The sequence below is a fragment of the Brucella daejeonensis genome (assembly GCF_014199265.1).
Taxonomy (GTDB): domain Bacteria; phylum Pseudomonadota; class Alphaproteobacteria; order Rhizobiales; family Rhizobiaceae; genus Brucella; species Brucella daejeonensis.
Genome location: NZ_JACIJG010000006.1, coordinates 57,672 through 114,266 on the forward strand (window position 1 = coordinate 57,672; position 56,595 = coordinate 114,266).

Genomic DNA, 56,595 nt, shown 5'->3' on the forward strand with positions numbered 1-56,595 from the left:
AGCGGCGCATTGGTTCTGGGGGCAATCATCCTGTTGGATACAGACATTCCGGGTCTGGAAATCTCACGGCCAATAATCGGCGGCATAGCAGTCGTCAGTCTCATCTTCAGCGTTGTCGTCGCTCGCCTTGCCTTGCTCGTGCGGCGAAAGAGAGCGGTTACCGGCGCTGAAGAAATGATCGATTCGACCGGCGAAGTGGAAAGCTGGGCGGGAAGTGACGGATATATCATGGTCCACGGCGAACGCTGGCGCGCCATCTCCACCACCCCGCTTTCCGCAGGAGATCGTGTGACCGTCACAAATCGGCATGGATTAACGCTTGAGGTTGCCCTTCGGGAGCGCGAGGGAGAATAGCAACCAGAACAGAACACAGGAGTCATGACGATGAGTCTATTCAGCGACATCACGTTCTACCTTGTACCGGTTCTCATTCTCGTCATTTTGCTCGCGGCGGCGGTTAAAATTCTGCGCGAATACGAGCGCGGCGTGGTCTTCACGCTCGGTCGCTTTACTGGCGTAAAGGGACCGGGGCTGATCGTACTGATTCCATTCGTGCAACAAATGGTTCGCGTCGATTTACGCACGCGCGTTCTGGACGTCCCAAGTCAGGACGTCATTTCCCGCGACAATGTTTCGGTCAGCGTTAACGCCGTGATCTATTTTCGTGTTCTCGACCCGGAGAAAGCGACGATACAGGTAGAAGATTTCATGGCGGCGACCAGCCAACTCGCCCAGACCACGCTGCGTTCCGTGCTGGGCAAGCACGATCTTGATGAAATGCTGGCCGAGCGAGATAAGCTGAACAGCGACATCCAGGATACTCTCGACAAGCAAACCGACGCCTGGGGCATAAAAGTTGCAAATGTCGAAATCAAGCATGTGGATGTCAATGAAGCCATGATCAGGGCTATCGCGCGTCAGGCTGAGGCCGAACGCGAGCGGCGTGCGAAAGTCATCAATGCCGAAGGCGAACAGCAGGCAGCTCAAAAACTCCTCGAAGCCGCCAGAATACTTTCCAGGCAGCCAGAAGCCATGCAGCTTCGCTACCTAAGCACACTCAACACGATTGCCGGAGAAAAAAGCTCTTCCATCATATTTCCATTCCCGATGGAAATCGTCAGCTTCATCCAGGACATGAAAAAAGGTAAGAACCCTTCATGATGCGCCGCCCGATGCATTTGGTTGCAGCGTGAAAAATTCGGCGCGACGAATGCTGCAACACAAATATGTGGGGCAATTCAGCCATAGCCAGTACTTTTTATTTCGGTCTATGGGTGAGGCAACGCGAAACACTATCCTGCCAGCCTGCTATCGCGCTTTCACGCTCCTTCTCCGGCATCTTCGGCTCAAACCGGCAATCACGCTGCCAGCGTTCCGAAAAGCCCTTGCGGTCCGGCCCGATGCCCGCACGGAAAGCAGCCAGCCATGCGGCGCCCAGAACCGTCGTCTCAAGAAACACCGGGCGGTCGACAGGCGCATTGAGAATGTCGGCCAGACGCTGCATGGTCCAGTCGGACGCAACCATGCCGCCATCAACCCGCAAGACCGTATTCCCGTTTGATCCCTTCCAGTCACCACGCATGGCTTCAAGAAGATCAAAGGTCTGATAAGCAACGCTTTCGAGCGCCGCACGCGCGAACTCGGCCGGTCCCGTTCCACGCGTCAGTCCGAAGATCGCGCCGCGCGCTTCCGCATCCCAATAAGGCGCCCCCAGTCCGGCGAAGGCAGGAACCAGATAGACACGCTGGTTCGGGTCGGCCTTTTCGGCAAGCGCGCTCACCTCCGAAGCCACGGAAATAAACCCCAGTTCGTCACGCAGCCACTGCACCGCGGCCCCGGCGATGAAGATCGAGCCTTCAAGGGCGTAAGTCGTAACGCCATCGAGACGATAAGCGATGGTGGTAAGCAGCCGGTTGGATGACGTCACACGATCCGTCCCGGTGTTCAGAAGCGCAAAACATCCGGTGCCGTAGGTGGACTTCATCATGCCCGGCTCAAAACAGGCATTGCCGATCACCGCCGCCTGCTGGTCGCCCGCGACACCGAGAATCGGGATGGAAACACCGAAAAGCGAAGGATCGGTCATGCCGAAATCCGCAGCGCAATCCTTCACTTCCGGCAGCATGGCGGCTGGAATACCCAATATATCCAGCAACTCATCGTCCCAGCGGTTTTCGCCGATATTATAGATCAGCGTGCGTGACGCGTTGGTCGCATCGGTTACGTGCGCCTTGCCGCCGGTAAGCTTGTAAATCAGCCAGCTATCAACGGTGCCGAAGCAGATTTCGCCGTTCTCCGCACGCTCACGCAACCCTGAAACATGGTCCAGCAGCCATGCAAGTTTTGTCCCGGAAAAATACGGATCGAGCAGCAGCCCGGTCCTGTCGGTGAACAGGGGTTCCAGATTGCGACGCTTCAAATCCTCGCAAAGCTGCGCCGTGCGGCGATCCTGCCAGACGATGGCGCGGTGCGCCGGCTTGCCGCTGGCACGATCCCAGACGACTGTCGTTTCGCGCTGATTGGTGATGCCGATGGCCGCGACATCCGCGGCGCCAATACCTGCCTGCTCAAGTGCGGTGCCAATGGTAGACTGGACGGTTGCCCAGATTTCCTCGGCATCGTGCTCGACCCAACCGGACGAGGGAAAATGCTGCGTGAATTCCTGCTGTCCCTGCCCGACGACCCGCATGTTGCTGTCAAACAGCACGGACCTCGTGGAAGTGGTGCCCTGATCGATAGCCAGAATATATCCGCTCATTCTTCACGCATTCCCATTGGTAGCAACAAGCCGGGACGGCCGGCGGTCCGATTTCGACGTTTCCATCCGCTGATACAGACGCCAAGCGAATGTCGGGACACAAACGTCAAATTCAATCCACCAGTGCCGCCCCGGCCAGATCAAACTACAGAATTTTACTTCTGCCAGCTCTTGACCAGCTCGTCATAATTGACGGTGACCGGCTTTTCCTTTTCGTTCTCGATCTTCAACTGCGGTGCAAGGTTGCCTTTCGAAACGGCATCCTTGTTCCAGTATTCCAGATCGTGTTCCTCAGCCAGTTTTGGCCCGAACTCACCCTGGACACCAGCCCGTTCGAGACGAGCCAACACTTTTTCCTGTTCCGCGCAAAGCGAATCCATGGCTTCCTGCGGCGTTTTCGCACCGGAAGAAGCATCACCGATAGCCTGCCACCACAACTGCGCCAACTTCGGATAGTCTGGAACATTGGTGCCGGTGGGCGACCATTGCACGCGAGCCGGAGAGCGATAGAATTCGACCAGACCGCCCAGCTTCGGCGCCCGGTCCGTGAAGCTCTGGTGATGGATCGACGAGTCGCGGATGAAGGTCAGGCCGACATGGCTTTTCTTTACGTCCACCGTCTTCGACGTCACGAACTGCGCATAGAGCCAGGCGGCCTTGGCGCGATCGTCGGGCGTCGATTTCATCAGCGTCCAGGACCCCACGTCCTGATAGCCGAGCTTCATGCCGTCTTTCCAGTAGACGCCATGCGGCGAAGGCGCGACGCGCCACTTCGGCGTGCCATCCTCGTTCACCACCGGCAGGCCGGGCTTGGCCATATCGGCGGTAAAGGCGGTGTACCAGAATATCTGCTGGGCAATATTGCCCTGCGAAGGAACCGGACCCGATTCGGAGAAAGTCATGCCCTGCGCTTCCGCCGGAGCATAGGCCTTGATCCAGTCGAGATATTTCTGGATCGCATAGACCGAGGCCGGTCCATTGGTATCGCCACCGCGCGCCACGCAGGAACCGACAGGGCGCGACTGGTCATCGACCTTGATGCCCCATTCATCGACCGGCAGCCCGTTCGGCAGGCCCTTGTCGCCGTTACCCGCCATGGAAAGCCAGGCATCGGTGAAGCGCCAGCCAAGCGAAGGATCTTTCTTGCCATAGTCCATATGGCCGAAGACCTTCTTGCCCTCGACATCGCGCCCGGTGAAGAATTCGGCGATATCCTCATAGGCCGACCAGTTGACCGGCACACCGAGATCATATCCGTACTTGGCCTTGAAGTCGGCCTTGTTCTTTTCGTCGTTGAACCAGTCGTAACGGAACCAGTACAGGTTCGCGAACTGCTGGTCGGGAAGCTGGTAGAGCTTCTTGTCCGGCGCAGTGGTGAACTTGCTGCCGATGAAATCGTCCAGATCGAGCATCGGATTGGTGACATCCTTGCCTTCATTGGCCATGAAGTCGGTCAGGTTGCGCACCTGCTGGTAGCGCCAGTGCGTGCCGATGAGGTCGGAGTCGTTGACCCAGCCGTCATACAGGTTCTGGCCGGTCTGCATCTGGGTCTGGATTTTTTCGACCACATCCCCTTCCTGGATGAGATCGTGCGTGACCTTGATGCCGGTAATGGCGGTAAAGGCAGGCGCCAGAACCTTGGATTCATAGTCATGGGTGGTCAGCGATTCCGAAACGACCTTGATTTCCATGCCCTGGAAAGGCTTGGCCGCATCGACGAACCATTGCATTTCCTTTTCCTGATCGGCGCGCGAAAGAGACGAAAGATCGCCGATTTCCTTGTCGAGAAATTGCTTCGCCTCGTCCATTCCGGCCAAAGCAGAACCCGTCATTGCCAGCACGATGAGTGCCGTAGTCGTCATTAGATGCCGTCGCATGGTGTTCCTCCCAAAGCTCGCGATTGCATATCGACTTCCGGGCGCGGTGTCCCCCGAGCCCATTCCTGCACGGAGCGGATTTCCGCCCCGGTTTCTCACACGAAGCGGAATACGCCGATGGCGTAGACCACTGAAAGGGCAAGCGCCCACCACAAGTTCGGACCGACCAGCCCGAGCCATGCAAGATTGATGAAGGCACTGCCAAGCAGCGAGATGAACAGTCGGTCGCCGCGCGTGGTCTCGAACCGCAGGATGCCGTTACGCGGCGCCCCCCCCGGCAGGACATATTCCCACACGCACATGGCGACCAGAAGCGAAGCGATGCAGCCGAAGAAGGCGCCCGTCTGCCATGTCCAGGCCATCCACGAAAAATCAGGCAAATGCAGCATGAATCATACCCTCCCCAGGGCGAAGCCCTTGGCGATGTAATTACGGACAAACCAGATCACCAGCGCGCCGGGGATCAGGGTAAGAACACCGGCCGCGGCGAGCAAGCCCCAGTCCATGCCGGCAGCGGATACCGTACGCGTCATGGTGGCGGCGATGGGCTTAGCGTCCGTTGTCGTCAGGGTGCGCGCGATCAGAAGCTCGACCCATGAAAACATGAAGCAGAAGAAGGCGGCGACGCCGATGCCCGAAGCGATGAGCGGCGTGAATATCTTCACGAAGAATTTCGGGAAGGAATAGCCGTCGATATAGGCCGTCTCGTCGATTTCCTTCGGCACGCCCGACATGAAGCCTTCCAGAATCCACACGGCAAGCGGCACATTGAACAGGCAGTGCGCCAGCGCCACCGCGATATGCGTGTCGATCAGCCCGAAAGCCGAATAAAGCTGGAAGAACGGCAGGGCGAAAACGGCGGGCGGCGCCATGCGATTGGTGAGCAGCCAGAAGAACAGGTGCTTGTCGCCGATAAAACGATAGCGCGAGAACGCATAGGCGGCAGGAAGCGCGACCGAAACGGAGATCACCATGTTCAGGACAACATAGATGATGGAATTGATATAGCCCGAATACCATGCCGGATCCGTGAAGATGGCGCGATAGTTCCGCAGCGTGGGTTCGTGCGGATAGAGTGTCAGCGAAGTCAGGATTTCCTGGTTCGTCTTGAAGCTCATATTGACGAGCCAGTAGATCGGCACCAGCAGAAGCACGATATACAGGGTGGGCACCAGCCAGCCGAGGCGCGCCCCTTCGCGCCTGTTTTTGTGCTTCCGCGGCGCATCCAGAGTAAGCGTTGAATTGACGGTGTTCATGTCACATCTCCTGGTCGTGGCTGGTCATGACGGTGTAGAACACCCATGAAAGAAGCAGGATGATCAGGAAGTAGACGAGCGACATGGCGGCGGCGGGTCCCAGATCGAACTGACCGAGCGCCATTTTCACCAGATCGATCGACAGGAACGTCGTCGAATTGCCCGGCCCGCCGCCTGTGACCACGAAGGGTTCGGTATAGATCATGAAGCTGTCCATGAAGCGCAGCAGCACGGCGATGAGAAGTACGCGCTTCATTTTCGGAAGCTGGATATACCGGAACACCGAGATACGCGACGCGCCGTCGATCCGGGCCGCCTGATAATAGGCATCGGGGATCGAGACGAGGCTTGCATAGCAAAGCAGCACCACGAGACTGGTCCAGTGCCAGACATCCATCACGATGACGGTCACCCACGCATCGAACGGATCGTTGACATAGTTATAATCAAGGCCAAGCCGGTTGGCGTAATAGCCCAGAAGGCCGATATCGCTGCGTCCGAAAACCTGCCAGATCGTTCCGACCACGTTCCACGGGATCAGCAGCGGCAGCGCCATGGTGACGAGGCAGACCGGCACCCAGAAGCCCTTCTTGGGCATGTTGAGCGCGATGAAGATACCGAGCGGTATCTCTATGACGAGAATGATGAAGGAGAATACCAGATTGCGGCCGAGCGCATTCCAGAAGCGGACGGAATGAAGAATCTGCGCGAACCAGTCCGTCCCCGCCCAGAAAAACTGGTTGTTCCCAAACGTATCCTGAACCGAATAATTGACCACCGTCATGAGTGGAATGACTGCGGAAAAGGCGACGAGCACCAGCACCGGCAGGACCATGAACCAGGCTTTGTTGTTCCAGCTTTTTTCCATGATCAGCCCCCCATGCCCACACGCCAGGAATCCGCAAAGATGCCGATTGCCTTCGGATCGAAAACGACTTTCGGTTCGGCGGGAATCTCGTCATCCTCATCGACCACGACCGCGAGCCTGTGGCCCTCGAAGCCCCCACGCACGATGCGATAGCGCCCGATATCCTCGATCTTGTCGATGTGGATGGGCAGGCCATCGCGGGAAAGCTTGACGAATTCGGGACGAATTCCAAGCTCGATGCGTTTTGCATCGCCGACAAGCGGCGTCCCGGCGAGCGGTATGATCTGGTTACCTATCCGTGCGACCTGCCCCTCGATCCGGGCGGCCATAAGATTCATGCCGGGCGAACCGATGAAATAACCGACAAATGTATGGCTTGGACGCTCGAACAGTTCGGCAGGCGTTCCAATCTGGACGATCTGGCCGTCATGCATCACGACGACCTTGTCGGCGAAGGTCAGCGCCTCGGTCTGGTCATGCGTGACATAAACCATCGTAAAGCCCGACTGGCGATGCAGGTGCTTCAGTTGCGAGCGCAGCACCCATTTCATATGCGGGTCGATGACGGTCAGTGGCTCGTCGAAGAGAATGGCGTTCACATTGGCGCGCACCAGCCCCCGCCCGAGCGAAATTTTCTGCTTCTGGTCGGCGGTCAGCCCCCGTGCGCGCTGCCCGGCAATAGCCGTAAGGTCGGTCATTTCCAGAATGTCGGCCACCCGGCGCTGCACTTCCGGCTCCGGCATACGGCGATTGCGCAGGGGAAAGGCGAGATTGTCGAAAACGGTCATCGTGTCGTAAACGACCGGGAACTGGAACACCTGCGCAATGTTGCGGTCTTCGGTTGCAAGACCGGTCACATCCTGTCCGTCGAAGAGAATGCGGCCTTCCGTTGGCTGCAAGAGGCCGGAAATGATATTGAGCAGGGTGGTCTTGCCGCAACCTGACGGACCGAGCAGCGCATAGGCCCCGCCGTCTTCCCACTCGTAATTGACCTTCTTCAGCGCATAGTCGCCTGCAGCCTGAGCCTGCGCGCTATAAGCGTGGCGGATATGTTCGAGACTGATGCGTGCCATTCCGCCCTCCTATGCCTGTATCGCCGTCGCGGACGTTCCGACCGCCCGCCCGGCTTCGTCGAAAGCCATCAAATGCCGCGTATCGAGGAAAACCTCGATCTCCCGATCCGGCTCGACGTCGAAAATGCCGTGCGTCAGCATGACCCAGCGTTCGCCCTCATAATCGAGATGAATGAAGCTCTCGGAGCCTGCAATTTCGGATACGAGCGTGCGCGCCCGGATCGGCACGGAAGCGTGTTCCGTGGGCCGGATGCCCAGATGATGCGGCTGAAATGCAATCGTGACCGGACCGTCCTGAATATTGGCCAGTTGGTCCGGTACGACGATAGCGGGCCGGTCTGCGCGCAGGAAACGGTCGCCTGCCTTGACCATCCGCGCCGTATTGAGCGGAGGATCGGCGAATGTGCGTGCGGTTACGAGATCGAGCGGCTGGCGATAGACATCTATCGTGCGTCCGAACTGGGTGATGCGGCCTTCCGAGAGCGTCGCCGTGTTGCCGCCAAGAAGCAGCGCTTCGGAAGGTTCGGTGGTCGCATAAACGAATATCGCGCCGGACTCGGCAAAGATGCGCGGCAGTTCCTCACGCAGTTCCTCGCGCAACTTGTAATCCAGATTGGCGAGTGGTTCGTCGAGAAGCACCAGATTGGCCTTCTTGACGATGGCGCGGGCAATGGCGGTTCTCTGTTGCTGGCCACCCGAAAGCTCCAGCGGCGTGCGATTGAGAAACGGCGTCAGTTTCAGAAGCTCCGCCGCCTTTTTGACCTCGCTGTCGATTTCCGCCGCCGATTTTCCGGCAACCCGCATCGGCGAGGCAATATTCTCGTAAACCGTCAGCGCGGGATAATTGATGAACTGCTGGTAGACCATAGCCACATTGCGCTTTTGCACGGGCGCACCGGTGACATCCTGTCCGTCGAAGAAGATCGAGCCTTCGCTGGGCTTGTCCAGACCGGCCATGAGACGCATCAACGTTGTCTTTCCGGAAAGTGTCGGCCCAAGCAGCACGTTCAGGCTGCCGCGCGGCAGAATCAGGCTGGTTGGGTGGATGTGATAGGTTCCACCGACCTTCTTCGCGATATTTCGTAATTCCAGCATATTTCCCGAGGCCTCCTCCAACCTGCGGAATAGTCAGTCTGACGTCAGGTTGCGACTTGTTCCAGATATGCTTCCAACGATTGCATTTCCCCACTCGTGAGGAGCAGCCCCTGCTTGGTCCTTCGCCACAAGATGTCGTCGGCGGTCCGTGCCCATTCGCGGTTCAGAAGCCACTGTACTTCTGTTTCATAAAGCGTAGCCCCGAAATGGCGCCCCAGATCGGACAGGTTTTGTGCATTCCCCAACATGCTTTCTGCAAGCGTACCATAAGAACGAACCAGCCGCTCCGCATGTTTTCGCTCCAGAAAAGGAAAGGCCCCTTCAAGTTTCGCCACCAGCGCGGAAAAACGGGTAGCTTCGAAATTCCCGCCCGGCAGATGGGACTGCGCCGTCCAGGGCGTCCCTTTGACGCCGATGGCTTCGCCGATCTTTTCCAGGGCGTGTTCGGCAAGACGGCGATAGGTCGTGAGCTTGCCGCCGAAAACGTTCAGCAGGGCAGGCCGGTTTTCGAGTTTCAGCACATAGTCGCGGGTCGCTTCCTGCGCCTTCGATGCCCCGTCGTCAAAGAGCGGACGCACGCCCGAATAGGACCAGACAATATCTTCCGGCCTGACAGGCTCGGTGAAATATTCGCTTGCCGCATTGCAGAGATAGTCGATCTCTTCTTCGCTTATGTGAACTTTGGCCAGATTGCCCTGATAGTCGCGATCGGTCGTGCCGATCAACGTGAATTCACCTTCATAGGGAATGGCGAAGATGATTCGGCCATCCGGGTTCTGGAAGAAATAGGCGCGCGGATCGGCGAATTTCTTTCGAACAATAATATGACTGCCCTGTACAAGGCGCACATTGTGCACATTCTCGCGGCCAAGCGCGCCGGACAGCACACGGTCCACCCAAGGGCCCGCGGCATTGATCAGCATACGCGCGCGATGAACCGCAATCTGCCCTGTCCCGGCGTCACGGGTTTCGATCCGCCACCCGCCGTTCTCTTCACGCACGGAAATCACTTCCGTCCGGGTCATGATGACCGCACCGCGATCGGCCGCGTCGCGCGCATTGAGGACCACCAGCCGCGCATCGTCCACCCAGCCGTCCGAATATTCGAATGCACGGCTGAAAAGCGGTTTCAGGGGACGCCCGGCAACATCGCGTCGCAGATCGACCGTCGAGGTCGCCGGAAGAAGTTCGCGCCCTCCCAGATGATCGTAGAGAAAAAGCCCGAGGCGGATCATCCATGCGGGACGTATGCCGCCCTTTTGAAACGGAAGAACGAAACGCAAGGGCCATATGATATGCGGCGCCATCTTCCAGAGCACTTCGCGCTCCATCAGCGCCTCGCGCACAAGCCGAAATTCGTAATGTTCAAGATAGCGAAGCCCGCCGTGAATAAGCTTGGTCGCAGCCGAAGACGTGCCGGAAGCAAGGTCGCTCATTTCCGCCAGTGCAACGGAATAGCCGCGCCCCGCCGCATCGCGTGCGATACCACAACCGTTGATACCGCCACCGATCACGAAGAGATCATAAACGCCCTCGTCTGGCATGTTCCCCCTCTTCATCTCACCCATTCCGGCTGGTTCAATTTCGAAACTCATATCATCAAAACCGAAAATGAAATGAATGTCAAACGAAGATAACTGCAAATAAAGTGAAAATCTTCGATCGAATGATTTCCGTGCGGGTTTCGTAATTTTAATGCTCGTCGCGCGGGGTCCGTCCGGCAGGAGCTGTCGCCTCCGGCGTCGATTTAAGGCCAGGCGAGATTGGTCCAGACCGTTATTTTATTGAAAAGCGCGTCCTGTGGCTTTATGCGAAAGCAATCTTCCATATTTTTTCATGGCAGAGACGTAACGAAATTTTGTTTGTCAGGAACCAGGGGAAAGTTCCCGCACCGACAAACTGCCCGGAGGAGGCCCCGCATGGATTTCACCCTGACCCGTCGTCAGACATTAATGGGACTTGGCGCACTGGGCGCAAGCACGGCGTTCAGCTTCCCGGCCCGTTCCGCCACGCGAAATCTTGCCGTTCTCCACCTGGCGAGCCATGCGCCGAGTTATATCGCGTATGAGCGCGGTTATTTCAAAGATGCGGGCCTCGACATCGAGTTGAAATTTTTCGAAGCCGCCCAGCCAATGGCGGTTGCCATCGCCTCCGGCGATGCCGATTTCGGCGTGACCGCCATGAGCGGCGGCCTGATCAGCCTGGCCGACAAAGGGGCGATCAAGGTCATCGGCGGAGCGCTTGCGGAAGAAAAAGGCATCACCGGTAACATCATTCTGGCCTCCAACAAGGCCTATGAGAACGGTCTGACCGAACCGTCCAAACTGGCGGGACACAGCTTCGGCATCACCACGGCGGGATCGTCCTTCCATTTCATGGCGCACAAGATCGCCATGGCCAACAATATTCCTCTTTCCGAGATAAAGTTGCGCCCGCTGCAAAAGCTCGGCGCGGTGGTCGGTGCATTGTCCAGCGGACAGATCGATTCCTGGGCGATCCAGCCCAATGTCGCGAAAAAGCTCCTCCGCGAGGGCGCCGCAAAGCAGATCGGGCTGGTGTCCGATTATGCGCCGGACTATCAGGTGACGACCGCGTTCACCTCCACGCGCAATGCGCAGGAAGAGCGCGCCATGACGGAAGCTTTCGTGAAAGCATATTCGAGAGCAATCGACGACTACAACGCCGCTTTCGTGGACAATACGGCAGACGATGCGGCTCGCGACGAGATTGCCAGGATCGTGCACAAATATGTCGAAAGCGACAGCCCGTACGAGACCGCCAGGCAGAATCTCATCAATGGCGCCATGCGCGTCAACAAGGGACTGGCCCTGTCGCTCAAAAGCTGCGTGGAACAGCTCGACTGGTTCCGCTCCGAAGGCATGGTCAAGGAAGCCGTCACGCAGGAAAAGCTGTTCGATACGTCCTACGTCAAGACAATTTGAGACTGGCTAAGACCGGCTGAAACTGAATATTCGTGTCCGGTCGTTGCACCGGACACGAATGCCGAAGACTGCCTTCAAAAGGGGATGCGCCAAGGTGCGGCCAGGGTGCAATTGTCGGAGGACGAACTTTTCCGACTGGAGTTGAAATGGATCTGCAACTTAAGAATATCAGCCATTTTTATGGTCCGGTCGAAGTTCTCAAGGATATCTCGCTTACCATACCGCAGGGACAGATCGTCTGCCTGATCGGCCCGTCGGGCTGCGGAAAATCGACGCTCCTGCGTTTTCTGGGCGGTCTCGAACGGCCCTCTTCAGGCGAGGTGCTGCAGATCGGATCGCCGCCCCGGGACTCGCTCAACCCCCTCACCTATGTGTTCCAGCATTTCGCGCTTCTGCCATGGCGCACCGTGGAAGGGAACATTCGTCTGGTTCTGGAAGATCACGGCCTTGGCCGGGCAGAAATGGACAGGATCGTCACCAATGTTCTGGAGCGTACCCGGCTTTCCGATTTCCGGCAGGCTTTGCCGAAGCAGCTTTCGGGCGGGATGCGCCAGCGTGTGGCGATTGCACGTGCCCTGTCGGTCCGCCCTGCGGTGATGCTGATGGACGAGCCGCTGTCGGCGCTGGACAGCCAGACGCGGGAACTGCTGATGGACGATCTGATTGCGTTGTGGACGCGCCAGCCGTTCACCTCCGTCTATGTCACCCACAATCTGAATGAAGCTGTGCGGCTGGGCCATCGGGTGGTCGTTCTCTCCCGAAGGCCCGGGCGGGTAAGGGAGATTGTCGATATCGACATCCCCCTCTCCGAGCGCCATCTTGGCGATCCCGTGCTTGAGGAAAAACAGAAGCAGTTGTGGGAGCTGATGCGGGCGGAAGCACAGGCGGCAGATCAGGAGTTGATCCATGGTTGAGATTGCGTCATCGGAACAGAACAGCCGGGATGTTCGCGCCGTCCCTTTCCGTGGCGGCGGTTTCGCGCCGCAGCCGGTGCGCCATATCGCCCTGATCCTGTTTGTCGCGCTGATCGCGCTCGCCGAAATCGGCACGCGCAGCGGCTTCATATCCAATCTGACATTGCCACGCCCGTCAGCCGTGCTCGAAACATTCGTCCAGCTCTGGCAGACCGGGCTTTTGTGGCAGCACCTGTTGCCTTCGCTGCGCAGGCTTCTGATCGGAGCGAGCCTCGGCATCGCGGTCGGCGTCAGCCTTGGCGTGATGATCGGATTGTTCAGCTATGTTCGCGCCGGTCTGGTCCCGCTCGTTGCAGCTCTCTTCCCGATTCCCAAGATTGCCCTCCTGCCACTCTTCGTGATCTGGTTCGGCATCGACGAGATGTCGAAATACATGCTCATCGCCTTCGGCACATTTACCCCGACCGTGGTTGCCACCTATGGCGCGGTCGACAATGTCGACCGCTCGCTCGTGCGCATGGGCCAGAGTTTCGGTCTGGGATGGTGGTCGATCGTGCGCAAGATCGTCCTGCCGGGAGCCTTCCCTTCTATCCTGTCCGGCCTGCGGGTATCGATCTCCATCGGCATCATCCTGCTGGTCGCGGCCGAAATGCTGGGCGCTCAATATGGTGTCGGCTCCTATATCCTCGAAGCCGGCTCCCTTTACGACCTCGAAAAACTGTTTGCCGGCGTCACCATCCTGTCGATGATGGGCCTGATCGTAAATTTCATTATCGGTCGGATCGAGAAGCGTTTCCTGAACTGGCGGGGCTGAAAAAGACCCCCGCCGTTTCAAAAGATCGCCCCCTCCCACAATCTCGTTCGCAATAAAATTTCGTTTGAATTTATTTTTGTCGATGAAATGAAATGCGCCATCCGCTTTTCGTTGCACCTTGTTACCAGAACGTTATACGAAGGGATTCTATTGCAGATTTGTGCGCTTCACTTGCGACGGGCAAGACCACCGACCTCGTCTGGTTGCCCATTCGTGAGGCGCCCCGAAGAGGAGCGGATATATGAGCCATCATGGCAGGACGCATCGTCAATTCCCCGGATGTGACGAGCGATGAACGCAGACCCCAAACGCGTTCAACGGGACGAGACAATAAACACCGCAATCGCGCTGAAGGACGTCCAGATATCCTTCCAGTTGGCGGATGGCGGCCGTTTCGATGCCGTAGCCGAAAGCAATCTCCACGTTGCCGAGAATGAATTCGTTGCGATTGTCGGCCCCACGGGTTGCGGAAAATCCACATTGCTCAACGCCGTCGCTGGCCTTCTCGTTCCCGCCAGTGGCACTGTCGAAATCGGCGGCCAGCGCTTGCAGGGTCTCAACCGCAAGGCGGGCTATCTCTTCCAGCAGGACGCCCTGATGCCCTGGAAGACGGTTCTGGACAATGTCGCCATCGGGCTGGAGATTGCCGGCACATCGAAGGCCCAGGCGCGCGATCAGGCGCGCGAATGGCTTGGCCGTGTCGGTCTCGGAAGCTTCGGTGACCGCTATCCGCATATGCTGTCGGGCGGACAGCGCAAGCGCGTCGGCCTTGCGCAAGTGTTGATCCGCAACCCGAAATACCTGCTGATGGATGAGCCGTTCGGCCCCCTCGACGCGCAAACGCGGGTCATCATGGGCGACCTCCTGCTCGATCTGTGGTCGCAGGACAAGAAAGCCGTGATGTTTGTCACACACGATCTCGAGGAAGCCATCGCCCTGGCGGATCGCGTGGTGATCATGTCGGCCGGTCCCCGCGCCCGTATCATGGCGGAATATAAAATTCCCCTCGCCCGACCGCGTGAAATTTCAGAAATCCGCCTCGACGATCAGTTCCACGAAATTCATCGGGAAATATGGAGCGCACTCAAGGAAGAGGTTCTCAAGGGGTACAAGCAGACGAGCGGGGAAAAAAAATGAAAAAGCCTATGCTGTTTCTGGCACAGCTCGGCGTGGCTGTCGTCGTCGTTCTGGTCTGGCACCTTTTCACCGCCACGCATCTGTTGGGCAACCCGGCCAAGGCAAAGTTCTTCTTCGCCACACCGGCCGATGTCACGTTGCGCATCTACAAGTGGTTTGCCGAAGGGTCGATCTGGTATCACCTTGGCATTACATTGCTTGAGGCGATGCTCGCCTTCGCCATCGGCGCTATCGGCGGTGTCCTGATCGGGTTCTGGTTCGCCCGCAAGCCCCTGCTTGCCGCAATCTTCGATCCTTATGTCAAAGCGGCCAACTCGCTGCCCCGCGTCGTGCTTGCGCCCATCTTCGCGCTTTGGCTGGGCCTCGGCATCTGGTCGAAGGTCGCGCTGGGCGTTTCACTGGTCTTCTTCATCGTCTTCTTCAACGTTTATCAGGGCGTGAAGGAAGTGAACCAGACGGTGCTGGCAAATGCCCGGATGCTCGGCATGAACGAACGCCAGCTCCTGCGCAACGTCTACCTGCCTTCCGCTCTCTCGTGGATGTTCTCCAGCCTGCACACCGCTGTCGGCTTCGCCGTGGTGGGCGCGGTGGTCGGCGAATATCTGGGATCATCGGCGGGGCTGGGATATCTGATCCACCAGGCGGAGGGCGTTTTCGACGTCACCGGCGTCTTTGCCGGGATGCTTGTCCTGACCGTATTCGTGCTGATTATCGACTGGTGTGTGTCCATCGTCGAGGAACGTCTGCTTATCTGGCGTCCGAAAGCCGCCGGGCAAAACGGCGCATAACATTATAAAAATCCAAGGAGGAAAGACCATGAGGACAACCCGTAGAGACATATTGCTGGGCGCCGCCGCCCTTGGGCTTGCAGGCGTTGCCTCGCGCCTGCCCGCCTATGCGCAGGACGCGTCCGCCACACCGGAAAAGCCGGAGCTCATGTTCGGTGTCGGCGGCAAGCCGCTTTTCTATTATCTGCCCCTCACCATTGCCGAACGCAAAGGTTTCTTCGAGGAAGAAGGCATCAAGGCCACCATCAACGATTTCGGTGGTGGGGCGAAGTCCCTTCAGGCCCTGATCGGCGGTTCCGTCGATGTGGTAACCGGCGCCTACGAACACACGATCCGTATGCAGAACAAGGGCCAGGACATCAAGGCCATCTGCGAGCTCGGCCGTTTTCCCGGCATCTGCATCGGCGTGCGCAAGAGCCTTGCCGGGGAAATCAAGACCGTCGCGGACCTCAAGGGGCGGAATGTCGGCGTTACAGCCCCCGGCTCATCGACGTCGCTGCTCCTGCAATATGCGCTCATCAAGAGTGGCCAGCCGGAAGATGCCGCATCGATCATCGGTGTTGGCGGCGGAGCGAGCGCGGTTGCGGCCATCAAGAAAGGCGAGATTGACGCCCTCGTCCATCTCGATCCCGTCATCACGCGTCTGGAAGTGGACGGTGACATCACACTGCTTCTGGATACGCGCACCGAAGAAGGCGCGCGCCAGCTTTTTGGAGGCACGAACCCTGCGGCGACCGTCTACCTGCAGCAGGGCTTCATCGATGCCAACCCGGTGACGACGCAGCGTGTCGTGAACGCCTTCCTGAAATCGCTGAACTGGATTCACACGGCGTCCGCCGATGACGTCGCGGATACCGTCCCGGAAGAATATCTGCTGGGCGACCGTGAACTTTACAAGACCGGCTTCGAGAAATCCCGTGCGATGTATTCGGATAAGGGACTGATCGCCGAAGACGGCTTCAAGAGCATGCTCGAAATGCTCAAAAGGCTCGACCCGGAACTTGCAAGCGCCGACATCACGTTCGCGCAGACGTTCGATCCGCGCTTCGTCAAAGCCGCGAAGATCTGAAAACTCGCACCGGGTGGGGCTTGTTGCCAGCCCTGCCCGGTGCAAGTGCTTTCCGTGTCGCACGAGATGCCGAAAGCCATCACATGACCGATTGGATAGCCGGGCTATAATTCCTCCACCCGGTTTCGCCCGTGACGTTTTGCGCGATAGAGAGCCTCGTCCGCCCGATCCAGCAATTGCTGCAGCGATGCCGGATGGGACCGCGCATGCACGCCGACACTGACAGTCACCGACAGGTTCCGCTGGCCTGTATCGAATTTCTGCTGTTCGATGGCGCTACGGATTCTCTCCGCAAACATTGCAGAGCGCTGGCCGTCCTTGTCGGGAAGCAGGATCGCGAACTCTTCCCCGCCGAGGCGGCAGGAAACCCCGTCAACGGATGAGGTCATTTCGGCTATGAGCCGTGCAACGCCGCCGATCACGAGATCGCCCGCGTGGTGGCCATAACGGTCGTTGATGCGTTTGAAATGATCGATGTCTAACAGCAATATTCCGATTGGGCCGGACGGCCGCAACCTGAATATTCTAGCCGCCGCATCGCCAAAGCCTCTTCTGTTCAGCAGTCCGCTCAGATGATCTGTCGCTTTCTCCTTTTCCAATGAGGAGAGCTTGTCCGTAACGACGACGGCCAGAATCGACAACGCAAGCGTCACGCCGAATACGGCCAGCGAAAATTGAAGCGTGAACCAGAATGCCGAAAACCCGAGCCCGGTCGCGCTGTCCTGGATTCGCTGGGTGGTAAAGGCGGTCCGAATGAAAAACTGGACGGTGAACGCGAAGAAACTCAGGAAAAGTATCTTTTCCGCAGTTCTACCCCGGCGCAAATGCCGCAACCTGAAAACCGTCGTCGCGAACAATATCCCTATTCCGAAATTGAGGATGTATATCCTTGCGACCAGATTCCGTTCGACATAGAAAAAATACGCCACACCGCAACATATCGCGGTCAGGCACACAATATAATACCAGACGGGAAAGTGCCTATGACTGCGTGAGAGCAACGCTTCGCAGGTCAGTATCACGCTCGACATATAGATTGCTGCCGATATGACGGCGTTCGCCCCGGCTCCTGCCGGTATCGCCAGCATCTGGGATAAGGACGCAAGGCAGAAGAGCAGAATTGCCGCCGACAGGGCCAGAAGATATCGTCTTTCCCGGTCCGCAAACCAGAACAGCAGGAAGCAAACTGCGAACACAAACAGGATCGCAGGCCCCATCAACGACAGTGGATTGGATGGCAGCCGCATTCGCTCTCATGGTACCGAATTTGTCGCACAGCTAATATCAGTCGTTTTTCAGCGGTGCAACATATAGGCGTTCTTGCGGCTCTCCGCAGTTTTGGCTTCGGATAGCCCGCTAAAAAAATCCGGGTTCCACCCTTGAACTCGGCAACACCATACACACTTGAAGAAATGCAGCGCCGGGCCCCTCTGGTCATGGTTTCCGCTATGACGATGTCGGAGCTGCTCCACTTGTTCAATTGGAGATGGTCCGGCGATGGATTCGCTTATTGTAGCCCTTTCGGGCGATTTTCTTGGCACACCTGTCTATTTATGGGCGGCCTTTGTCGCTGTCGTCGTGGGGCTGCTCGTCTTCGACCTCGGCGTCCTCCATCGAGACGAGCGTGAGATCGAAGCCAGGGAAAGCCTTTTGCTCTACGGCTTTTACGTGCTGATCGCACTCGCCTTCGGCGGCTGGGTCTGGTGGGAGCGCGGCTCCCAGGCCGGTCTCGAATTCTATACGGGTTATCTGATCGAACAGAGCCTCGCGATGGACAATATGTTCGTCATCGCGACGATTTTCGGCTTCCTCGGCATCCCCCGGCTTTATCAGCACCGCGTCCTGTTCTGGGGCATCCTGGGCGTCATCGCCTTTCGCGCCATCCTCATCGGCCTCGGTGCGGCGCTGGTGCACGAGTTCAACTGGATATTGTTCTTCTTCGGCACATTCCTCGTTTTCACCGGCTTCAAGATGTTCGGTCATCAGGAAGAAATGCCGGATATCGAGCAGAATGCCATCTACCGGTTTCTGCAACGCCGGTTCAACATCACCAGCAAATTGCATGGCCGCGTTTTCACGATCAGGAAACCGGATCCAAAAACCGGCGGGACGGTCACATGGCTAACACCGCTCGCCGTTGCGCTGATCATGGTCGAAACCGTCGACCTCATCTTCGCCGTGGATTCCGTCCCCGCTGTCTTCGCGGTCACGCAGGACACCTTCATCGTCTACACATCGAACATCTTCGCGGTCCTCGGCCTGCGCGCCCTTTACTTCGCGCTTGCCGCCGCGATGAACCGCTTCCGCTATCTCCAGATATCGCTTTCGATCATTCTGGTGCTCATCGGCATCAAGATTTTCCTCGTGCCGCTCGGTGTGCACATCAATACATCGCTATCGCTCGTCGTAACGCTGGGCATCCTCGCAACCGGCATTGTCTATTCACTTTACAAGACGCGCAACGAACCCGACATGAGCGCAGAGAAACTCATGAAGCATCAGCACGCGGAGCGCTGATACCGCCAGACGCCGGGCCGGACAGGAAACCGAGGAAATCCGCAGTATCGCGATCGATCGGAACGCCTTCGCGTTGACGGCGTTCCTTCTCGGCCCATTCACGGTCGCCCGGAGCCATGATCTTTCCACCGCCTTCGCGGGAGGGCATGTCACGCAAGGTGGAAAGATAGGCCTTGATGCCGGAGGCGAAGATTTCGGATCCGGCAAATTTCGCCGGATTAATGACCAATACGAAATGGCCCATATTGCGCGGCGTCGATATATCGTCACCGCCATACATCGGAATGAAATCCGTATCGAGCGTCGAACCGGTCAACACAGCCGAAAGCAGGGTGGCGAGGCCCGCAAGGGCAGCGCCCTTGAAACCGAAATCCATGCCGCCGAGCGGAAGCAGCATTTCCGCCTTGCCGGGATCGGTGGTCGGATGACCGCCCTTGTCGGCGGCGACGCCATCCGGCAGCGCCTTATCGAGCGAACGGTACAGCATGACGCGGTTCATCGGGATCGATGAGGTCGCCATGTCCAGAAGCCACGGATTGCCGTCCGGCACGGGCGCGCCGACGGCAAAGGGGTTGGTGCCGTGAAAGCGGGTGGAACCGTCGAAGAGGGAAACGATGGAGTCCGTATTCGTGGTGACCAGCGTGATGAACCCGCGCCCTGCGCCTTCCAGCGCATATGCTCCGGCCGCGCCAAGATGCGAGGAATGGGTGATGCCGACGCCCGCGACTCCGGCCTCGGCAGCCAGTTCGCACCCGACTTCCACCGCGCGATAGGCCGCATAATGACCAAGCCCGTCGCCGCCGTGAACGGTAGCGCTTGCTGTCCCTTTCCGCTCCACGACGAGCTTCGGGTTTCCGGCGAGACGCCCGCCGTCAAGCATCCGGCAATAATGCTCGGTGAGGCGCGCGCCGTGGCTATCTATGCCGACGAACGAAGCGTGCATCATGGCCCGGGTGGCCGCTTGCGCCGATGCTTCGCTGGCGCCCGCATCCTGAAGCCTGCGCAGAACGCGCTTCTCCAGCTCGGAACCATCGACCATTATCGAACCGTCGTCGTGCATCTCTCCTCCTGGCATCGCCTGGGCCTACCCGTTTGTTTTCAAGCGTTTCTTGTCGGGGAAGCGATCATATCTTTCGTTCGCATATCAAGAGTTCGGGCAACGGTAAACATGAACTGACACAGGACCTGTGGACGCCGCTTGCTTGCGGAGCACCAGATGCTCCCCTACAGGATCGGTTCAGCCTGCCCAAAAACCGAAACTAGGGTCAGGACCTACTAATTTGGTGGAAATGGTGTGAGGCCATCCGTCTGGATACGAGGAGAAAAGGCGAAGGAAATGTGGTTCATTTTCGAGACTTTACGACAAAGTAGCCGGGCGGATGGACCACATCCTTCGGACACCGAAAGGCCAAGGCCGGAAATTGGCGATCTGCTGCGTCAAGCCGCTCAGCCGGGGGAACCACCCCGTTTTTCACGTCTTTCCTTGCAGTTCTTGTCATTTCAGGTGCCATTTTCATCAAATTAATAGGTCCTGACCCTACAGCACGTCTCCCGAAAGGGGGAACCGGTTTCGGGAGACATGCGTCAAGACAAAAACTTAAAGTGTGCCGAATTTCATGATTTATCGGTGGCAGCATACCACGTCTGTCGATATGAGTGCAGGCATGACACGCAAAGGCCAAGGCTACCTCTTCACACTTCTCGCGGTTACCATTTTTGCGACGCAGGATGGCATCTCGAAATATCTTGGCACCCATTATTCGCCGATCCTCATAACGATGATCCGCTATTGGGTCTTCGCCGCTTTCGTTCTGCTGCTTGCGGCCCGCTCCGGCGGAATTGCAAAAGCCGCGACCACGAAACGCCCTGTCCTGCAGGTTTTTCGCGGCATTCTGCTCGCCGCCGAAGTCGTCGTCTTCATATTCGCACTCAGTCGCGCGGGCATGGCGACCGCGCAATCGATCTTCCAGGGCGCGCCCCTGTTGATAACGATGCTTTCCGTGCCGTTTCTCGGCGAGAAAGTCGGCTGGAGGCGCGGAACCGCCATTATCGTGGGACTGATCGGTGTTCTGCTGATTATCAATCCCGTGAACGCAAAATTCGATGCGAGCCTGCTTTTGCCGGTCGCGGCGATGACCATGTTCGCGTTTTATGCAGTTGCAACCCGCGCGGTCAGCAAAAGCGACGATGCCATGACCAGCTTCTTCTATACCGGCGTGGCCGGGGCCGTCGCCCTGACATTCGTCGGCAGTTTCCACCTGATGCCGATTGCCCGCGGCGACTGGTTCTGGATGGCGGCGCTGTGCGCCTGCGGCATTGCGAGCCATTACTTTCTCATTCGCGCCTACGACATTCTGGAAGCCGGGGAGGTTCAGCCGCTCACCTATCTACAGCTTGTCATCGGCGCCTGCATCGCCGTCACGGTCTTTCACGAAAAACTGACCTGGAACATCATCGCCGGCGCCATGGTCGTCGTCGCGGCGGGACTGTTTTCCGTCTTCCGCGAGCGGCAGTTGGGCAGGAGCAAGCCGCCTGCCATCGGCTAGAACACAGCGAACAGGTGAAGCACGGCGGGCATTGGCCTCCGACGCGTCATCTCGCAGGCTGGCCGATCCTTGCGCATCCAGCCTTTTCCCTTGCCGTGCCGTCACATGCCGATCAGGAGCTTCAATGCGATGGACCACATGGTGACGGCAACGACGCCCTCAAGGATACGCCAGGACGATGGGCGGGCAAAGAAAGGGCGGAGCCAGCGCGCTCCGAAGCCCAGCGAAAAGAAGAACAGGAAAGACGCCGTAATCGCGCCCGCCGCAAAAGAAGTCTGATAGCCGGGAAACTGCGTGGAAATGGTGCCGAGCAGCACGACCGTATCGAGATAGACATGCGGATTGAGCCATGTGAGCGCGAGACAGGTTGCGACCGTTTTCGTGATACTCACCGACGCACCGTTGGCCGTTGCCAGAGCGGCGGTGGAGGTAAACGCCGAATGGAGACTTTTCGCGCCATACCAGACCAGAAAAGCAGCCCCGCCATATCGCATGACCGGGTCGAGGGCGGGCATGACGGCGGCTATTTTCTGAAAGCTCGTGACGCCGATCAAAATCAGGACTGCATCCGATACGGCACAGACGAGGCTCACCGCAAAGACATGCTCGTCGCGCAAGCCCTGCCGCAGCACGAAAGCATTCTGCGCACCGATGGCAACGATGAGGCTGAGGCCCATGGTAAGGCCGGTTACATAGACTGACGGGTTCATTACAGGTCACTGTCGGGAGGGATACTGACTGCTTGGATAATGGAAACCAGCGCGTTAGAATAGTTAATATTGGTAATTCCAGATTAGGAAAACTAATGATCGACTATTCCGCGCTCCGGGCCGTGGCAATGATCGTGCAAAGCGGAAGCTTTGAGAAAGCCGCCCGCGCGCTCAACGTCACGCCATCGGCAATCTCCCAGCGCGTCAAGCATCTGGAGGAACGCCTGGGAGCCGTGCTGATCGAGCGCGGTTCTCCCTGCACCGCCACGGAAAAGGGCGACTGGCTCTGCCGTCACATCGAGCAGGTCGGGATGCTGGAACGCGATCTCCTGGCGGAACTGCCGGCGCTAGCTGACGCGGAAGACCCGGCGCAGAAGGTTACGCTGCATCTGGCCACCAATGCCGACAGTCTGGGCACATGGTTCCTGAAAGCGATCTCGCAATTCAGCAAGGCGTCCGATTATCTCTTCAATATAGCCGTGGACGATCAGGATCACACAGCCGAATGGCTGCAACGCGGCCGCGTCGTCGCGGCCGTCACGTCCCTGTCCAGACCCGTCCAGGGATGTCGCATCACTCCGCTCGGCATATTGCAATACCGCGCGACGGCATCGCCGGAATTCATCGCCCGGCATTTCCCGAACGGCATAACGCGCGAAACCATCGCCAGCGCCCCCGCCCTCACCTTCAACCAGAAGGACCGCCTGCAGGACCAATGGGTGCAGGCGACAATCGCGGACGATGCGGTCTGCCCGACGCATTGGCTCCCTTCGACACAGGCTTTCGTCGATGCGAGCCTGTCCGGCATGGGATGGGGCATGAACCCGGTGCAACTGGTCGGCGAACATTTGAAAACAGGGCGGCTGGTCGAACTCATCCCGGACACGCCACTGGATGTCCCTCTGTTCTGGCAGGTCAACCGCCTCGTCGCCGACCGCCTTGCCCGCCTCACGCAGGCAGTCGTGACGACAGCCCGGCGGGAACTCGCCCCATTGCCGGACGAATGAAAGTTCTGTTCACCTGCCGGGGGCCTGCACGCGTGAACACGACTTCGTGCGGGAGCGGGCAATCACCATCTGTTTTCTTGAACGTGATCGGCTATTGCGCAATCGATGAGTGATGAAACTCGTGTTCCTCATCGCGGCGCTCATAGCCCTTACGGTCATCGGCTGCTATCTGCAGATGATTTTTGCCGTGCCCTGAACATGCAGGCTTCAACGGGTCTCTGCATAAAGGAAAAAGGCAGGATCAACGATCCTGCCCCGATTGTGCAACGCCTGCGGCTTCCTCGCAGACCCTGACATGCTCCGCCAGGGCTGGAAGCGGCAGGAAAGCGCTGACTGTACAGATATCCCGCTTCTGAAACTTTGGAAGTTCCTGAAGTTCCTTCAATCTGGTGAGAAGTGCACCGCGATTCATGGTTTCTTCCTCCATCTTTCTGGCTATCCGTTGAAGTGATGTGAAATCAGGCCGCCCGCACCTTCGTTTTCGCTTTCAACGGAAGCTCGATATCGACTTCCAGCGTGGACATCTGGTCGCCCCGGTCCATCTTCACGCTGACCTTGTCGCGATCGATCTGGATATGCTTGGTAATGACGGCGAGGATTTCCTCACGCAGCACCGCGACGAGATCGGAATGTTCATGCGATGCCCTTTCATGGGCAAGCAGAACCTGCAGCCGCTCTCGCGCCTGAGGCGCGGAAGCAGGCTTGCTGAAAAAACGAAAAAGGCTCATGCCGCTCTCCTTCCGAAAAGTTTACCCAGAAGGCCGCGCTTTTCGGACGGAACAGACATCGGCACTTCTTCGCCGACAAGACGGCGGGCTGCGTCGAGGTAAGCCAATGCAGGCGCGCTGCGCTGATCGGCAAGGGTCACGGGAGAGCCGATATTGGATGCCCGCAGGACGTCCTGGCTTTCGGGAATGATGCCCAGAAGCGGAATCGACAGGATTTCGAGCACGTCTTCGACCTTCAGCATGTCGCCGCGTTCGGCGCGCACCGGATCGTAACGGGTGAGCAGAAGGTGCTTGTCCACCCGTTCGCCGCGTTCGGCCTTGAGCGTCTTGGCATCGAGAAGGCCGATAATGCGATCGGAATCGCGAACAGACGATACTTCCGGGTTCGTGACGACCACAGCCGTATCCGCATGGCGCATGGCCAATGTGGCGCCGCGCTCGATCCCGGCCGGGCTGTCGCAGATGATCCAGTCGAACTCCTTCTTGAGATCTTCCATGACGCGATCGACGCCCTCGGTCGTGAGATTGTCCTTGTCGCGTGTCTGGGAGGCGGGCAGCAGATACAGCGTCTCCAGACGCTTGTCGCGGATCAGCGCCTGCGGCAGCTTCGCGTCGCCCTGAATGACATTGACCAGATCGAACACGACACGGCGTTCCGCGCCCATGACCAGATCGAGGTTCCGCAAGCCGACATCGAAATCGATGACGACGGTCTTCTCGCCGCGCTGCGCCAGAGCGGCACCGATTGCAGCCGTGGATGTCGTCTTGCCAACGCCACCCTTGCCGGAAGTTACAACAATTACTTTTGCCATATGTGTCTCCTGTATCTCCCGCGCGCCACCAGGGCATCCTTCGCCCGCGGTATGGAATGCCCTGCCATTTTCATCCGGCGCCGTGAAGGCGCCCTTAGAGCGCGTTTCGATCTGATTGAATCAGATCGGTGCTCTAACTTTTTGTTTTATCGCGCATCTTTTCCGAAAACCGTTTCACACTTTTCGGGATGCGCCGGGACCGGAACTGCCTGCGCTTTCCGAAGCAGTTCAGCCCAGCGTTTCAGCCATCATGTAATCGCCATCCAGCCACAACTGAACGGCCTGACCACGCAATCTGCCTTCCATGTCTTCAGCGGTCTTGTAGAGACCGTCGATGGCCACCAGTTCGGCCTCCATCTTGCGGCAGAAAATACGCGCATTCGCATTTCCGGCCGTCCCCGCCATAGCCCGGCCGCGAAGCGCGCCATAAACGTGAATGGAACCGCCAGCCACCACTTCCGCCCCCGACGCAACAGAACCGACAATGGTCACATCGCCATCCGGGAAATAGATCGACTGCCCCGAACGAACCGGCTCGGTGACGACCATGGACGGCACGGCCTTGACCAGTTGAACGGCTGCCGGAGTTGCCGGCGACGGCGCCTTGGCCTGCGGTTTCGGCTCCGCGATTTCCGGGTCGAAATCGGCTGCGGGCTGCCCGCCGCGCATTGCCGGCGGCATGCCGGGCCCCAGCAGGGAAGGACGGGCATTCTCGAAACCGGTGATCCAGACGCCGCGACTGACCAGATCTTCAAGCAGCTGTACCAGTTGCGGGCGCTCTATCGCCACATTCTCCAGATCGAGAACGATCGGACGGTTCAGGAAAAATCCCACTGAACGCGCTGCCAGATCATCCAGCTTGTCGAGCCAGCCATCGAGCGGTAATTCAGGCGAGAGCACCAGCGCGAGAAAGGATCTTCCTTTCAAGCGGATTGGACGGGACTGTGTTAGCACTTGATTCATCTTGGTTAATAATCGGTTTATCCGGTCTATATGCGCAATGGTTAACAGATGGTTAATTTCCGGGGACGGAACGGCCGCCGTCCGCCTCCAACCACAAGGGAACAATCAATCCGAACACAGCGATGGGCCGCGATTTCTTCCCGCGCACGGCGCAAACCCTGCGCGCAAGCAAATTCACAGGAACCCGGCTTACTGCGCCAGCGACTCAACTTGCTTGATTATAGGCAGATATCCGGACCGATATTTGGCGATTATGCGTCCTTCCACAGAAGAGACGGGAGAAAATGTAATTTTAAATTTCAATCAAATATGACGTTACGTCATGAATTATAATGTTATAATATTTTTTATTTATTGCCATTTGAGAAATAATATTGAAGCATCCGCCCTCCCCGCGAATATACGTGAATCCTTCTCCAGTATATTTCACATAGTACCTGCATAGCGAACCTTCGATGAGACTATGTGGATGTATTTTCGGATTCGCACCAAGGTTTGGCGGGGCGGCTCGACTGACGGGAACCTGCGCCCTGCGTCGGCCAGGTCCTCATGACCGGCGCAAGCAGTATATCTCCGACGAAACCGATGGAGATTATTCTTCGCTTCTGTCGGAGAGACCAATATCTGAAAGGTTCCGCTCAAAGGAACCGCCTCGCGTTTGGGCGGGGGGCTTAGGGGCGCGAGGCGGGCGAGCTCTCAGGAGTGCACGCATCAGGAAAATGTAACGTTAGCCCTGATTCTGAAACTAACAATACATTCCACAATGAAAAATTACGTGACCGGAATGCAGAAAAGCCCGCTGCGCGGGGCGCTGCGGGCTTAAACTGAAAGCGCGGTTTGGGAGGAGGAGTACCGCGCTCATGTCCGGTTTTTTGGGAGGAGGAGTAAAACCGAACGATTTGTTAACTACGCCACTATCACCGGCCCCTCAACCGGTAAGCTTGCAATGCTGATATGCAGTTTTAGCAAACCAGAAGGAAAAACCGCCTCGCTGCGACCAAGCGCGCTGAGGCGGCGAATCTCCTTCGAAAGCCCCCAATCGGAGGAGACGCCGAAACATACCTACAACCTGGGAAAAATAAATAGACAATCTTAGCGAGCAGCAAGTTTTTTTAAACGACAATGACGACAGCCGCTCATGGCGACTTTTGGAGCGGGCTTTAACAGCTCGCTGAATTGTAAAGTTTGGCTTTCCGCAACACGGCCCGGCCCGGATACCCACATCGAAAGCATTGCGTGCCGAAATTCGCCCCGCAATGGCCCGAAAAGAACCTCGTCATTTCATGTTGAATTTTCAGTAATTTCTGAAAATAATGGAGTTATATTAGGTGTTGCTTTCTCCATGCGCCACGTTATTGTGGCCTCACTTGGAGGAGGGAGTACCGCCCCAGCGCGCTCGATCGCTGCGGGGCGGTTTCTTTTTTCAGCTACCCATAAATGCATATCTGCCTTGCGCCATTGCCTCTTGTAAGCAGCAATGTCCGAACCTATCTTCGCGTTGTTCGGTTTTACTCCTCCTCCCAAAAACCGAACCAGAAGCGCGATACTCCTCCTCCCAAATCGCGCTTTACAGATCAGCCCACTGCACACTCCTCCTCCCAGTGCAGTGGGCGTTCTTTTTTCAGGCTCTCCCCGACATCCTTTCGATTTCACGCAGGCAGGCGCCAGAGCGGTTCCCGTTCAGTGCGCTTCAGGATCTGCCGCCGGTCAATCCGATGACCCTGAAAGCAACGGCTACGGCAATGGCAGGCGCAAGCGCGAAGATCACCGAGAGCCAGAGCGAGGCATTGGCCGCGCCTTCCGCACCGCCGGGCACGGCGATACCTGCAAAGTTGGCGACCATACCGGCACAGGCCGTACCGAAGGCAATGGCGAAAAGCTGCACGGTGGTCATGCCGCCAGCGGCAAGATCCTGCTCGGTCGGCGGCGCGCTCTGGTAGACCCGCGTGACGAGGCTCGGCCAGGCAAGCCCGATACCGAAACCGATCAGGATCAGTCCGAAGCAGACCGGTGCGAGGAGCGACCAGTTGCCATTGCCATGGACCGGCAGGAACACGGCAAGGAGGACGAGACCGGCAAGTGTCAGGACAGGCCCGGCCACAACCAGCCTGTCACCGCCTCTTTCCTGCCATCTGGAGCTCAGGAAGGATGCGACCGTCCAGCCGATTGCCATCAGGGCGGCGAGATAACCGGCCCGGAGCGGGGACTGCCCATGAAGATGCTGAAGCAGATAGGGCACATAGATTTCCGGCTGCATGGAAAGCATCAGGAGCGCAATCGTCAGATAGAGCGCGCCGAGCGGTGTCGAAAGATTGAAGGAACGGCGCGGCAGAAGCCGCGCCTTCGCATTGCGATCAACAGCCGCGATGATGGCGATCATGAAGAGCGCGGCACCGAGGCCGACAATTTTCCACAATGCTTCCTGCGACAGGCTGCCAGCCGAAACGGCAAGCACGGCGCCGGTCAGGAGGACGAGTTGAAGAACGGGAATGGAAGCCCGCTCGTTCCTGTCCCAGCTCGAACGCGGCAGGGTCACGAAAGCGACGACCGCAAAAAGCCCCGCCACAGGCAGCAGCGACCAGAAGGCCGCACGCCAAGCGCCATATCCGGCGAAAACGCCGCCGATGGCCGGACCTATCAGCGTTGCAACGCCGAACATCGCGGAAATCAGCCCGATGGCCCGTCCCCACAGGCGTTCCGGCAGCACGACGCGCGTCAGCCCGTAGGCCAGCGCATAAAGGAAGCCGCCGCCAAGCCCCTGCACGCTGCGCCCGGCGAGCATGACCGGCATATTGATCGCAAGCGAAGAAATCAGGGTTCCGGCCGCGAACAAGAGCGTCGCCGCCACATAGGCGCCGCGTGGACCGGCGCTTATGAGCAGCCGCGCAGTGAGCGCCGCGCCCAGAATGGACGAAACAACGAAAAGCGTGGTCGCCCAGGCATAAAAATCCATGCCGCCAATATCCTGAACCACACTCGGCATGACCGTGGTGGCAATATACATATTGACCGCGTGGAGCGTGACGCCACCGGCCAGAGCCAGCGCATAAAGGCCGTTTCGGCCACTCAACAGTTCACTCCAGCCAGCGGGCGCATGGCCCGCATTCCCCGCCGGAACCGTCTCTTCGATCGAACTTTGCACTGTCGGCCTCCATAAACCTGATTGTTGCCGACAGGTTTATAGGACCTCAACCTCGATTGAGGTCAATAGGCAATTTCGAGCGAAAAGCACCCGTGCGGAAACGGACTCAGGTGAGGCCGGATTGCTTCATCAGCCTGCGCGGCCCCGCGCCCTGCTGCCCCAGAATGTCGTCGGGATTTCGCAACGGACATTCGGAGAGCGAGAGGCAGCCGCAACCGATGCAGCTTGTGATCTGGTCGCGAAGCTGCATAAGGCTGTCGATGCGCTCCTGAAGCATATCCTTCCATGCTTCGGAGAAATGCCGCCAGTCTTCGGCGGTCGGCACATGATCATGCGGAAGGTCGATCAGCGCATCACGAATGACGGCAAGCGGAATGCCCGCGCGCTGGGCAATCTTGATAATGGCGATACGCCGCAGGACGGCACGATGATAGCGGCGCTGGTTGCCTTGCGTGCGCCAGCCTTCGATCAGGCCCTTGTTCTCATAGAAATGGACCGTGGAAATCGCCACCCCGGCGCGCTGCGAGACGTCGCCGACGGTAAGGCTTTTCTTGAGGCCGGACTGTTCCATGTGGTCAAACTCGGTCATGCCCGAATGTGTAGGCCGTGCGGAAGCGGCAAAGCAAGGGCTTCATAGGTCGGTATCGTGTCTGAGAGACTGATAGCTGCGGCGTGCCCACAGCAGGGGACGTGAATGAAGCGGCAGATCGGTATCCGTGACGAGGCCTGCAAAAAGCGTATGGTCGGCCATTGGAACCGAACCCGCCAGTTCGCAATCGATGGCCGCTGCCGCGCCGAAGAGAAGGGGCCTGCCCGATGGCCATTCGCCCCAGACACCGATCAGGAAACGCTGCGCATGAGGTACCCTGCCAGCGAAGGCGTCGCCGATCATGTCCTGTCCTTCGGCCAGCATGGCGAGCGAAAAACCGCCATCGGCCATGATCGCCGTTGCAAGGGCGCTATCACTTTTCACCGAAACCAGCACGATGGGCGGTTCGGCGGAAACAGACAGCACCGCCGTCACGGTGCGGCCGTGGGATTGACCGGCATCGCGCGCGGTGACGACGGAAACCGTCGCGGCCATGCGCGACATGGCGTCCGCGAATTGCTGTCTGGAAACGGCGCCGATTGCGTCGCGATCTATATGCAGCACGTTTCTGTTCATCATTTCGATACCCTTCGGGCCGGTGTTGCAGCGCCGGTCGGAAACGCCCCGCAGCGGTTCCGACCGGCCATGGCCTCGCGGCGGGATGCCCGCTTGGCCAAAGGGGAAGAAACCGCCCTATTCGGAGTGCTGTTTCAGATAGGCGATCATGTTTTCGAGATCTTTGTCCCTGGTGAGTCCCGCAAAGGCCATCCAGGTGCCCTTCACCTTCGCCTGCGGTTTCTTGAGGAAGCTCTTCAGCTCCTCCTCGTTCCAGACCAGCCCATCGGCTGCGGCCTTGCGCATCGCATCGGAATAGGGATAGCCGGGATAGGATGCCGCCTTGCGGCCGACGACGCCCTTCAGCGACGGGCCGCGCCTGCTTTCGTCGGCGTCCGCCGTGTGGCAGACCGAACATCGCCTGAAAAGTTTCTCGCCCGCCATGGCATTGGCCTCATTGACGTCATTGGCCTCATTGGCCGCTGCGGCAGACGAAACGAACAGAATTCCGGCAAAGGCAAGCGGAACGAGAAAATATGAAATCTGCATGGTCGATGCTCCAGATGATCGGCCATGTCTGTCTAGTTCCTCAACCTTGGTTGAGGTCAAGTGCCATTTTCGCCCCGTCGTCCGACTTTTTTTCAACAACGCGTGTTCAGCAAAAAAGGTGGAGGCGCCTGTCAAGACAGGCGCCTGGACTGTTGCCGCACATCGTAGCGCGGCAAGAGTTTCGCCTCCCGGTCGGGCCGGGAGGATGTCGTCCCCTATCCTTCCACCACTTCCGGCAGGGGCCTGTCCACGTTCATCGCGTGGTCGAGAACGCGTTGCAGATTGGCGGCGTGTCGGAAGCTTGGCTCCAGCGGCGCGCCATCGGCGACCGCACGGGCGAAGCGCTGATAGTTCGTCTCCACCGTGCCTGCATCGATATCGCGCCAGACGGGCGTTTCGATATCCTCGCCGATGGAGCCGCGCAGGCTGGAACCCGTGGGCGTATGGAGAATTTCCAGCGCGCCCTTGTCACCGTGGATGCGCAGGCGCAACTCGTTCAAGTGCCCTGTCGCCCAGCGGCTGGCATGAATGACGCCGAGCGCTCCATTGGCATATTCCGCCATCATGACGAAGCTGTCATTCGCGTCCAGCACATACTCGCCAATATGGTTGTTGTCAGCCTTTTCGAAGGTCTTCAACCGTGCCGAGGCCCGCTCCACGTCGCTGCCTATCGCATAGGAAGCGAAGTCGAGAATATGAATGCCGACATCGCCGAGCACGCCGTTGGAGCCGTGACGGGTTGAAAGACGCCAGAGCCATTTGCTCTCCGTCTTCCAGTCGCCCCAGGCCTTGGAGACAAGCCAGCTTTGCAGATAGGACGCCTCGAAATGGCGGACCTGTCCGATTTCACCCGCCATCACCATTTCGCGCGCCTTCTGCAACGGAGCGACGTTGCGATAGGTCAGATTGACCATATTGATGACACCGGCCTGCTCCGCCGCATCCGCCATTTCGGCGGCTTTTTCATAGGTTTCGGCAAGGGGTTTTTCACAGAAGACATGCTTGCCCGCGCCAACCAGCGCCAGCGTGGTCGGATGGTGAATGGCATCGGGCGTGACGTTGGCCGCCGCATCGAAATGGTTCCATTCAAGCGCATCCTCCAGCCGCGTGAAGCGGTTGTGGATGTCGTGATTTTCGGAAAACGCATCGACGCGCTCCGCCGAAACGTCGCAGGCCGCCACGACCTCGACGCCGTCGATCGCCTTGAAGGCTTCGACATGGTTGTTCGCCATGCCGCCAGTTCCCAGAATAAGAAGACGCATGATGCACCTCAGCGATAACCGGCTTCGCCGGCTTCATGCAGTTTGGGTCCGCGCTCGACGATGGGTTCCAGCGCCTTTTCGACCGGAACGTTCGGCGCGGTGTGAATGCCCGTCCATGCCGGTTGCGGATTATATGCCCATTTGACGGAATTGCGCAGAACCGTCCGCACATTCGCGTCGTGATAGGTCGGATAGGTTTCGTGGCCGGGACGGAAATAGAAGACGTTGCCCGCGCCACGCCGCCAGGTCATGCCGGAGCGGAACACCTCGCCGCCCGCAAACCACGAGATGAAGACGGTTTCGAGCGGTTCGGGCACGGAAAACTGCTCGCCGTACATTTCCTCGTTTTCGAGCACGAAATTCTCATCCAGCCCCTGCGCGATCGGATGGCCGCGATTGACCACCCAGACGCGCTCGCGCTCGCCCGCCTCGCGCCATTTCAGTGCGCAGGGCGTGCCCATCAGGCGCTTGAAGATTTTGGAGAAATGGCCGGAATGGAGCACGATCAGCCCCATGCCTTCGAAGACGCGCTTCGCCACGCGCTCCACCACTTCGTCGCTGACGCCGCCGTGATCCTTGTGTCCCCACCAGACCAGCACATCCGTTTCGGCGAGGCGCTGTTCGGTCAGGCCATGTTCGGGTTCCTGAAGCGTGGCGGTTGTCGCCTGAATGGCGCTATCCTCGTTCAACGCGCCGGCAATAGTGTTGTGCATACCTTCGGGATAAACGGAACGCACGGTTTCATTGATCTGCTCGTGAATGTTCTCACCCCAGACGATGGTTCGTATAGGCACAGATATTCTCCTTGCTGCGGGCGTCACGGCCCATATGTCGTTAAGCTTGGGAGGTCGACGTCAGACGGACGAACCGTTGAGGGCGCGGCCTTTTTCATCGAAACGATGAATATTTTCCCCCATGGGGGAAACCGAGAGCGTCTCGCCTGCCTTGCGTACCGCCACGCCGCTTTCGCGGACAACCAGCGGCTCCTCAAGGCCGAGATCGATATAGACATAGGTATCGGAACCGAGAATTTCGGTGTGGATCACCTGACCGGTCCAGCGGCCGTCCGCCTCGCTCTCCGGCACGATGGCAAGGTGCTCGGGGCGCAGGCCCACCGTGTGAGAGCCGAAAGGCGCGGCATGAGCGCCGGTCAGGAAATTCATCTTCGGCGATCCGATGAACCCGGCGACGAAAAGCGAATTGGGCTTTTCATAAAGCTCAAGCGGCGTCCCGATCTGCTCCACGCGTCCATCGCGCAGCACGCAGATGCGGTCGGCCAGGGTCATCGCCTCCACCTGATCGTGCGTCACATAGATCATGGTTGTGTCTTCCATGCTCTGGTGAAGCCTGGCGATCTCAAGCCTTGTAGCCACACGTAGCGCCGCATCGAGGTTGGACAAGGGTTCGTCGAACAGGAAAACCTTCGGATCGCGCACGATGGCGCGGCCGATGGCGACACGCTGGCGCTGCCCGCCGGAAAGCTGGCGCGGCAGGCGCTCCAGATAGGGCGTCAGTTGCAGCATCTCCGCGGCCTGATGAATGCGGGCTTTGCATTCATCCTTGCCCTTGCCTGCAAGCTGCATCCCGAAAGCCATGTTCTCATAGACCGTCATATGCGGATAAAGCGCATAGGACTGGAAAACCATGGCGATGCCGCGCTTCGATGGCGCGAAGCTGTTGACCACTGTTCCGTCGATGGAGAGGCTGCCCGAGGTGATTTCCTCAAGCCCCGCGATGAGGCGCAGGAGCGTGGATTTTCCGCAGCCCGAAGGGCCGACGAAAACCATGAATTCACCGGGACGGATATCCATGTCCACGCCCCTGATGACCTCGAAATTGCCGAAAGACTTGCGCACACCGCGCAATTGAAGCTCTGCCATGGCTGTACCTAACCCTTTACGCCGCCTGCCGTCAGACCGGATACGATCCGCCGCTGGAAGATGAGTACGAGAATGACGAGGGGAACCGTGACGATGACGGAAGCCGCCATGATGTTGCCCCAGGGGATTTCGAACTGACTGCTGCCCGACAGAAGCGCGATAGCCACGGGCACGGTGCGCTGGCTGCCGGACGAGGTGAATGTGAGCGCGAACAGGAATTCGTTCCACGCGGAGATGAAGGCGAGCAGGCCCGTCGTCACCAGCGCGGGCCACATGAGCGGCATGAAGACCCGCGTGATGATGACCCACGGCGATGCGCCGTCCACAATGGCCGCTTCCTCGATCTCCACCGGCAGGTCGCGCATGAAGGTAGTGAGCACCCAGACCGTGAACGGCAGCGTGAAGATCATATAGGAGAAGATCAGCGCCAGCGGCGTGTTGAAGATGCCGAGGAAGCGGATCAGCTCGAACAGACCGGCCAGAACCGCGATCTGCGGAAACATCGAGACCGACAGGATGGTGAGGAGGAGCAATCCCCGTCCCCGAAAGCTCACGCGCGCCAGCGCATAGGCCGCCGTTACCGCAAGCAGAAGCGAGATCGCCACCACGACGGTTGCCACCAGCAGGGAATTGCCGAGACTGCGCAGGAAACTGCCCTGTGTCAGCACGCCCGCATAATTGTCGAGCGAAAAACCGGTAGGCCAGTAATCAACCCGAAACAGCGCGGTCCCCGATTTCACGCTGGTGATGATCGCGTAATAGAAGGGGAAGACGGCTATCAGGATGATGAACGCCACCAGGAGATAGAAGCCGAATATCCTTGCATATCGCATTGCGCTACTCCCCCCTGCCACCAACATTCACACGTCCGAAGAACATGTAGGCCACGGTAATGGCCGCGATGATGAGGAACAGCATCGTCGACGCCGTCGCGCCATAAGCGAACTTGTCGAAGTCGAAGAGATTCTCGCGCGCGAAAACCGACATGGTCTTGGTCTGCGCATTGTTGGGCGTCAGCACATAGATCAGATCGAAGATGCGCAACGCGTCGAGCATACGGAAGATGACCGCCACCATGAGCGCCGGCCGGATCAACGGCAGCGTCACCCGCCAGAACACCCTGACCGGATGCACGCCGTCGATCTTCGCCGCCTCGTAAATGTCGGACGGCACCATTTGCAGGCCGGCCAGAATGAGCAGCGCCATGAATGGCGTCGTTTTCCACACATCGACGATCAGGATCGCGATCATGGCCGTATCGGGATTGGCCGTCCATGCGATCTTCTGGCTGATGAGGCCGAGATTGAGCAGGATATGATTGAGAATGCCGAACTGGTCGTTGAGCATCCAGCCCCACATCTTGGCCGACACGATGGTCGGTATCGCCCACGGGATCAGGATTGCCGCGCGCACGAGGCCCCGCCCCCGGAAATTCGCGTTCAGCACCAGCGCCACGATCAGGCCGAAGGCGGTTTCGAGACTGACCGAAAACAGCGTGAACCTGATCGTGTTCCAGACCGCGCCCCACCAGGCGGGATCGACCAGAAGACCGCGATAGATCGTGCGCCCGCTCTTGAGCGTGATCCACGAGAGATAGTTGTCGAAGCCAACGAATTTCGCCGTGGCGAGGCTCGTCAGCGATGCATTGGTGAAGCTGAAATAAATGGTGCGAAGCAGCGGCCATCCGGCCACCAGCGCAAGGACCAGAAGGCTTGGCGCGAGAAACAGCCACGCCGAGCGGATACGCTGCGCGCGCAGATCGGAGTGAACCCGGCCACCATTGGCCGGACTCCCCGAATTATCGAGAGAAGTCTCCGTCATGTCCTGCTCCGGATCATCGGATGAAAGGGGCGTTCGGGTCTCTCGGGAGGTCGGCCCGAACGCGGCTTGATCGGTCCCTACCAGCCGGAGCCTTGCAGCTCGGTCAGTTCGACCTCAAGCAATTCCAGGTTCTCCGCCGCCGTACCGCTGCCCGACAGGGTATTGTGCACGGCGGTCCAGAATTTCGACGAGACTTCGTTATATTTCACCTTCGTCGCAGCCGACGGGCGCGGCACGGCATTCTGGAAGATAGGCTTCCAGTTGGCCATGAAAGGCTGCGCGGCGATGACATCCTTGTCGTCGTAAAGCGCCTTGATGGTCGGCAGGCGCGAGATTTCGATGGCCTGCGCCTTCTGCACTTCCGGCGAAGCGAGATATTTGACGAGCGCAATCGCCGCATCCTGCTTGGCGGAATATCTGGAGACGGCGAGATTCCAGCCGCCGAGCGTCGAGGACGGCGCGTCGCCTTGCGCGCCGGCGGGTAGAGGCGCCACGTCGAACTTGCCCTTCACGCCGCTATCGGCGCTGTTGCCCAGCGCATAGGCATAGGGCCAGTTGCGCATGAAGACCGCATTGCCGGTCTGCCACACGCCGCGCGATTCCTCTTCCTGATAGGCAAGCGCGCCCTGCGGCGAGATCGTTCCGATCCAGCCCTTGACCCGGTCGAGGGCAGCGGCGGCCTTTTCGTTATTGACCGAAATCGTCCCGTCGGCCTCGACGATCTGCCCGCCGCCGGACGACTTGATCCATTCCAGCGCGTTGCAGGTCAGGCCCTCATAGGCATTGCCCTGGAAAACGAACCCCCACAGGTCCGATTTGCCCTCGGCCCGCTCCTTGTCCATGATTTCCCTGGCGGTTGCTGCCATTTCGTCCCAGGTCACAGGAACCTGTTTGTTGTATTTCTCCAGAAGGTCCTTGCGATAGAAGAGCGCTGGCGCATCCGTATAGAAGGGCAGCGCGACAAGCTTGCCGTTCACGGTCTGCGACGCGATGATCGACGGGAAATGCGCGCCCGTCACGTCCTTCGCCGCCTCCGTCAGATCGATGAACTGGTCGGATAGTTGCGGCGCCCACACCACGTCGGTCTGATAAACATCGATATCCGCGTTACCGGCGGCAAGCCACAGGCGATACTGGCTGAACTGCTCGCTGCTCGATGACGGCATCGAGACGATGTTGACCTTGTTGCCGGTCTCCTTCTCGAACCCGACGACCTGTTCCTGCAGAAACTTGATATTGTTGCCGGTCGAGCTGGCTGCGATGGAAATCTCCACCGCCTGAGCGCTCACCGTCGCCAATCCGAATGCCAGACATCCGGCAAGCACACCACGAATAGCTTTCATTGTTCCCTCCTCCCATCCATCCTGTGTTTGTATAATCGAAAACGGTTTGGATGACAAAAAGGTTGCAGAGGACTGCATTTATGTCAAGCTTCTGATTTATTGCCCGCATGAATTCCATTACTTTAATTTTTAGGTATTATAATTCAAATACTTATAAGCCAATCCGCAAACGGGAACTATTCCGGGGCCATGCGCCACGCAATACGGCCACGGCAAAATTCAAACAAACTTGAAATCGGTTTGAGTCTGGTGCAGACTAGGGTCTAAACCCAATTAGGATTTGGAGCGTGGTATGGTCGAAAATGACACAGTTTCAGGAGCGAAACCGAAGGTGGAGTGTCCCTCCATCGAGGTTTCGCGACGCCAAAATGGGTTATTTTCGTCATATCCCTTCGGGACGTGGCGGATTTTGCCCCCGAATGCGTCGAAAAACCCTCGTGGTGGGGGACACCACGTCGGCCTTTCCTCCTGTTCAGGAACAAAATCCGGCTCACGCCACGCCCGAAACCTGATTGAGTTTAGACCCTAGAGTCAGGACAGCCAGTCGCAGACAAGAAGCGACCAATTGTTAATCGCAGGCAAGCCGCTATAATCCACCACCTTGCCCGCCTGTATAATTCGAAAGCCTCATGAAGCTCCGCGAATTCGCCAAACATCTCGGCCTTTCGGCCACAACCGTCAGCCGGGCGCTGAGCGGCTACCCGGAAGTCGCGGAAGCAACGCGCAAGCGGGTGATGGAAGAGGCGGTGCGGCTCGGCTACCGCCCCAATGTCAACGCGGTCCGGCTGGTGACGGGGCGCGCGGGCGCGATCGGCGTCGTGATGGGCCGCAACAGCGAATTTCACTTTGCCGAATTCATGCGCGGCATGGCCGAAAGGCTGGGCCAGGACGAGGTGGACATTCTCGTCAGCCCGATTGCCAATCATGGCACCGACGACGAAGTGCAGCTCTGCCGCCGGCTTGCCACCAGTCACCGCGTCGATGCGATCATCGTGACCTCGCCCAAGCCGAATGACGAGCGCATCCGCATGTTGCACGAACTGGGCATACCGTTTCTCGTCCACGGGCGCTCGGAAACCGACATTCCCCATGCCTGGCTCGACATCGACAATGAGGGTGCTGTCTATCGCTCGACCAGCCATCTGCTCGATCTGGGCCATCGCCGTATCGCCATGATAAACGGCCGCTACGGCTTTACCTTCTCGCTTCACCGCGACGAAGGCTACCGCAAGGCGCTGGAAAGCCGGGGGATCGCGTTCGACCCGGATCTGGTCGAGCATGGCGACTTCACCGACGAGATCGGTTATCGCCTTGCGCGCAAGCTTCTGGAGCGCACGCCGCGCCCGACCGCCTTCGTGGCCGGTTCGATGATGACCGCGCTCGGCATTTACCGGGCTGCGCGCTCCTTCGGCCTGACCATCGGCAAGGACATTTCCGTCATCGCCCATGACGACGTGATTTCGTTCCTCAGCGCCGACAATATGGTGCCTTCGCTGACGGCGACGCGCTCCTCGATGCGGGCAGCGGGCAAGCGCTGCGCCGACCTCCTGATGGACATGCTGGACGGCGGCGCGCCCGCCGATATTCACGAATTATGGCCCGCGGAACTCATCCTGCGCGACTCCGCGACCCGCGTTCCTGAATGGGCCTGACATATGGACTTGACGCGTCAGACGTTCAGTTTTTTCGCTTCGATACGCATCGACACCCGCTCGACCGTGATTTCGTAATGGTCGCCCTGCACCACCTCGGCAATGCGGCTCGGGCGGAAGGCGACGGCGTTGATGCCGCCTGCATGGCGCAGACTGTCGAATAATATGCCGAATTCGCCCTTTTCGCGCATATCCTCGCCGAATTTCTGCGATGCGGCATAAGAAACCGGATCGTAAACATCGCGCATCGGCGCCTGCCTGCCGCATATATCGACGAAATCCTCTTCAAGCTTCGCCGTATAAACGCGAAAAGTGCGCGACAGCCCGTCCTGCTGCGTGGCGACGGTCTCGCGGCGCATGTGGTGCGCAACTTCCACGACCGACGTGACGAGGCGCGCTGCCGCATACCATGCGCCAAGCTCCGGCCCGTTGAAGCGCATTCCACCCGGCGCCACATGCAGGAAGCTCGCCATCACAATGCTGGAATTCGGCCTTCCGAACACCCATTCCTCACGCGCAAGGCGCTGTAACCGCTCGGCCAGCAGCCGGTCATTGGTCCAGCCTGCCAGTTCCATCACCGCCTCCAGGTCGGCGGCGGTGGCGACCGTGTCGAAAAGACCGATCGGCGGAAAGCGCGACGGGATGAGACGATAGCTCGGCTGTGGTGCCGGACCGCGCTTCACGAGAACACCACGTCCTCGTCGCGATAGGGCCGGAACTCGCGGTCGAGCGCATTCGGTTCCATGTAAAGCCCGCCGCGCGCCGCATCCAGAAAGCGGCGGACCGTCAGCAATCCATCCTGAAGCCCGCTCGCCACCAGCCTCAACGGCGGATGCCCGCCGAAAACACCGGCCTGATTGGGTGTATGCAGCCAGTGAATGCCCGCTTTCTCGTCGGCATAAAGCACACCCAGCGCCTGATGAATGCCAAGAACGGCGGAAAGACGCATCAGCACGTCGACATCGAGCGTGATGTCGCGCCGTTCGCGCACCGCCTTGACCCAGTTGTAATAGGTGGACCGTGAAGGCAGCCCCAGCACCAGAAGCCGCTGCTGCTCGTCCAGCCTCCACAGATCGGCAATGGTCAGAAAGCTGCGCAACCCCGGCCCGCTCAACCGTTTGCGCGACTGCGGGGAAAAACGCGCCGCATCGAGAATATCCGGCCCCTTGTCCATTGTCGGCTTCAATATCGCGCTGTGTCTGGCCATCATCGCCTCCAATCATCCAGATTGGAATATAGTCCAAATATGGACTTTTACAACCCTGCGATGTTTTCGGCGATGATTACTCGGCGGCGATCAGCGGCGCCCCTGCGGCGACATCCGGCACGAAATCGAAATGAGCGGGGCGCAGCGAAACATAGCCGTTGCGGATATCCAGCACGTGGGAATAGACCTCCGCGCCGTTTTCGAGCAATGGCAGCTTTTCCTCATGCATGATGCTGATGACGATGGCTTGCGGGCAGCGCGTCTTCAGCGCTTCGTGGAAGCGCATTTTCGAAGCGGAATCGAGCGCACCCGTTGCCTCGTCGAGGAAGATGATCGTGGGCTTGTGCAGGAGAATGCGCGCCAGCACGACCTTCTGCTTCTGCCCGCCGGACAGGATCATGTCCCAGGGCGTTCCACCGGCATCCGGGTCGTTCATGCGTTCGATGAATTCGCCAAGCCCCGCCTCGTGCAGCACGGCGGCCACCGCCAGATCGGTGAACCGCTCCGCATCGGCGGGCAGGCTCACCAGTTGCTTCAGGGATACCGAGGGGAACTTCGCTTCCTGCGTGGCATAAAGGGTGGTCGCCTTCTGCGGATAGATGATATCGCCGGTGCCATAGGGCCACAGGCCGTTCAGCGCCTTCACGAAGGAGGTTTTGCCCGAGCCGGATTCACCGCGCATATAGACCCAGTCGCCAGCGCGAATATTGATCACGCCCGAACGCAGGAACGGCGCTTCGCTGTCCGGCCCCTGCATGAGGGTCAGGTTGCGCACCGACAAGCCGAAGCGCGGATGCTGTTCGGCGAAAGCAAAGCGGTTGATGCCGGAGCGGTTGTAGAATTCGGTTGGGTCCTGAACGTTCTCGATAGCTTGCGCGAGACCTGTCACGCGGCCTGCATTGGCGCGCAGATTGGCAATCGCCGGCATGACCTGGATGAACCACGAGCAATCGTTGATCATCGCCGCAACCAGTTCCGCACCCGTCACATAGTTACGGAAGCTGACCGAACCGCTCATATAGGGCAGAAGGCCCGGAATATAGGCAACGATGCGATTGGACAGGAAACCATAGGCCTGCGAGAAGGCCAGATAGGCCGCGTCGAAGCGGTTGAGACGGTTCCACGTACCGTCCACGTCCCTGTAGAGGCGGTCATTGACCGACCGCTGCACGGTCTCGCCGCCGGAGGCGGAAATCTGGAAGCTGCGGCGCAGGAGCGTCGTCCATTCGCCACGATAGGAGCCTTCGGCCTTCTGGATGCCGAGATTCAGGCGCTCCAGCCGCTTGCCGATCCTGACCGCGACCAGCGTGCCGAGCGGCACATAGATGGCGATTGCCGCAAAGGCGAGAACCGCGCTGCCATAGCTGCCGAGAAATTCCAGCCCGCCCACTTCGGTCGACATTTCGATCAGCTTCTGCCCGATGAAGAAGGCCGACAGAACCACGCCGACAATGCCCATGACGAGGCCGATGGCGCCGCCGGTCATGCCCTTGATCGATTCCTGCAAACGCTGGTCGATATTGTCGGGCTGGTCCTTCGCCCGGCCCTGTTGCAGATGGAAATGAGTGTGCCTGCCGTCCAGAAGCGCGGTCGAGAACTGGTCGTTCAGCCAGTTGCGCCATTTGCGGTGCAGCGTGGTCGACAGGAAATGGCGCGAGCCGACCAGAAACATATCCTTCGCCAGCATCAGCAGAACGAGAATGCCCGCATTGGCCGCAATCGTTGCAAGAGGATTCTGGACCGGCGCCGTATTGACGTTGACGATGGAGTTCATCAGCAGGCCCGAAGCCTCGGCCACCCAGACGGTGGTCTTGCTGACGAAAGCCGTCATCAGAAAGATCGCGAGGGTGAGGCCCCAGGCCTCCTTCCAGCGGTCGGAAATCCAGTAGGCTCGCATCAGCCCCCAGAACGACGTCATGTCGGCCACGGCAGACCTCCCCCTTGCCTGCAAGGATTGCTGTCTGGTCTGCCGGTTTTTGCTCAATCCACACCTCGTTCGATATCGAGAAATGTAACGATCTGTTACATATTGCAACAAACTGTGGTTAACGCAATGTTAATAGTCAACACAAAAGCGGAACGCCAAACCGTGAATGGACAGCGGTTCGGTGGCAACGAATTGAAATCGTTTACCTATCGAAAAATGGATTTTTTTGCTGAACAGTCTGTTTCACGCGGCAAATACGGGCTTTCCGGTGGGCAAACCCTTCGATTCTATCAAAGTGGGCCTATTGCGCCGCGAGATAGGCCTGAAGCCGCGGCACGACATAATCGAGGAAAACGCGGACCCGCTGCGGCAGCCGCGCCCCGCCCAGAAACACGGCGTGAACTTCCTCCAGGTCGTTCTCGACCGCATCGGACAGGACCTCCACCAGCCTGCCGGACGCAATATCTTCGCGCGCGTGATAATCGCCGATGCGCGCAAGCCCCAGTCCCGCCACAGCCATGCGGCGGACAGTCTCGCCATTATTGGCCAGAAGCGAACCGGAGACGGCGCGGTCCACGATCCGCCCGCTTTCCTTGAGCGGCCAGACCGGCGCGGCACGGCGGAAATTGAAGCCGATGCAGTTGTGATCGGCAAGGTCGTCCACGGTCGTCGGCGTGCCGTGACGTGCGAGATAGGACGGCGCCGCCACGATCTTGCGCCGTGCGATGCCGAGCCTGCGCGCCGTCATGCTGGAATTGGGAAGAGCGCCGATACGGAACGCCACATCGGTGCGATCGAGATAGAGGTCGACCAGTTCGTCCGACAGCGACAGGTCGATCACGATATTCGGATAGGCCGACAGGAATTCCGGCAGGAGCGGTTCCAGCGCAAGCGTTCCAAGCGCCACGGAAGCGTTGACGCGCACCGTGCCGCCGGTGCTCGCGGAGCCTTGCGAAATCTCGCGCTCCACCTCCTCGAATTCGTGCAGCAGCCCCTGGCTGCGCTCATAATAGATCTGTCCCTCCGTCGTCAGCGACAGCCTGCGCGAAGAACGTTCCAGAAGGCGCACGCCCAGCCGCGCCTCTATACGCGATATGAGTTTGCTGATCGTGGAAGGGTTCATGCGCAAAAGACGCGCGGCCTCGGAAAAACTGCCCGTTTCCACGACGCGCAGAAAGACCTGCATTTCGCCGGCGCGATTGTCCATCATCCGCTCCATCTGTGAAACCGTTTCACAGATAATGTGGATTTCGAGCGGATTTTCAAGTCGGCACAACGCGCTTATCTGTCAGCCACATCACGATTCACAACAGGATTTACAAATGAAATTCGTCAACGCACATGGCGCAGCCATTCCTGCGCTTGGTTTCGGCGTGTTCCGCATGAGCGATGCCGAAGTGGAAACCGTCGTCCCGGCCGCTCTTGAAGCCGGTTTCCGCCATTTCGATACGGCGCAGATCTATCAGAACGAAGCTGCCCTTGGCCGCGCCCTGCAAAAGGCTGGCGCAAGGCGCGACGACCTGTTCCTGACCACCAAGGTCTGGGTGGACAATTACAGCCCGGAAAAATTCGCGGCTTCGGTCGATGAAAGCCTCGACAGGCTGAAGGTCGATCGGGTGGACCTCCTGCTTCTGCACTGGCCCGCCGACAAGGTCGCCATCACCGACCAGATCGACATGCTGAATGCCGTGCAGGCCGCGGGCAAGACGCGCTTCATCGGCGTGAGCAACCAGAACATCGCACAGATGCGCGAATCCATCGAGCGGAGCGCCGCGCCCATCGTCACCAACCAGATCGAGGCGCATCCTTATCTCGATCAGGATGCAATGGCGAAAGCCGCCGAAGACGCAGGCGTCGCCATCACCGCCTATTACGGCATGGCCGACGGTGCGGTGCCACGCGATGCGACGCTTCAGGCCATCGGCGCGAAATACGGCAAGACCGCCGCACAGGTCGGCCTGCGCTGGCTGATCGAGCGTGGCTTCATCGCCCTTTCCAAGACGGCGAAGCCGGAGCGCGTGGCGGAAAATTTCGACGTGTTCGATTTTGAACTGAATGCAGAAGACATGACGGCGATTTCAAAGCTCGCCCGTCCCGATGGACGACTGGTCAGCCCTCCCGGACTGGCACCCGTCTGGGACAAGTAAGGAAATAACGGAGATTTCGCGATGAGTGCTGTAAACGCACAGGACAGCGCGACGAAGGCGGCCGGTTTCAACTGGCCGCTGCTCGCGCTTGCAATCGGTGCCTTCGGTATAGGCACCACGGAATTCGCGCCGATGGGCCTCCTGCCCGTCATCGCGGACGGCGTGGACGTATCGATCCCGACGGCTGGCCTTCTCGTCAGCGCCTATGCCATCGGCGTGATGGTCGGCGCGCCGGTCATGACGCTCGCCTTCGGACGTTTCGGCAAGCGCACGGCGCTGATGCTGCTCATGGGCATATTCACGCTCGGCAACATCCTTTCCGCGCTCGCGCCGGATTACTGGACGCTGCTGGCCGCCCGTCTGGTCACGAGCCTCAACCATGGCGCGTTCTTCGGTCTCGGCTCCGTCGTCGCCGCCAGCGTCGTGCCGCCCGAAAAGCGCGCCAGCGCCGTCGCCACCATGTTCATGGGCCTGACGATTGCCAATATTGGCGGCGTCCCGGCGGCAACCTGGGTCGGCCAGCAGATCGGCTGGCGCATGTCGTTTGCAGGCACCGCCGTTCTGGGCCTGCTCGCCATCACCGCGCTCTGGCTTTCGCTGCCGCGCGGCGAAGCAGGCAAGATGCCGGACATCCGCCGCGAACTGGGCGTCCTGATGCGCCCGACCGTGCTGATGTCGCTCGCAACGACCGTCATGGGCGCGGGCGCCATGTTCACGCTCTACACCTATGTCGCTCCCGTGCTGGCCGACCGCACCGGCGCTTCGGAAGGCTTCGTGACACTGGCGCTCGTCCTCATCGGTGTGGGCTTTACCATCGGCAATGCGCTTGGCGGACGCCTGGCAGACTGGTCGCTCAACGGCGCAACACGCATCTTCCTCGCAGCACTTGCGATCATCAGCCTGATACTGCCGCTCATGCTCGGCAGCCATATCGGCGCTGCAATCGGCCTGCTGGCATGGGGTGCCGCCGCCTTCGCCATCGTTCCGCCGGTCCAGACCCGCGTCATGCAGGCGGCGGCGGAAGCACCGGGCCTTGCCTCGTCGATCAATATCGGCGCGTTCAATCTCGGCAACGCCGTGGGGGCTGCCCTTGGCGGCGGCGTCATCAGCGCGGGCTACGGCTATGCCGCCATTCCGGTTGCCGGTGGCCTTCTGGCGGCAGCGGGCTTGCTGTTCACGCTGTCCCGCCGCCCGAAAGCGGCACTGGCCCCGTCGGCTTGCTAATCCAGCGTCCGCCGGAAGCGCAGCAGCGCCAGCGATGCGAACAGAAAGACAAAGAATATGAGGGCGTTCACCTCTCCGGCGATGTCGGAAAGGTGAGCGCCCTTCAGCATGACCGCCCGCACGATACGCAGGAAATGCGTCAGCGGGAAAATTTCGCCCAGCGCCTGCGCCCAGTCGGGCATACCCCGAAACGGAAACATGAAGCCCGACAGCATGAGCGACGGCAGGAAGAAGAAGAAGGTAAGCTGCATGGCCTGCATCTGCGTGCGCGAAGCCGTCGAAATCGTATAGCCGAGCAGCACCAGCGACAGGACGAAGATCAGCACAGCGCTCAGCAGAAGCGTCAGCGAGCCGACGAATGGCACGCCGAACAGAAGCTTCGCCGCAACCAGCACCACCACCACCTGCACCGCGCCCACCACAAGGAAGGGCAGCACCTTGCCCAGCATGATCTCCGCCGGAGTAGCGGGCATGGCGAGCAGATTTTCCATCGTCCCGCGTTCCGTCTCGCGGGTCAGCGCCATGGCCGTCATCATGACCATGGTCATTTGCAGGATCACGCCCAGAAGACCCGGAACGATATTATATTGCGACACGCCTTCGGGATTGTAGCGGCGGTGCACGACCACCTGAAGCTGGCTGCGCGCGGCGTCCTCGGCCTCCGCCTGCTTGCCTTGTTCGCGCAGGAGCGCCTGACTGGCCACGGTTCCAAGCGTCGAGATCGCGCCGCTTGCCACCGACGGGTCGGTGGCGTCGGCCTCGATCAGGATTTGCGGCTCGTCGCCCGCGTCGACACGCCTTGCAAAATCGGACGGGATCGTCACCACGAAGGAAACCGTGCCGCTTGCGATCAGCGCTTCGGCCTCCGCCGCGCTGCGGACCACATGATCGAAACGGTAATAGCCGGTCGTTTCCAGCGCCGACACCATCGCCCGCGTATAATGATCCTGACTGGTCGCGACCAGCGCGCTCGGCAGGCTTTTGGGATCGTTGTTGATGGCAAAGCCGAACAGCAGCAACTGCATCAGGGGCACCACCAGCATCATGGCGAAGGTGATGCGGTCGCGCCGCATCTGGATGAATTCCTTCGCCAGCATCGCGCCAAGACGCCCGAGGGAGAACCAGCCGCCTTTCATCACGCACCGTCCTTCGTCATGTTGTCCCGCGCATTCGCCATGAACTGGATGAAGACGTCTTCGAGGCTGGTCTCGCCCGCCGCGACGGAAATTCCCTCGCGATGCCTGACCTTTTCCAGCGCCGCTTCCAGCCTGTCCCGGTCGGACCCGACGACATGCAGCGTCGCGCCAAAAGGCGCCACCTGCTCCACGCCCGGCTCGCCTTCCAGTTCCCGCGCAATCTCGCCCAGCCGCGGGCCGTTGACGACGAAGGTCGTCAGTCCCGCCTTTGCGATCACCTCGCTCACCGTGCCGGTCGCCAGCAGCCTGCCATAGGAAATATAGCTGATGCGATGGCAGCGCTCGGCCTCGTCCATGTAATGGGTCGAGACGAGCACGGTCAGGCCGCCATCGGCGAGACGGTGAATCTCGTCCCAGAAATCGCGCCGCGCCTTCGGATCAACGCCTGCGGTCGGTTCGTCCAGCAGCAGAAGCTTCGGCTTGTGCATGATGCAGGCGGCAAGCGCCAGCCGCTGTTTCCAACCGCCGGACAGCGTGCCCGCAAGCTGGTTGCCGCGCGAGGTCAGGCCCAGTTCCGAAAGCGTGCGCGCCACATGCTCCTTCACCGGTTTCAGCCGGTAAAGACGCGCGACGAATTCAAGATTTTCAGCGATGGTCAGGTCTTCATAGAAGGAAAAGCGCTGTGTCATGTAACCGACCTCGCGCTTGATCTTCAGTCCCTCGGTGCGAAGATTGTAACCAAGCACCTGCCCTTCGCCCTCATCCGGCGTCAGCAGGCCGCACATGATGCGGATCGTGGTGGTCTTGCCGGAGCCGTTCGGCCCCAGAAAGCCGACGATCTCGCCCTCCGCCACCGTCATGCTGACCTGATCGACGACGGTGGCGCTTCCGAAACGCTTGACCAGTCCCTTGACTTCAATGGCGTTGGGCATCGTCACGCTCGCTTATTTCGCGCCCAGATCGACGTCCACGATCTGGCCGGGCTGCAAGGGCGAGGCGGGATCGACCGGGTGCGCCTCGACCAGATAGACGAGCTTCTGGCGCGTCTCCAGCGAGTAGATCACCGGCGGCGTGAATTCGGGATCGGGCGAGACATAGCTGATCCGCGCCGTGAGATCCGGCGCACAGCCATCGCAACGGACCGACAGCATGTCGCCGACATGCACCGCCGAAAGCCTGTCTTCCGGTATGTAGACCTTCAGCTTGACCGCACCGTCGGGCAGCATGGTCAGCACCGGAGCGGATGGCCCCGCAATGTCGCCGGGATTGCGGATGACATCGGTGATGCGGCCCGGCGCAGGCGCTTCGATGGTTCGCTTGGCAAGGTGCCAGCGGGCGGAATCGAGCTGCGCTTCCGCGCTTTTGACGGCGTTTTCCGCCGCCTTGATCGTTTCGGGCCGGGCAGGAAGCCGTCCCACAGCCAGATTGGAGGTCGCCTGATTGATGGAAGCTTCGGCCACCTCCAGCCTCGTCGCGGCATCGTCGAGTTGGGCCTGCGTCATCACTCCGCGCTTTGTGAGGTCCTGCGTGCGCAGGAGCGTTCGCCGGGCATCGTCGGTCTGTGCCTGCGCGGTGCGCACCGCTGCTTCCAGAACGGCGATTTCATCCGGGCGCTTGCCGACCTGCAAATCCGCCAGTTGGGCGCGCGCCTGCTCCAGCGTCGCCTCGGCCTGTGCGACAGCGATCTTCGCGTCCGTATCCTCGGTCCTCGCAATCGGCCTGCCCGGCGCCACCCGGTCGCCGCGCCTGACCGCCACGGACTGGACCTGCGCTACTTCCAGCGGTGCAAGGCGCACGAATTCGCCCTCGACATAGCCGACCGCAAGCGGTTGCGCACCGCAGGCCGCGAACAGATAGGATGCAAAGGGAAGCATACACAAAAAACTCATCGCGACACCTCATCCTCTTTAGCCGCATCCCTGGCCGCGAGGATCGCCGCAAGGTTCTGTCGCGTGATCGCGGCCACCGCCGTCGCCTCGTCGTCACCCATCGTCGACCAGCCCATGCGCCGCTTGACCGCCTCGCGGCCGATACGGAAATAGACGACCTGTCCGAGCAGGGTGAAGATGACGAGCCGTGTGCTTTCACTTTCGGCAGGCTCGCCCGTCGCGATTTCCCAGATGGCGCAGAGCCTTTTATGCGTCGGCTCGAACACGCCTGAATAGATGCGGTCGAGCGCCGCCGTCGGATGCGCAAGCTCCCGCAGGAGAAACTGCACGATCTCGCCCGATTGCGGCTGCGCCACGATGAAGCGCGACATCCGCTCGACGGCCATGGCAAGCTGCTGCCGCGCCTCTTCCTTCGTCTCGGCGGACGCGCCGATCACCGCATAATGGCCAAGCGCCTGACCGGCCACACCCTGTATCGTCTCCACGATATAGTCCGCCGCTGCCAGACGAAGCCCTTCCTTGCCGCCGAAATGATAGGCGATGGAGCCTATATTCGCCCTGGCAAGCGCGGCAATCTCGCGCGTCGACGTGGCGTCGAAGCCTTTCGACCCGAAAAGCTGCAATGCCGCATGAATGAGCGCGGCGCGCGTCTGTTCCACCGAGGGCTGCGGCTGATCCCGCCTGGTATTTTTCGATGTGCTCATGGAATGATTTAATCAATCGATTGATTAAATGTCAAGCAATACGAACAACAATGCCTGTTCAGGGAACGGCTCCACTATTCGTTGCGGCTCACGGCGGAATGAACAGCCGCGACCGTTTTTATGGCAGTGCTGCTTGGCGGGCCGAAGACGTATCAGCCGCGCCTGCCGACATGGCGTCCGACGGCTATCGGGGTCGGCATCTCCTGATGGGAACGGAATATCCGCTCCAGAGCCTCCCGTATGGCGGGCTTCGCCGCCACGGCCTTGCCTGCCTTGCTGTCGACATGCAGCAGCATCTGCTCGGCGCTGGCGATTTCCGTGTCACCCCGCCGCAGACTGTGAAACAGATGCGCGCGCTTCTCGTCGCAGGAGAGCAACTGCGTTTCGACATGGAGCGCGTCGCCCGCCTTCGCCTCACCGCGATGCATGATATGGGTTTCGACAGTGTAATAGCTGTGGCCGGATTGCAGATAGGCTTCGTCCACGCCGATATGAGCCAGAAACCGGTCCGTCGCCTGCCCGAACACGTCGAGATAGCGATGTTCGGTCATGTGTCCGTTATAGTCGATCCATTCCGGGATCACGCGCACGTCCAGAAGGCGCAACGCGCCGGAACCAGCCCCTGCCGTCCCGCCCGCCCTGTCGAGCCGTGCCGCATAGGCATTGAGGAGCGCGCCCGCACCCCATCCCTTGCCCTGTTGCTGATGCGCGAGCGCGCGGATGATCGCCACCAGATTCTCGTCGCGAATCCGTTCCAGATCGCGAATTGAAAGCCCTTCATTCTGCGCGTCCGACTGGTCGGCGATGCGGCCAATCAGGGCATCGTCAAGCTCCGGCACGTCCGTCAGTTTGGTCCAGGGCCATTGCAGCGCCGGGCCGAACTGGGCGAGGAAATGGCGCATACCAGCCGGGCCGCCCGCAATGCGATAGGTCTGGAACAGGCCCATCTGCGCCCATCGCAGCCCGAACGAATAGCGGATGATGTCATCGATCTGCTCCACCGTGGCGATGCCGTCGCGCACGAGCCACAGGGCCTCGCGCCACAGCGCCTCCAGAAGACGGTCGCCGACAAAGGCGTCGATCTCCTTTTCCAGCACCACCGGCTCCATGCCGGTCTGGCGATAGAGCGCGGAAGCGCTTTCAATCGTTCCGGCAGCAGTCTTTTCGCCGGGGACCAGTTCCACCAGCGGCAACAAATAGACGGGGTTGTAGGGATGGGCGATCAGCAGCCGTTCGGGATGGCGTAGCCCCGCCTGCAACCTGCTTGGCAGAAAGCCGGACGTCGATGAAGCAATCAGCGCGTCGGCGGCCGAATGCGCCTCGATCTCCGCCATCACGGCAAGCTTCAGGTCGAGGCGTTCGGGCACGCTTTCCTGAATAAGCACCGCGCCTTCGACCGCTTCCGCCAGCGACGCGGCAAAGGAGAGCTTGCCTTCCTGCGGCAGACGCGCCGTCGTCAGCGCCGCGAGCGCGCGCCGCGCATTGTCGAGAATATGTTCCGTCGTCGCCTTCGCATCCGATGACGGATCGTAGACCGCGACATTGAAGCCGTTGAGGAGGAAACGCGCGGCCCAGCCGCTGCCGATAACGCCGCTGCCGATACAGGCGATTTTCCGGGAAGAATGGCCGTTCATGATTATCACCAGCGCTTCGTGAGCTTGAGTTTTTCGCGGACTTCGGCGGGCGTCAGAACCTTGGCGCCCATGTTGACGGCGATGGTCCGGGCCCGTTCGACCAGATCGCCATTCGATGCCAGAACGCCCTTGTCGAGCCAGATATTGTCTTCAAGCCCCACGCGGATATTGCCGCCTGCAAGCACTGCGAGCGCCGCATAGGGCAACTGGTTGCGGCCGATGGAGAAGGCCGAGAAAATCCAGTTTTCCGGCAGATTGTGGAGGATGGAAACCAGCGTCGCAAGATCATCGGGCGCGCCCCACGGAATACCCATGCAAAGCTGCACCAGAACCGGATCGTCAAGCAGGCCCTGCTGCTGGAGCCACTGGGCGAGCGGCAGATGGCCGGTATCGAAAATCTCGATTTCCGGGCGCACGCCGAGCCGCTTTATCTGCGCCGCCATTTCCTTGAGCATGGCGGGCGTGTTGGTCATCACATAATCGCCTTCACCGAAATTCATCGTACCGCAATCGAGCGTGCAGATTTCCGGCAGGAGTTCCGCCACATGGGCAAGCCGTTCGGTGGCGCCCGCCATGTCGGTCTTCGCAGCGTCGGGCGGCAGCGGCGCTTCAGCGGAGCCGAGAACGAGATCGCCGCCGACGCCAGCCGTCAGGTTCAAAACGATATCGATACCGGATGCGCGGATATGATCCACCACCTCACGGAAAAGCCCCAGCTCGCGTGATGGCTCGCCGGTTTCGGGATCGCGCACATGGATATGGGCGATTGCGGCACCCGCCGCAGCACTTTCAATCGCCGCATCCGCGATCTGGCGCGGCGTGACCGGCACCTTGTTCGAGCGGTCGGTGGTCGCTCCAGCTCCTGTCACGGCAGCGGTGATGAATATTTCCCGGGATGGTTTCAAAGGCATGACTGTTTCCCTCTGGCCGATTCCGGCTCAGGCACCTGCCGCCGGAAATGCTCTTGTTTTAACAAGCTTGACAGGTCGCGATTTGCCGGGATTATCATTTTACGAAATCTATTTGGCGAAGAGCGAAACCCATGGTGTTTGAACCTTCCGACGACGAGTTGAGCGTTACCCTGCTTGTCCTGCCCGACTGCTCGCTCATGTCGCTGGCGGCGACGCTCGACCCGATGCGCGGCGCCAATCGCGTCACCGGGCGCTCGCTCTACCGCTGGCGCGTCGTATCGCCCGACGGCAGCGACCCCGTCACGTCGAGCGGCCTCAGGGTTTCGGCGGACGGAAAATTCGACGCGGGCGCGCAGGATATTCTCATTATCGTCAGCGCCTTCCACGCGCTCGAACATGCGACGCCGGGGCTTCTCGCCATGTTGCGCCGCGCCGCCCGACAGTCGAAACTCGTGGTCGGCGTGGAGGCCGGATCATGGGTCCTAGCGAAGGCGGGGCTGCTGAACGGGCGCAGGGCGACCACCCACTGGGAGGACCTTGAAGCCTTTTCGCAGCGCTTCCCGGAAACCGAAACCCAGTCGGATCGCTGGGTGCGCGACGGCGTTTTTCTCACTACGGGCGGGGCTGCTCCGGCGCTCGACATGATGCTGGCGCTCATCCGCGCCCGGCATGGCTATTCCATCGCGCTGGACGTGGCGAGCCTTTATATTTACGATGAGGTGAAACAGGCTTCGGACGCGCAGCCGCTGGTCTCCCTCGGGCGGTTGCTCAACCGCGAGCCACGGCTGGCCGAAGCGATCAAGATCATGGAAACGCACATAGACCGGCCCATCCCGGTGTCGGGCATTGCCCGCAAGCTGGGGCTTTCCACGCGCAGCCTCGAACTGCTCTTCGCCGATGCGATAGGCCAGTCGCCGGGCAGCTACTATCTCTCGCTGCGACTGAAAGCTGCCCGGCGGCTGATCCTCGATACGCATCTTTCCATGGCGGACACGGCGGAACAGACCGGCTTTTCGTCGATCAGTTCGCTGTCGCGCGCCTTCAAGCGGCATTTCGGCCAGTCGCCGAGCAAGCTGCGGCAATAACGGGAGGCGGGGCGCCTACAGCCCCAGCCCGGATTTCACTTCCGCAAGCGCGGGCTTGCCGTCGAAAGTGGTCACGCCGTCGAGCCATGCGTCGAGCTGCGTCGGGTTTTCCTTGATCCATTTGGCGACGGCGTCCTTTGCTTCCATGCCATCATTGAGGATCATGTTCATCATCGTGCTTTCCATCTCCGTGTTGAACTTCAGGTTCGACAGGAAGCGCGCGACATTCGGGCAGTCCGCCGCATAGCCCTTGCGCGTCAGGGTCTCGACCGTCGCCGCGCCGTCATCCGGCCCGAACAGATTGTCGCCGTTCTGGAGATAGGTGAGCTTGTAGCGGATATTCATGGGATGCGGGGTCCATGCGAAGAACACGACCGGCTCTTCCTTGCGCACGGCATTCTGGACCTGTGAAAGCATCGCCTGTTCGCTCGATTCCGCGAGCTGGAAATCCTTCAGGCCGAAATTGTCCTTTTCGATCATCGACTGGATCGTGGCGTTGGCGCTGCTGCCTGCCTCGATGCCGTAGATCTTGCCGCCAAGCTCGTCCTTGAACTTCGCGATATCGGCATAGGTCTTGATGCCGAGGTCCTTGCCGGTCGCCGCAAGGCCGATCCTTGCGCCTTCGAGATTGACGCCCGCCTGTTCGACGGATTTTTTGTCCAGATAGGGTTTGCGCGCTTCTTCCTGAAGCGGCATCCAGTTGCCGAGGAAAATATCGATCTGCCCGTTTTCCAGCGACTGGAACGTGACCGGAACCGAAAGAATGGTCGTTTGCGGCTGATATCCGGCCTTTTCGAGCAGCAGCGAAGCAAGCGCGGTCGTTGCGGTAATGTCGGTCCATCCGACATCGGAGAATTTCGGCGCTTTGCAGTTCTCGCCCTCGGCGGCATTCGCCTGCACGCTGGCGAGGCAGGCTGCGCTTGCCGCGAGCAACAGAAATAGACGTTTCATTTCCTTCTCCCCTTTGTTTATTGCAGACCGCATGATAGGGAAAACAGGAAACTCCTATTCGCAATTTACGCAATTATATTGGCATTTTGCGTAAGCCGAAGCCAATGAATGGCCCCGTCATCTTCGGTCCGGCACGCGGAAAAGCGCTTCACGCCCCGCCATATTGCGCATCGCTGACATGCTCCATCCACTCCACGACCTTGCCGTCGAGCTGTTCCTGAATGGCGATATGGGTCATGGCGTTATCGGGCGACGCGCCGTGCCAGTGTTTTTCGCCCGGTTCGAACCAGACGACGTCGCCGGGGCGAATTTCCTCGACCGGACCGCCTTCGCGCTGCACCAGACCGAGGCCCGCCGTCACGATCAATGTCTGTCCGAGCGGATGCGTATGCCAGGCGGTGCGCGCGCCCGGCTCGAAAGTCACGGTCGCGGCCGCAGCGCGCCGGGCCTCATTGGGGGAGAACAGCGGATCGATGCGGACATTGCCCGTAAACCAATCGGCTGGCCCCTTGCCCGAAGGATCGGTTCCGTTTCGCTTGATATCCATGAGGCATCCCTTTCCAGCTCGGTGGCAATGCAACATAGAGCGCATCCCGAAAAGTGTGAAACGGTTTTCGGATAAGATGCGCGTCAAAACAAGAAGATCGACGTCGGCGAAAGATCAGCGCCTTTTCGCGGGCTGGGCCTGCAAGATCATATTATGCCGTTTTTCAAGCTCGGCCTCGACCGCCTCGATTTCCTGCGCCTTGCGGCCCTCGTCCCAGCCAAGCTCCCGCGCCAGAATATCGGCGATTGCGGCCAGATTGCCGTTGGTCAGCGCCCCGTCGATTGCAAGCGTGGTGCGCCGCAGAACCACATCGGCCAGATGCACGACAAGCTCGTTGCGGGCGATCCACGCGATCTCGGTCGTGCTGACCGTATCGGTATCGGGCAGCGTCGTGACGCCTGTTGCCGCCTCCTCGCCCATGATCGGCAGGGCCGTGGTGCCGTAGCGCCGCAAAAGCGTTTCGACACGCGCGGCGGACAGTCGGGTTTGCGAAGCGTATTTCGTCACCCATGCCTTGCGCGCCATGTCATCCGAAGGACAGTCCCTGCCGCCGCCAATGGCAAGGTTGCGCGTCGATTTGACCCGCGCCCGCCCGAAGCGGTCGAGAACCTTGTCGGCCACTTCCTCGGCAAAGCCGCGGAAGGTCGTCCATTTGCCGCCGACGAGCGAAATGATCGCGAAAGGGCGGTCCGCTTCGGGCTCGATGACCGGCGCGGAGTGGTCGCGGCTGATAAGCCCCGGTTCGGAGGCATTGGAAGCCGGAAGCGGACGGATGCCGCTATAGCTGTAGACGATCTGGCTGCGGTCGAATTGCAGGCCCGGCAAGAGCGAGCGCAGGCTGTCGATGAAATAATCCGTTTCAGGATCGTCGCAGCGCACATTGTCCGGGTCGTCTGACGGAATATCAGTGGAGCCGACCAGCGCCAGACCGTGATAATCGTAGACGAGACAGATGCGCCCGTCGTCGGCCTCGAAATAGATCATGCGGCCGTTGAGGCTTTCCACCAGCCTGGGGTGGTCGAGCAGGATATGCGAGCCCTTGGTGCCGCCGATCATTTTCGTCTCTTTGCCGAGCGCTGCGTTCACACGGTCGATCCATGGCCCGGCGGCATTGACGACGATCTTCGGCCTGACCGCGAATTTCGCGCCGTCCGGCCCCTCGAAGCCGACCACGCCGTTTGCGACGAAAGCAAGCGTCGTGAAATTGACGGCGGCGCTTTTCGGATTGGCGCACAGCCCGTCGCTGACAAGCTCATAGACCAGACGTTCCGGCTGGCTGACCTTCGCGTCGTGATAAATGCCGCCCGCCACGATGGAAGGCGTGATATAGGGCATTTCCCTTACCGCCGTGTTTCTCAGCAGGAAACGATGGCGCGGCATGACGCGCTCGCGCGCGCCGAAATAATCGTAAAGCGCAAGGCCGATCTTGATGAGCACGGCGCCGCGGCTGCGCGGCGCGGTCGTCGATCCGAACAGCGTACGCAGCGCCGCCGTGATGCCCTTGCCCCACGAAAAGACCGGAATGAAAGTGGGCAGCGGTTCGACATTGTGCGGCGCGTTCTTCAGCAGGAGATTGCGCTCCAGCGTCGATTGCGCCACAAGGCCGAATTCGCCGGTTTCCAGATATTTCAGCCCGCCATGGATGAGCCGGGAGGGCGCGGAACTGGTGCCGGAGCCGAAATCCGCCTTGTCCACGATCAGGCAGTTCACGCCCTGCTCGCAAAGGTCGCGATAAAGCCCTGCCCCGTTGACGCCCGCACCGAGGATGAGCACCTCCACGCCCTCGGCCTCAAGCAGCCCGATGCGCTTCTTCATGTCGGCATGACTTACGAAATCGTTCATTTCAGTGTCTCTTTGAGGCGCGGGACACGCCCTTTCATGTCAATCCTTGAGGGCTTCGATCTTCGGCCAGAGAGGACCGAGCGCCGAGGCAATCTCCCTGAACAGCCCATAGCGCTTCTCATAGAGCGCGCTGCGCTCACGATCCGGCTCGTAAGCGCGGGCGATGGCGTCGAGATCGCGCGGGTCGCCATAGACATCGGCGAAAACGCCCGCCCCCTTGCCCGCGCATAGCGCCGCCCCCCAGGCGGCGGCCTCGTCCGTATCGGTGACGGTAACGGGCATCCCCAGCACATTGGCGAACATCTGCGCGAAAGCCGGGCTGCGCGACACGCCGCCGGTCAGCCGCGCGGCAGAGATCGCGAAACCGTCCTTCAGATGGTCCACATGGATGCGATGGTTGAAGGCGATGCCTTCCCAGACGGCGCGCAGCATGTCGCCGCGATCCTGCCAGCCGCGCAGGCCGAAAAAGGCCCCGCTCGCCATCGCCCCATAGGGCGAACCGAACAGATAGGGATGGAACAGCGCCGTCGAGGGCCTTGCCAGCGCCGCGTCGATTTCCGGGCGCAGCATGTCATGGATCGAGCGCCCCGTCTCCTCGGCCTCACGGCGTTCCGCCGGGCAAAGCTGGTCGAGAAACCAGTCGTAATTGGCCGTCGATGCGGGCGAGATCGACATATTGTTCCATTCGCCGGGCGCGATGCCGTTGCGGCAAAACCAGCTTCTG

54 protein-coding genes (2 of these 54 running past the window's edge) are annotated in these 56,595 nt (G+C 59.7%); 15 read left to right on the forward strand and 39 right to left on the reverse strand.

The annotated features are described in order from the left end of the window. Together FHS76_RS09170 and FHS76_RS09175 are read left to right on the forward strand one after the other, a co-directional pair. Window positions 1–354 carry the final stretch of an NfeD family protein gene (locus tag FHS76_RS09170; RefSeq protein ID WP_374828582.1) on the forward strand. It extends 1,068 nt beyond the left edge of the window, so the window shows 354 of its 1,422 coding nt (coding positions 1,069–1,422); its start codon lies off the left edge, out of view; its stop codon occupies window positions 352–354. 30 nt (window positions 355–384) lie between these two features. Next, the gene (locus tag FHS76_RS09175; protein ID WP_183651095.1) at window positions 385–1,161 is read left to right on the forward strand and encodes a slipin family protein; all 777 of its coding nucleotides are present in this window, start codon (window positions 385–387) and stop codon (window positions 1,159–1,161) included. A 97-nt stretch (window positions 1,162–1,258) separates the two neighbouring features. Here FHS76_RS09175 and glpK read toward each other — a convergent pair whose 3' ends face one another. The 8 genes from glpK to glpD all read right to left on the reverse strand — a co-directional run bounded on the left by glpK (window position 1,259) and on the right by glpD (window position 10,471). Next, window positions 1,259–2,758: a glycerol kinase GlpK gene (glpK, locus tag FHS76_RS09180; protein WP_183651098.1), complete on the reverse strand. Its 1,500-nt coding sequence runs from the start codon at window positions 2,756–2,758 to the stop codon at window positions 1,259–1,261. A 155-nt stretch (window positions 2,759–2,913) separates the two neighbouring features. Next, the gene (locus tag FHS76_RS09185) at window positions 2,914–4,635 is read right to left on the reverse strand and encodes an ABC transporter substrate-binding protein (protein ID WP_183651101.1); all 1,722 of its coding nucleotides are present in this window, start codon (window positions 4,633–4,635) and stop codon (window positions 2,914–2,916) included. A 95-nt stretch (window positions 4,636–4,730) separates the two neighbouring features. Continuing rightward, window positions 4,731–5,024, reverse strand: a complete 294-nt coding sequence (locus tag FHS76_RS09190; RefSeq protein WP_183651104.1) for a DUF2160 domain-containing protein — start codon at window positions 5,022–5,024, stop codon at window positions 4,731–4,733. Window positions 5,025–5,027: 3 nt separating this feature from the next. Beyond that, window positions 5,028–5,891 carry a carbohydrate ABC transporter permease gene (locus FHS76_RS09195; RefSeq protein WP_183651107.1) on the reverse strand — a complete coding sequence of 288 codons (864 nt, stop codon included), beginning with the start codon at window positions 5,889–5,891 and terminating at the stop codon, window positions 5,028–5,030. 1 nt (window position 5,892) lies between these two features. Beyond that, entirely contained in the window at window positions 5,893–6,759 is an 867-nt protein-coding gene (locus tag FHS76_RS09200) for a carbohydrate ABC transporter permease (RefSeq protein WP_183651110.1), read from the reverse strand. 2 nt (window positions 6,760–6,761) lie between these two features. Then, entirely contained in the window at window positions 6,762–7,832 is a 1,071-nt protein-coding gene (locus tag FHS76_RS09205; protein ID WP_183651113.1) for an ABC transporter ATP-binding protein, read from the reverse strand. Window positions 7,833–7,841: 9 nt separating this feature from the next. Then, complete coding sequence (locus FHS76_RS09210) at window positions 7,842–8,927, reverse strand: ABC transporter ATP-binding protein (RefSeq protein WP_183651116.1); 1,086 nt, start codon at window positions 8,925–8,927, stop codon at window positions 7,842–7,844. A 44-nt stretch (window positions 8,928–8,971) separates the two neighbouring features. Then, on the reverse strand, window positions 8,972–10,471 hold the full coding sequence (gene glpD / locus FHS76_RS09215; RefSeq protein ID WP_183651118.1) for a glycerol-3-phosphate dehydrogenase: 1,500 nt from the start codon (window positions 10,469–10,471) through the stop codon (window positions 8,972–8,974). Between the two features lie 375 nt (window positions 10,472–10,846). Between glpD and FHS76_RS09220 the strand changes: the two genes are divergently transcribed. The 6 genes from FHS76_RS09220 (at window position 10,847) to FHS76_RS09245 (ending at window position 16,591) form a co-directional block, all read left to right on the forward strand. Then, window positions 10,847–11,869, forward strand: a complete 1,023-nt coding sequence (locus FHS76_RS09220; RefSeq protein ID WP_183651120.1) for an ABC transporter substrate-binding protein — start codon at window positions 10,847–10,849, stop codon at window positions 11,867–11,869. 146 nt (window positions 11,870–12,015) lie between these two features. Continuing rightward, window positions 12,016–12,783 (forward strand): ABC transporter ATP-binding protein, encoded by a 768-nt coding sequence (locus FHS76_RS09225; RefSeq protein WP_183651122.1) that lies wholly within the window; start codon window positions 12,016–12,018, stop codon window positions 12,781–12,783. After that, window positions 12,776–13,597, forward strand: coding sequence for an ABC transporter permease (locus FHS76_RS09230; RefSeq protein WP_183651124.1), 822 nt, complete (start codon window positions 12,776–12,778; stop codon window positions 13,595–13,597). Before FHS76_RS09225 ends, FHS76_RS09230 begins: the two co-directional genes overlap by 8 nt. A gap of 291 nt (window positions 13,598–13,888) precedes the next feature. Further along, window positions 13,889–14,734, forward strand: a complete 846-nt coding sequence (locus FHS76_RS09235; protein ID WP_183651126.1) for an ABC transporter ATP-binding protein — start codon at window positions 13,889–13,891, stop codon at window positions 14,732–14,734. Then, window positions 14,731–15,522 carry an ABC transporter permease gene (locus tag FHS76_RS09240; RefSeq protein WP_183651128.1) on the forward strand — a complete coding sequence of 264 codons (792 nt, stop codon included), beginning with the start codon at window positions 14,731–14,733 and terminating at the stop codon, window positions 15,520–15,522. The genes FHS76_RS09235 and FHS76_RS09240 overlap by 4 nt, the downstream gene beginning before the upstream one ends. A gap of 28 nt (window positions 15,523–15,550) precedes the next feature. Continuing rightward, window positions 15,551–16,591, forward strand: a complete 1,041-nt coding sequence (locus FHS76_RS09245) for an ABC transporter substrate-binding protein (protein WP_183651130.1) — start codon at window positions 15,551–15,553, stop codon at window positions 16,589–16,591. A gap of 104 nt (window positions 16,592–16,695) precedes the next feature. Here FHS76_RS09245 and FHS76_RS09250 read toward each other — a convergent pair whose 3' ends face one another. Further along, the gene (locus FHS76_RS09250) at window positions 16,696–17,808 is read right to left on the reverse strand and encodes a GGDEF domain-containing protein (protein ID WP_183651134.1); all 1,113 of its coding nucleotides are present in this window, start codon (window positions 17,806–17,808) and stop codon (window positions 16,696–16,698) included. Window positions 17,809–18,088: 280 nt separating this feature from the next. Here FHS76_RS09250 and FHS76_RS09255 point away from each other — a divergent pair, with 280 nt between their 5' ends. Continuing rightward, window positions 18,089–19,108 carry a TerC family protein gene (locus FHS76_RS09255; RefSeq protein WP_183651136.1) on the forward strand — a complete coding sequence of 340 codons (1,020 nt, stop codon included), beginning with the start codon at window positions 18,089–18,091 and terminating at the stop codon, window positions 19,106–19,108. Here FHS76_RS09255 and FHS76_RS09260 read toward each other — a convergent pair. Next, complete coding sequence (locus FHS76_RS09260) at window positions 19,080–20,168, reverse strand: Ldh family oxidoreductase (RefSeq protein ID WP_235992621.1); 1,089 nt, start codon at window positions 20,166–20,168, stop codon at window positions 19,080–19,082. The genes FHS76_RS09255 and FHS76_RS09260 overlap by 29 nt on opposite strands. 604 nt (window positions 20,169–20,772) lie before the next feature. Here FHS76_RS09260 and FHS76_RS09265 point away from each other — a divergent pair. Further along, window positions 20,773–21,654, forward strand: a complete 882-nt coding sequence (locus FHS76_RS09265; RefSeq protein ID WP_183651138.1) for a DMT family transporter — start codon at window positions 20,773–20,775, stop codon at window positions 21,652–21,654. Window positions 21,655–21,755: 101 nt separating this feature from the next. Here the strand turns inward: FHS76_RS09265 and FHS76_RS09270 are convergent, their stop codons facing one another. After that, the gene (locus FHS76_RS09270; RefSeq protein WP_183651140.1) at window positions 21,756–22,364 is read right to left on the reverse strand and encodes a LysE/ArgO family amino acid transporter; all 609 of its coding nucleotides are present in this window, start codon (window positions 22,362–22,364) and stop codon (window positions 21,756–21,758) included. Between the two features lie 95 nt (window positions 22,365–22,459). Between FHS76_RS09270 and FHS76_RS09275 the strand changes: the two genes are divergently transcribed. Then, the gene (locus FHS76_RS09275; RefSeq protein WP_183651142.1) at window positions 22,460–23,371 is read left to right on the forward strand and encodes a LysR family transcriptional regulator ArgP; all 912 of its coding nucleotides are present in this window, start codon (window positions 22,460–22,462) and stop codon (window positions 23,369–23,371) included. A gap of 241 nt (window positions 23,372–23,612) precedes the next feature. Here FHS76_RS09275 and FHS76_RS09280 read toward each other — a convergent pair whose 3' ends face one another. The 14 genes from FHS76_RS09280 to FHS76_RS09345 all read right to left on the reverse strand — a co-directional run bounded on the left by FHS76_RS09280 (window position 23,613) and on the right by FHS76_RS09345 (window position 37,015). Further along, entirely contained in the window at window positions 23,613–23,783 is a 171-nt protein-coding gene (locus FHS76_RS09280) for a hypothetical protein (protein WP_183651144.1), read from the reverse strand. 46 nt (window positions 23,784–23,829) lie between these two features. Continuing rightward, the gene (gene minE, locus FHS76_RS09285; protein WP_183651146.1) at window positions 23,830–24,099 is read right to left on the reverse strand and encodes a cell division topological specificity factor MinE; all 270 of its coding nucleotides are present in this window, start codon (window positions 24,097–24,099) and stop codon (window positions 23,830–23,832) included. Further along, window positions 24,096–24,911, reverse strand: coding sequence for a septum site-determining protein MinD (gene minD / locus FHS76_RS09290; RefSeq protein WP_183651148.1), 816 nt, complete (start codon window positions 24,909–24,911; stop codon window positions 24,096–24,098). Before minD ends, minE begins: the two co-directional genes overlap by 4 nt. Window positions 24,912–25,139: 228 nt before the next feature. Next, window positions 25,140–25,874, reverse strand: coding sequence for a septum site-determining protein MinC (minC, locus tag FHS76_RS09295; RefSeq protein ID WP_183651151.1), 735 nt, complete (start codon window positions 25,872–25,874; stop codon window positions 25,140–25,142). Window positions 25,875–27,564: 1,690 nt separating this feature from the next. Further along, entirely contained in the window at window positions 27,565–29,016 is a 1,452-nt protein-coding gene (locus tag FHS76_RS09300) for an MFS transporter (protein WP_183651153.1), read from the reverse strand. Between the two features lie 106 nt (window positions 29,017–29,122). Next, the gene (gene soxR, locus FHS76_RS09305) at window positions 29,123–29,587 is read right to left on the reverse strand and encodes a redox-sensitive transcriptional activator SoxR (RefSeq protein ID WP_183651709.1); all 465 of its coding nucleotides are present in this window, start codon (window positions 29,585–29,587) and stop codon (window positions 29,123–29,125) included. Window positions 29,588–29,647: 60 nt separating this feature from the next. Continuing rightward, a complete protein-coding gene (locus FHS76_RS09310; protein ID WP_183651157.1) occupies window positions 29,648–30,184 on the reverse strand; it encodes a flavin reductase family protein in 537 nt (178 codons plus the stop codon). Between the two features lie 114 nt (window positions 30,185–30,298). Continuing rightward, window positions 30,299–30,709 carry a c-type cytochrome gene (locus FHS76_RS09315; RefSeq protein WP_183651160.1) on the reverse strand — a complete coding sequence of 137 codons (411 nt, stop codon included), beginning with the start codon at window positions 30,707–30,709 and terminating at the stop codon, window positions 30,299–30,301. Window positions 30,710–30,924: 215 nt separating this feature from the next. Next, a complete protein-coding gene (locus tag FHS76_RS09320; protein WP_183651162.1) occupies window positions 30,925–31,971 on the reverse strand; it encodes a Gfo/Idh/MocA family protein in 1,047 nt (348 codons plus the stop codon). Window positions 31,972–31,979: 8 nt separating this feature from the next. Further along, window positions 31,980–32,765, reverse strand: coding sequence for a ThuA domain-containing protein (locus FHS76_RS09325; protein WP_183651165.1), 786 nt, complete (start codon window positions 32,763–32,765; stop codon window positions 31,980–31,982). 60 nt (window positions 32,766–32,825) lie between these two features. Further along, on the reverse strand, window positions 32,826–33,851 hold the full coding sequence (locus FHS76_RS09330) for an ABC transporter ATP-binding protein (protein WP_183651166.1): 1,026 nt from the start codon (window positions 33,849–33,851) through the stop codon (window positions 32,826–32,828). Window positions 33,852–33,859: 8 nt separating this feature from the next. After that, window positions 33,860–34,684 carry a carbohydrate ABC transporter permease gene (locus FHS76_RS09335; protein WP_183651169.1) on the reverse strand — a complete coding sequence of 275 codons (825 nt, stop codon included), beginning with the start codon at window positions 34,682–34,684 and terminating at the stop codon, window positions 33,860–33,862. Window positions 34,685–34,688: 4 nt separating this feature from the next. Then, complete coding sequence (locus FHS76_RS09340; protein WP_183651172.1) at window positions 34,689–35,672, reverse strand: carbohydrate ABC transporter permease; 984 nt, start codon at window positions 35,670–35,672, stop codon at window positions 34,689–34,691. Between the two features lie 77 nt (window positions 35,673–35,749). Further along, window positions 35,750–37,015 carry an ABC transporter substrate-binding protein gene (locus FHS76_RS09345; protein ID WP_183651175.1) on the reverse strand — a complete coding sequence of 422 codons (1,266 nt, stop codon included), beginning with the start codon at window positions 37,013–37,015 and terminating at the stop codon, window positions 35,750–35,752. Window positions 37,016–37,644: 629 nt separating this feature from the next. Here FHS76_RS09345 and FHS76_RS09350 point away from each other — a divergent pair. Next, the gene (locus FHS76_RS09350; protein WP_183651178.1) at window positions 37,645–38,667 is read left to right on the forward strand and encodes a substrate-binding domain-containing protein; all 1,023 of its coding nucleotides are present in this window, start codon (window positions 37,645–37,647) and stop codon (window positions 38,665–38,667) included. Between the two features lie 17 nt (window positions 38,668–38,684). On the opposite strand, the gene FHS76_RS09355 is transcribed toward FHS76_RS09350, so the two are convergent. From FHS76_RS09355 to FHS76_RS09370, 4 genes are all read right to left on the reverse strand, one after another. Further along, window positions 38,685–39,350: an RES family NAD+ phosphorylase gene (locus FHS76_RS09355; protein ID WP_183651181.1), complete on the reverse strand. Its 666-nt coding sequence runs from the start codon at window positions 39,348–39,350 to the stop codon at window positions 38,685–38,687. After that, window positions 39,347–39,874: an MbcA/ParS/Xre antitoxin family protein gene (locus FHS76_RS09360; RefSeq protein ID WP_183651184.1), complete on the reverse strand. Its 528-nt coding sequence runs from the start codon at window positions 39,872–39,874 to the stop codon at window positions 39,347–39,349. Before FHS76_RS09360 ends, FHS76_RS09355 begins: the two co-directional genes overlap by 4 nt. 76 nt (window positions 39,875–39,950) lie before the next feature. Next, window positions 39,951–41,801 (reverse strand): ABC transporter ATP-binding protein/permease, encoded by a 1,851-nt coding sequence (locus tag FHS76_RS09365; protein ID WP_183651187.1) that lies wholly within the window; start codon window positions 41,799–41,801, stop codon window positions 39,951–39,953. 301 nt (window positions 41,802–42,102) lie between these two features. After that, on the reverse strand, window positions 42,103–43,008 hold the full coding sequence (locus FHS76_RS09370) for a LysR family transcriptional regulator (protein WP_183651190.1): 906 nt from the start codon (window positions 43,006–43,008) through the stop codon (window positions 42,103–42,105). A 115-nt stretch (window positions 43,009–43,123) separates the two neighbouring features. On the opposite strand from FHS76_RS09370, the gene FHS76_RS09375 reads away from it, so the two are divergent. Together FHS76_RS09375 and FHS76_RS09380 are read left to right on the forward strand one after the other, a co-directional pair. Continuing rightward, complete coding sequence (locus FHS76_RS09375; protein ID WP_183651193.1) at window positions 43,124–43,948, forward strand: aldo/keto reductase; 825 nt, start codon at window positions 43,124–43,126, stop codon at window positions 43,946–43,948. 21 nt (window positions 43,949–43,969) lie between these two features. After that, window positions 43,970–45,172 carry an MFS transporter gene (locus tag FHS76_RS09380; protein WP_183651196.1) on the forward strand — a complete coding sequence of 401 codons (1,203 nt, stop codon included), beginning with the start codon at window positions 43,970–43,972 and terminating at the stop codon, window positions 45,170–45,172. Here FHS76_RS09380 and FHS76_RS09385 read toward each other — a convergent pair. The 6 genes from FHS76_RS09385 to FHS76_RS09410 form a co-directional block, all read right to left on the reverse strand. Next, the gene (locus FHS76_RS09385) at window positions 45,169–46,308 is read right to left on the reverse strand and encodes an ABC transporter permease (protein WP_183651198.1); all 1,140 of its coding nucleotides are present in this window, start codon (window positions 46,306–46,308) and stop codon (window positions 45,169–45,171) included. The genes FHS76_RS09380 and FHS76_RS09385 overlap by 4 nt on opposite strands. Next, a complete protein-coding gene (locus FHS76_RS09390; RefSeq protein WP_183651200.1) occupies window positions 46,308–47,240 on the reverse strand; it encodes an ABC transporter ATP-binding protein in 933 nt (310 codons plus the stop codon). The genes FHS76_RS09385 and FHS76_RS09390 overlap by 1 nt, the downstream gene beginning before the upstream one ends. A gap of 12 nt (window positions 47,241–47,252) precedes the next feature. Next, window positions 47,253–48,197 (reverse strand): HlyD family secretion protein, encoded by a 945-nt coding sequence (locus FHS76_RS09395; protein WP_183651202.1) that lies wholly within the window; start codon window positions 48,195–48,197, stop codon window positions 47,253–47,255. Continuing rightward, on the reverse strand, window positions 48,194–48,901 hold the full coding sequence (locus tag FHS76_RS09400) for a DUF1956 domain-containing protein (RefSeq protein WP_183651204.1): 708 nt from the start codon (window positions 48,899–48,901) through the stop codon (window positions 48,194–48,196). The genes FHS76_RS09395 and FHS76_RS09400 overlap by 4 nt, the downstream gene beginning before the upstream one ends. A 152-nt stretch (window positions 48,902–49,053) precedes the next feature. Then, window positions 49,054–50,535 (reverse strand): carnitine 3-dehydrogenase, encoded by a 1,482-nt coding sequence (locus FHS76_RS09405; protein ID WP_183651206.1) that lies wholly within the window; start codon window positions 50,533–50,535, stop codon window positions 49,054–49,056. A 5-nt stretch (window positions 50,536–50,540) separates the two neighbouring features. Further along, on the reverse strand, window positions 50,541–51,446 hold the full coding sequence (locus FHS76_RS09410) for a BKACE family enzyme (RefSeq protein ID WP_183651208.1): 906 nt from the start codon (window positions 51,444–51,446) through the stop codon (window positions 50,541–50,543). Between the two features lie 131 nt (window positions 51,447–51,577). Between FHS76_RS09410 and FHS76_RS09415 the strand changes: the two genes are divergently transcribed. After that, window positions 51,578–52,531: a GlxA family transcriptional regulator gene (locus tag FHS76_RS09415; RefSeq protein ID WP_183651212.1), complete on the forward strand. Its 954-nt coding sequence runs from the start codon at window positions 51,578–51,580 to the stop codon at window positions 52,529–52,531. 15 nt (window positions 52,532–52,546) lie between these two features. Here the strand turns inward: FHS76_RS09415 and choX are convergent, their stop codons facing one another. From choX to FHS76_RS09435, 4 genes are all read right to left on the reverse strand, one after another. Beyond that, the gene (choX, locus tag FHS76_RS09420) at window positions 52,547–53,482 is read right to left on the reverse strand and encodes a choline ABC transporter substrate-binding protein (protein WP_183651215.1); all 936 of its coding nucleotides are present in this window, start codon (window positions 53,480–53,482) and stop codon (window positions 52,547–52,549) included. A 148-nt stretch (window positions 53,483–53,630) separates the two neighbouring features. Then, complete coding sequence (locus FHS76_RS09425) at window positions 53,631–54,029, reverse strand: (R)-mandelonitrile lyase (protein ID WP_183651217.1); 399 nt, start codon at window positions 54,027–54,029, stop codon at window positions 53,631–53,633. Window positions 54,030–54,143: 114 nt separating this feature from the next. After that, on the reverse strand, window positions 54,144–55,871 hold the full coding sequence (locus tag FHS76_RS09430) for a glycerol-3-phosphate dehydrogenase/oxidase (RefSeq protein WP_183651219.1): 1,728 nt from the start codon (window positions 55,869–55,871) through the stop codon (window positions 54,144–54,146). 39 nt (window positions 55,872–55,910) lie between these two features. Then, window positions 55,911–56,595, reverse strand: partial view of an FGGY-family carbohydrate kinase gene (locus FHS76_RS09435; protein ID WP_183651222.1) — the final stretch only. It continues 830 nt past the right edge of the window; only the last 685 of its 1,515 coding nucleotides appear in the window; its start codon lies off the right edge, out of view; it ends in the stop codon at window positions 55,911–55,913.

Excerpts from the sequence above, each read along its gene's own strand:
- FHS76_RS09175 (WP_183651095.1), top strand. The coding sequence starts at position 385 with ATGAGTCTATTCAGCGACATCACGTTCTACCTTGTACCGGTTCTCATT.
- glpK (WP_183651098.1), bottom strand. The coding sequence starts at position 2,758 with ATGAGCGGATATATTCTGGCTATCGATCAGGGCACCACTTCCACGAGG.
- FHS76_RS09185 (WP_183651101.1), bottom strand. The coding sequence starts at position 4,635 with ATGCGACGGCATCTAATGACGACTACGGCACTCATCGTGCTGGCAATG.
- FHS76_RS09190 (WP_183651104.1), bottom strand. The coding sequence starts at position 5,024 with ATGCTGCATTTGCCTGATTTTTCGTGGATGGCCTGGACATGGCAGACG.
- FHS76_RS09195 (WP_183651107.1), bottom strand. The coding sequence starts at position 5,891 with ATGAACACCGTCAATTCAACGCTTACTCTGGATGCGCCGCGGAAGCAC.
- FHS76_RS09200 (WP_183651110.1), bottom strand. The coding sequence starts at position 6,759 with ATGGAAAAAAGCTGGAACAACAAAGCCTGGTTCATGGTCCTGCCGGTG.
- FHS76_RS09205 (WP_183651113.1), bottom strand. The coding sequence starts at position 7,832 with ATGGCACGCATCAGTCTCGAACATATCCGCCACGCTTATAGCGCGCAG.
- FHS76_RS09210 (WP_183651116.1), bottom strand. The coding sequence starts at position 8,927 with ATGCTGGAATTACGAAATATCGCGAAGAAGGTCGGTGGAACCTATCAC.
- glpD (WP_183651118.1), bottom strand. The coding sequence starts at position 10,471 with ATGCCAGACGAGGGCGTTTATGATCTCTTCGTGATCGGTGGCGGTATC.
- FHS76_RS09220 (WP_183651120.1), top strand. The coding sequence starts at position 10,847 with ATGGATTTCACCCTGACCCGTCGTCAGACATTAATGGGACTTGGCGCA.
- FHS76_RS09225 (WP_183651122.1), top strand. The coding sequence starts at position 12,016 with ATGGATCTGCAACTTAAGAATATCAGCCATTTTTATGGTCCGGTCGAA.
- FHS76_RS09230 (WP_183651124.1), top strand. The coding sequence starts at position 12,776 with ATGGTTGAGATTGCGTCATCGGAACAGAACAGCCGGGATGTTCGCGCC.
- FHS76_RS09235 (WP_183651126.1), top strand. The coding sequence starts at position 13,889 with ATGAACGCAGACCCCAAACGCGTTCAACGGGACGAGACAATAAACACC.
- FHS76_RS09240 (WP_183651128.1), top strand. The coding sequence starts at position 14,731 with ATGAAAAAGCCTATGCTGTTTCTGGCACAGCTCGGCGTGGCTGTCGTC.
- FHS76_RS09245 (WP_183651130.1), top strand. The coding sequence starts at position 15,551 with ATGAGGACAACCCGTAGAGACATATTGCTGGGCGCCGCCGCCCTTGGG.
- FHS76_RS09250 (WP_183651134.1), bottom strand. The coding sequence starts at position 17,808 with ATGGGGCCTGCGATCCTGTTTGTGTTCGCAGTTTGCTTCCTGCTGTTC.
- FHS76_RS09255 (WP_183651136.1), top strand. The coding sequence starts at position 18,089 with ATGGATTCGCTTATTGTAGCCCTTTCGGGCGATTTTCTTGGCACACCT.
- FHS76_RS09260 (WP_235992621.1), bottom strand. The coding sequence starts at position 20,168 with ATGCACGACGACGGTTCGATAATGGTCGATGGTTCCGAGCTGGAGAAG.
- FHS76_RS09265 (WP_183651138.1), top strand. The coding sequence starts at position 20,773 with ATGACACGCAAAGGCCAAGGCTACCTCTTCACACTTCTCGCGGTTACC.
- FHS76_RS09270 (WP_183651140.1), bottom strand. The coding sequence starts at position 22,364 with ATGAACCCGTCAGTCTATGTAACCGGCCTTACCATGGGCCTCAGCCTC.
- FHS76_RS09275 (WP_183651142.1), top strand. The coding sequence starts at position 22,460 with ATGATCGACTATTCCGCGCTCCGGGCCGTGGCAATGATCGTGCAAAGC.
- FHS76_RS09280 (WP_183651144.1), bottom strand. The coding sequence starts at position 23,783 with ATGAATCGCGGTGCACTTCTCACCAGATTGAAGGAACTTCAGGAACTT.
- minE (WP_183651146.1), bottom strand. The coding sequence starts at position 24,099 with ATGAGCCTTTTTCGTTTTTTCAGCAAGCCTGCTTCCGCGCCTCAGGCG.
- minD (WP_183651148.1), bottom strand. The coding sequence starts at position 24,911 with ATGGCAAAAGTAATTGTTGTAACTTCCGGCAAGGGTGGCGTTGGCAAG.
- minC (WP_183651151.1), bottom strand. The coding sequence starts at position 25,874 with ATGAATCAAGTGCTAACACAGTCCCGTCCAATCCGCTTGAAAGGAAGA.
- soxR (WP_183651709.1), bottom strand. The coding sequence starts at position 29,587 with ATGGAACAGTCCGGCCTCAAGAAAAGCCTTACCGTCGGCGACGTCTCG.
- FHS76_RS09310 (WP_183651157.1), bottom strand. The coding sequence starts at position 30,184 with ATGATGAACAGAAACGTGCTGCATATAGATCGCGACGCAATCGGCGCC.
- FHS76_RS09315 (WP_183651160.1), bottom strand. The coding sequence starts at position 30,709 with ATGCAGATTTCATATTTTCTCGTTCCGCTTGCCTTTGCCGGAATTCTG.
- FHS76_RS09320 (WP_183651162.1), bottom strand. The coding sequence starts at position 31,971 with ATGCGTCTTCTTATTCTGGGAACTGGCGGCATGGCGAACAACCATGTC.
- FHS76_RS09330 (WP_183651166.1), bottom strand. The coding sequence starts at position 33,851 with ATGGCAGAGCTTCAATTGCGCGGTGTGCGCAAGTCTTTCGGCAATTTC.
- FHS76_RS09335 (WP_183651169.1), bottom strand. The coding sequence starts at position 34,684 with ATGCGATATGCAAGGATATTCGGCTTCTATCTCCTGGTGGCGTTCATC.
- FHS76_RS09340 (WP_183651172.1), bottom strand. The coding sequence starts at position 35,672 with ATGACGGAGACTTCTCTCGATAATTCGGGGAGTCCGGCCAATGGTGGC.
- FHS76_RS09345 (WP_183651175.1), bottom strand. The coding sequence starts at position 37,015 with ATGAAAGCTATTCGTGGTGTGCTTGCCGGATGTCTGGCATTCGGATTG.
- FHS76_RS09350 (WP_183651178.1), top strand. The coding sequence starts at position 37,645 with ATGAAGCTCCGCGAATTCGCCAAACATCTCGGCCTTTCGGCCACAACC.
- FHS76_RS09360 (WP_183651184.1), bottom strand. The coding sequence starts at position 39,874 with ATGGCCAGACACAGCGCGATATTGAAGCCGACAATGGACAAGGGGCCG.
- FHS76_RS09370 (WP_183651190.1), bottom strand. The coding sequence starts at position 43,008 with ATGGACAATCGCGCCGGCGAAATGCAGGTCTTTCTGCGCGTCGTGGAA.
- FHS76_RS09375 (WP_183651193.1), top strand. The coding sequence starts at position 43,124 with ATGAAATTCGTCAACGCACATGGCGCAGCCATTCCTGCGCTTGGTTTC.
- FHS76_RS09380 (WP_183651196.1), top strand. The coding sequence starts at position 43,970 with ATGAGTGCTGTAAACGCACAGGACAGCGCGACGAAGGCGGCCGGTTTC.
- FHS76_RS09385 (WP_183651198.1), bottom strand. The coding sequence starts at position 46,308 with ATGAAAGGCGGCTGGTTCTCCCTCGGGCGTCTTGGCGCGATGCTGGCG.
- FHS76_RS09390 (WP_183651200.1), bottom strand. The coding sequence starts at position 47,240 with ATGCCCAACGCCATTGAAGTCAAGGGACTGGTCAAGCGTTTCGGAAGC.
- FHS76_RS09395 (WP_183651202.1), bottom strand. The coding sequence starts at position 48,197 with ATGAGTTTTTTGTGTATGCTTCCCTTTGCATCCTATCTGTTCGCGGCC.
- FHS76_RS09400 (WP_183651204.1), bottom strand. The coding sequence starts at position 48,901 with ATGAGCACATCGAAAAATACCAGGCGGGATCAGCCGCAGCCCTCGGTG.
- FHS76_RS09405 (WP_183651206.1), bottom strand. The coding sequence starts at position 50,535 with ATGAACGGCCATTCTTCCCGGAAAATCGCCTGTATCGGCAGCGGCGTT.
- FHS76_RS09410 (WP_183651208.1), bottom strand. The coding sequence starts at position 51,446 with ATGCCTTTGAAACCATCCCGGGAAATATTCATCACCGCTGCCGTGACA.
- FHS76_RS09415 (WP_183651212.1), top strand. The coding sequence starts at position 51,578 with ATGGTGTTTGAACCTTCCGACGACGAGTTGAGCGTTACCCTGCTTGTC.
- choX (WP_183651215.1), bottom strand. The coding sequence starts at position 53,482 with ATGAAACGTCTATTTCTGTTGCTCGCGGCAAGCGCAGCCTGCCTCGCC.
- FHS76_RS09425 (WP_183651217.1), bottom strand. The coding sequence starts at position 54,029 with ATGGATATCAAGCGAAACGGAACCGATCCTTCGGGCAAGGGGCCAGCC.
- FHS76_RS09430 (WP_183651219.1), bottom strand. The coding sequence starts at position 55,871 with ATGAACGATTTCGTAAGTCATGCCGACATGAAGAAGCGCATCGGGCTG.